The organism is Streptomyces sp. NPDC050759 (assembly GCF_044456945.1).
GTDB lineage: Bacteria > Actinomycetota > Actinomycetes > Streptomycetales > Streptomycetaceae > Streptomyces.
Map to the genome: position 1 here is coordinate 57,672 of NZ_JBITGI010000025.1, position 55,963 is coordinate 113,634.

A 55,963-nucleotide genomic window follows, 5' to 3' on the forward strand; every position below is an offset into this window, starting at 1 on the left:
GGGCGTCCAGCTGAAGTAGGGGCCCTTGTAGCCGAGGTGCGTGGAGTCGTAGATGTGGTCGAGGCCGAAGTACTTGCCCTCGGGCCAGGACTTGCGCACACCCGGCACGATGCCGACCGTGCGCCAGTCACCGGTCTTCTGGAAGTAGCTGGTGAGGGTCGCGCGGTCACTGGTGGTGAGGTTCAGGTACCGCTGCTGGTTCTTGACCCACAGGCCGGACAGGAACGTGGAATGGGCCATCCAGCTGCCGGCGCCTGTCACGGGGGACTTCAGCCAGCCGCTGCGCGACGCGAACCCGGCCGACTTGAGCGTCGCGTCGCCCTTCTTGAGGGTCGCGTCGATCTCCGGCGCCATCGCCGGGTCGTCGATCGCCACGCGGCCGTAGCTCTCGATGAAGGTGAACAGGACGTCCTTGCCGTGCAGCCCGGTCAGGAGCTGGTCGGGAGGCGTGGCGGCGAAGGCGTCGACGGCGGACTGCTTCGCGAAGACCTTCGCGTCTCCCAGTCCGTTGCGCACATGCTGTACGCGGTTGGCGACGAACTCGGTGTTGCCCTTGGTGGCGAACGAGACCCCGCCGAACTGCACGCCCACCGTGAAGCAGGTGACCCAGACCGTGCCGAGGACCAGGGTGGTGCCGACGGCCGTCTGACGGTGCCGGGACATCACGTTCGCCAGCCGTACCACCGCCCACGTGCACAGCGCGAGGAGGGCGATGAACAGGACGATCACCCCGGTCACCGCGAGCACCTCGCCGGTGCGGCCGAACGACTCCCGGAGCCAGTCCCTCGCGTTGCCCAGCATGATCCAGTCGAAGACCAGGTCGAACGGCCGGGCCAGGGTCTGGTAGAAGCCCATGTCCAGGAACTTCAGGACGGTGAACAGCCCGAGGAACACCCCGGAGAGGACGGCCGCGATCCGGCGCGCCCTCGGCGGCAACACGAGGAGGACGGCTGCGAGGACGATCGCCTCCACAGGGAGACGGAAGAACGACCGGAGGTTCATGTGGTCGAGCCGGTTCGGGAAGAGCAGCACGAGCAGTACCAGCAGACCGGCCAGCACGCTCGTCCCGACGGACACGCCATGGGCCGTACGGGGGTAGCGGCGGCGCCAGCCGAACCAGCCGGGGCGCGGGGAGTCGCCGGCCTCAGAGGTGTCGGCGGCTTGAGACGTCTCGGCGGTTTGAGCGGTCTCGGTCGCCCCAGCCTCCTCTGCGACCTCCTCCGTCACACCTTCCCCCGTCGCACCCCCACCATCCGCTTCCGCCTCGCCCCCAGTGGTACCCGGCAGTTGGCGAGAACGAGTGAAGAGCGACACCCGGTGGTCCTTCCGTGCGGTCTTGCTGTGACGTGCGGTCCTGCGGCGACGGCATGACGAACAGGGCCCGCTGACCGAGCCTGCCACCACCAGTACGTTCGCACGTCACGTTCGGTTCAATCGCACGGGGTCGGGATCCGACCGTCACCCGTCCGCCGCCACCGCCACCTTCTGCGCCCACCGGTAGTCCGCCTTGCCGCTCGGGGACCGGCGGATGGACTGGGCGATCACCAGCTGGCGGGGCACCTTGTACCCCGCGAGCCGCGCCCGGCAGTGGGTCTGGAGGTCGTCCAGGGACATCCGCGCCGCACCCTCGCGCAACTGCACGACGGCGGCCACATGGTGCCCCCACTGCGCGTCCGGCACCCCGGCCACGAGCGCGTCGTACACATCGGGATGCGCCTTGAGTGCCTGCTCGACCTCCTCCGGGTACACCTTCTCGCCGCCCGTGTTGATGCACTGCGAGCCCCTCCCGAGGACGGTGACGACCCCCTCCTCGTCGACGGTGGCCATGTCCCCGAGCAGCACCCACCGCTCGCCGTCCTTCTCGAAGAAGGTGTCGGCGGTTTTCCGCGGGTCGTTGTAGTAGCCGAGCGGCACATGGCCGCACTGGGCGACCCGGCCCACCTCGCCCACGGCCACCGGCTCGTGCGTGGCCGGGTCGACCACCTGGGTGCGGGAGTTCACCCGGACGCGGAAGCCGCGCTCGGGGCCGGAGTCCTCCGTCGCCGTCCCGTTGAAGCCGGACTCGGAGGAGCCGAAGTTGTCGAGCAGCATGGCGTTCGGGACCAGCGCCCGGAACTGCCGGCTCACCGTGTCCGACATGATCGCGCCGGACGAGGACACACTGAACACCGACGACATGTCGGTGCCCTTCCTCGGGCCCTCCAGCGCGTCGATGAGCGGCCGCAGCATCGCGTCGCCCACCAGCGACATGGCGCTGACCTTCTCCCGCTCCACGGTCCGCAGCACTTCCTCGGGCACGAACTTGCGATGCAGTACGACCCGTTGGCCGAAGTTGAAGCCGATGAGAGTGGTCAGCGTGGAGGTGCCGTGCATCAGCGGCGGTGTGGGGAAGAAGGTGATCCCCGCCCCGCCCGCGGCGACCCGCTCGGCGAGTTCCTCGGGCCGCTTGACCGGCTCACCGGTGGGTGCGCCCCCGCCCAGTCCCGAGAAGAACAGGTCCTCCTGACGCCACATGACCCCCTTGGGCATCCCGGTGGTGCCGCCGGTGTAGATGATGAACTGGTCGTCGGCCGAGCGCGCCGGGAATCCACGCTCCGGCGACCCGCCGGACTCGGCGTCCGTGAAGTGCACCGTCGACAGCCGACCCGGTTCCCCGCCCCCGACCCGCACCAGATGCCGCAGCCGATCCGCCTGCGGCAACGCGGCCGCCACGCGGTCCGTGAACTCGGCGTCGAAGACCAGCCCCACCAGATCCGCGTCCCGGTAGAGGTAGACCAACTCCTCCTCCACATATCGGTAGTTGACGTTGACCGGGACGATCCGTGCCTTCAGGCAGCCCAGCAGCGTCTGCACGTACTCCACCCCGTTGTAGAGGTGCAGCCCGACGTGCTCACCGGGCCGTACTCCGCTGTCGAGCAGATGGTGGCCGATGCGATTGGCCGCGGCGTCCAGTTCCGCGTACGTCAGCCGGCGCTCCGCACCCGTACCGGGAATGTCGATGTACGCGAGCGCCTCACGGTCCGGCACCACGTCGACGACGGACTCGAACAGGTCGGCAAGGTTGTACTCCACCGCTCCTCCTGACCCAACACGGCCTGCATCTGCGACGGTTCGCCGGTCATCAGAGCAAAGGGCGGCGTGACTGTGAAGGGTTCGCGCGAATAAATCTGACTGACTGTCAGAAAACTCTTGAAGTGCGTCGGCGCCTCCTGCAACCTGTTCTCGTTCTGGCAGAGGGGAGACGGGCGATGGGTGGGACGGAACACCTCGACATCCAGCGCGAGGGCGCCACACTGGTGCTCACGCTCAACAGGCCGGAGGCGAAGAACGCGCTCTCGTTGCCGATGCTGGTCGGCCTGTACGACGGCTGGCTGGAAGCGGACGCGGACGACTCGATCCGCTCGGTCGTCTTCACCGGCGCGGGCGACTCGTTCTGCGCCGGCATGGACCTCAAGGCCCTCGCGGGCAAGGGCACCGGCGGCGAGCAGTACCGCGACCGGCTGACCGCCGACCCGGACCTGCACTGGAAGGCGATGCTGCGCCATCACCGCCCCCGCAAGCCGGTGATCGCGGCTGTCGAGGGCTACTGCGTCGCGGGCGGAACGGAGATGCTCCAGGGCACCGACATCCGGGTCGCCGGCGAGTCCGCGACCTTCGGCCTCTTCGAGGTCAAACGCGGCCTGTTCCCGATCGGCGGCTCCACGGTCCGGCTGCAACGCCAGATCCCGCGCACCCACGCGCTGGAGATGCTGCTCACCGGCCGCCCGTACACCGCACGCGAGGCCGCCGGCATCGGCCTGATCGGTCACGTCGTCCCGGACGGCACGGCACTCGCCAAGGCCCTGGAGATCGCCGAACTGATCAACGCCTGCGGTCCGTTGGCCGTCGAGGCGGTGAAGGCCTCGGTCTACGAGACGGCCGAGATGACCGAGACCGCCGGGCTGGCCGCCGAGCTGAAGCGGGGGTGGCCGATTTTCGACACCGCCGACGCCAAGGAAGGAGCGCGAGCCTTCGCCGACAAGCGGCCGCCCGACTACAAGCGGGCGTAGCGCCGCGCCGGCCTCGGCCGGTTCGCAGCCGCGGGCCGTATGTGGCTGGTCGCGCCCACGCGGCGGAGCCGCAGATGTCACCGCCCCGCGCCCCTCACGGGCGTCTCCCGCACCCGATCCTCCTAGGAGGCACGCGCCGATGCCGGATGTACTCAAGGCCCCACTCGTCGTCGAATTCCCCTTCACCCGCTCCCTCGGCCCCGTCCAGAGCGCCTTCCTGACCGGCCTGCGCGAGTGTGTCGTCCTCGGCGTGAAGGCCCGCGACGGCCGCACCCTGGTCCCGCCCGTCGAGTACGACCCCGTCACCGCCGAGGAGATCCGTGACCTCGTCCACGTGGGCACCACCGGCACCGTCACCACCTGGGCCTGGAACCACGAACCCCGTCGCGGTCAGCCGCTGGACACGCCGTTCGCCTGGGCCCTGGTGAAGCTCGACGGCGCCGACACCGCCCTGCTGCATGCCCTCGACGCCCCCGGCCCCGACGCCGTCCGCACCGGCATGCGCGTCCGGATCCGCTGGGCCGGGGAACGCTGCGGCGCCATCACCGACATCGCCTGCTTCGAGCCGTACGACGGAGACGACTCCGAAGTCGCCGTCCACTCCGGCGAGTTCGAGGACCCCGTCCACGGCATCGTCGCCCGGGCCCGCCTCGACTACACCTACTCACCGGGCCGCGCCCAGACCGCCTACATCAACGCCCTCGCCGAACACCGGGCCGTCGGTGAGCGCTGCCCGGCCTGCCGCAAGGTGTACGTCCCGCCGAGGGGTGCCTGCCCCACATGTGGCGTAGCCACATCGGAACAGGTGGAAGTGGGTCCTGCCGGCACAGTGACCACCTTCTGCATCGTCAACATCAAGGCCAAGAACCTCGACATCGACGTGCCGTACGTCTACGCCCACATCGCCCTCGACGGCGCCGACCTCGCGCTGCACGGCCGGATCGGCGGCATCCCGTACGACCAGGTGCGGATGGGGCTGCGGGTGGAGCCGGTGTGGACCGAGGGCGGCCGCTACCCGGACCACTACCGGCCGACCGGCGAACCCGACGCGGACTACGAGACCTACAAGGACCTCCTGTGACCAGCGACGCAGCCCCGGAGCCCCGCGACATCGCCGTCGTGGCCTTCGCCCAGTCCGACACCCTGCGCTCCACCGAGGAAGTCTCCGAGGTGGAGATGCTCATGCCGGTCCTGCACGACGTCGTCGCGCAGACCGGTCTGAAGACCGCCGACATCGGCTTCACCTGCTCCGGTTCCTGCGACTACCTCGCGGGGCGTGCCTTCTCCTTCACCCTGGCCCTCGACGGCGTGGGCGCCTGGCCGCCCATCTCCGAGTCGCACGTCGAGATGGACGGGGCCTGGGCCCTGTACGAGGCGTGGACCAAGCTGCTGTCCGGGGACGCCGACACCGCGCTGGTGTACTCCTACGGCAAATCCTCGCCCGGCTCCCTGCGCGACGTGCTCACCCGGCAGCTGGACCCCTACTACGTCGCCCCCCTGTGGCCCGACTCCGTCGCCCTCGCCGCCCTCCAGGCCCAGGCACTCATCGACGCGGGCGACACGGACGAGCGCGAGCTGGCGGCGATCGGCGCCCGGAGCCGGGCCACCGACAACCCGCGCGCACAGCTCAAAGGCCCCGTACCGCAGGGGGATTACCTCGTACGACCACTCCGCACCGGCGACTGCCCGCCCATCGGCGACGGGGCCGCCGCCGTGGTCCTCGCGGCGGGGGAGCGGGCCAGGGAGCTGTGCGAGCGCCCCGCCTGGATCCGCGGGATCGACCACCGCATCGAGGCGCACTCGCTCGGCGTCCGCGACCTCACCGACTCTCCCTCCACCCGCCTGGCGGCCGAGCGGGCCGGGGCCTTCGAACGGCCCGTGGACACCGCCGAGCTGCACGCGCCGTTCACTTCACAGGAAGTCGTCCTGCGCAAGGCGCTGCGGCTCGACGACTCCACACGGGTCAACCCGTCCGGCGGGGCCCTCGCCGCCAACCCGATGATGGCCGCCGGGCTCGCCCGCATCGGCGAATCCGCCGCCCGGATCCACCGGGGCGAGTCCGACCGGGCCCTCGGCCACGCCACCTCCGGGCCCTGTCTCCAACAGAACCTGGTCGCCGTACTCGAAGGGGATCCGCGATGAGCAAGGAGCCCGTGGCCGTCGTAGGGATCGGCCAGACCAAGCATGTCGCGGCCCGCCGGGACGTGTCGATCGCCGGGCTCGTCCGGGAGGCCGCCCGAAGGGCGCTCGACGACGCCGAGGTGGACTGGGCCGACATCGACGCCGTGGTGATCGGCAAGGCGCCCGACTTCTTCGAGGGCGTCATGATGCCGGAGCTGTACCTGGCCGACGCGCTCGGCGCGGTGGGCAAGCCGATGCTGCGGGTGCACACCGCGGGCAGCGTCGGCGGTTCCACGGCGTTGGTCGCCGCGAACCTGGTGGCGGCCCGGGTGCACTCCACCGTCCTCACCCTCGCCTTCGAGAAACAGTCCGAGTCCAACGCCATGTGGGGCCTGTCCCTGCCGATCCCCTTCCAGCAACCCCTGCTCGCCGGAGCCGGCGGCTTCTTCGCACCGCACGTGCGCGCGTACATGCGGCGCACCGGCGCGCCCGACACGGTCGGGTCGCTGGTGGCGTACAAGGACCGCCGTAACGCGCTCAAGAACCCGTACGCGCATCTGCACGAGCACGACATCACCCTGGAGAAGGTCCAGGCCTCGCCCATGCTCTGGGACCCGATCCGCTACTCCGAGACCTGCCCGTCCTCGGACGGGGCCTGCGCGATGGTGCTCACCGACCGGGCGGGCGCCGCGCGGGCGCCCCGGCCGCCGGCCTGGATGCTGGGCGGTGCCATGCGCAGCGAGCCGACGCTCTTCGCGGGCAAGGACGCCGTGTCGCCCCAGGCCGGCAAGGACTGCGCGGCCGACGTGTACCGGCAGGCCGGGATCGCCGACCCGCGCCGGGACATCGACGCCGTCGAGATGTACGTGCCGTTCTCCTGGTACGAGCCCATGTGGCTGGAGAACCTCGGCTTCGCCGACGAGGGCGAGGGCTGGAAGCTCACCGAGGCCGGCGTCACCGAGCTGGACGGGGATCTGCCCGTCAACATGTCGGGTGGCGTGCTGTCCACCAATCCGATCGGCGCCTCCGGCATGATCCGCTTCGCGGAAGCCGCGCTCCAGGCGCGCGGACAGGCCGGGGAACACCAGGTGGAGGGCGCCCGCAGGGTGCTGGGACACGCCTACGGCGGCGGATCCCAGTTCTTCTCCATGTGGCTCGTGGGGTCTGAGCCCCCTGATGCGTGACCTGACTCCTGAAAGGTCCCCCTCACGTGGCCTGTCGGCGGTCGGGCACGATCGCTAGGCTGGCCGCGGACGACGCAATCGGGAGGAGCACGGACGTGGCCGAGACCACCATCCAGCAGCAGCCGCTCATGGGCTGGGAGAAGCCGGAGCTGGACCTGAGCAACGCCGATTGGCACTCGAGCAGCCGCGGTCTGGGGGATGTCCAGATCGCCTTCGTCGAGGGGTTCATCGCGATGCGCAACAGCGGCCGCCCTGAGAGCCCTTCCCTGATCTTCACCCCGGCTGAATGGGGCGCGTTCGTGTCAGGGGCGCGGGAAGGAGAGTTCGACCTCACCTGAGAGTGAGCGCAAGGGGACCCTGGCCCACGTGTTCATGGATGCGCGGTACCTATCATCAGCCGCATGCAGGACACGATCGACAGGGACGCCCGTCTCACCCTGGACCTGGCCCTCACCGTCCGGCACGACGGACACGGCGGCGTCGCCGACGACCTGGCCGACCCCGCGGGCCTCACCGCCTGGGTCCGGGAGTATGCCGAGACCTTGCCGGACGCCTCGGACTTCGTTGCCGACGAGGGGACCCTCGCGGCGGTCCGTGACCTGCGGGCCGCCGTCCGAGCCCTCTTCGCCCACGCCGTGCGTCCCGGCGAGCCCAGCCCCGCCGACGCGGCACGCCTGCTGCCCGTCCCCGAGGCCGTCGCCCGCCTCAACACGGCCGCCGCCCGCACCCCGACCGTCCCCGTGCTGCACTGGACCGACGACGCCGAACCCGTCGTACTCCGGCAGCCGGTGCCGCGGGGGACCGACCTCACCGCCGTACTGGCGCAGGCCGCGATCGCCTTTCTCGCCGGAGCCGACCGACGGCGGCTGCGCGCCTGCCATGCCCCGCGGTGCGTGCGGTACTTCCTGAAGGATCATCCGCGGCAGGAATGGTGCAAGCCCTCCTGCGGCAACCGGGCACGGGTGGCACGGCATCATGAGCGGCACAGGGAGCAGGGGAGGGGCCCAGCGGGGTGAGCGGTTCCTCGACCCGGCCGGGTCGACACGCGCCCGCCCGGCACCCCGCGGGCGTACGCTGAGGTGCCTGTAGGTCACGGTGTGCGCTCGCTCCCCGCGCGGGTGTGCCTCCGTGACGGGGGGTGCGCCATGGTGCCGCGCAGTATGCGGAGCAGAAGGACTCTCCTGGAGCGGGAGAGTGAACTCGCCGCCGTCGACGAGGCGTTGGAAGAGCTCACCGGGCTGCACATGGACGGTGCCGAACCGCGCGGGCGCTCCCGCGGAGCCGTGGTCGCCGTCGCCGGCCGGGCCGGCATCGGCAAGACGACCCTGCTCACCGAGGTCCGCCGCCGCGCCGCCGACCGGGGCTGCACCGTGCTGGCCGCTCGCGGCGGCGACCAGGAACAGCGGGTCGCCTTCCATGTCGCCCGGCAGCTGCTGCAGCCGCAGTTCGCCGGCGCGGGCGAAGCCGATCTCCGTGCCCAGCTGGGCAGTTGGTTCGACATCGTCGGCCCCGCACTCGGCCTGTGCGCCCCGACCGACGGGGCGCCGCCCGATCCGCAGGGCCTGCGGGACGGACTCGACTGGGTGCTCACCCATCTCGCCGTCCTGCGCGCCCCCATGGTGCTGGTGCTCGACGACGCCCACTGGGCCGACCCCGAATCGCTGCGCTGGCTGGCCGCGTTCGCACCCCGCGCCGAGGAACTCCCGCTGCTGGTCGTCGTCGCCTACCGGCCCGACGAACTCCCCGGCCACGCCGAGTCGTTCAGGGCGTTGCCCGGCCGGGCCGGCGGACGCCCGCTCGACCTGGAACCGCTGAGCGCCGTCGCCGTCGCCCGTCTCGTGCGGGAGTCGCTCGGCGCGCACGCCGACGACGCGTTCTGCCGGGAATGCTGGGCCGTCACCGCGGGCAACCCCTTCGAGACGGTCGAACTGACCGCCAAGGTGCACGACCGCGGCGTCACCCCGACCGAGGACGCGGCGCACCTCCTGCGTGATCTCGCGGCCGCCGTCAAGGGCAGCGGCCTGGTCGCCCGCCTCGAACGCCTCGGCACCTCGACCGTCCGCTTCGCCTGGGCCTGCGCGGTCCTCGGCACCGAGATCCATCCCCAGCTCGCCGCCGCCGTCGCCGGACTCGGCCACGAGGAGGCCGCCGACGCGGCCGACGCCCTGCGCGGCGCCCGCATCCTCACCGGTGGCGAATCCCTGGAGTTCGTCCACCCGCTCATCGCCACGGCCGTCTACCGGGCCATCCCGGCCGGGTTCCGCGTCGCGCTGCACGGCCAGGCCGCCTGGTGCGTGGTCGACGACGGACGGGGCCCGGCCGCTGCCGCCCGCCACCTCCTGGAGACGCATCCCGACGGCGACCCCTGGGTCGTCCAGCAACTGCGCGCCGCCGCGGCCGAGACCCTGCGCTCCGGCGCCCCCGACGCGGCCCGCAGCTGTCTCGCCCGCGCCCTGCGCGAACCTCCGCCCTTCGAGGACCGGGCCGCCGTCCTGTACGAACTGGGCAGTGCCTCCCTGCTCACCGAACCGGCCACCACGGTCAACCACCTGCGCGCCGCCCTCGAAGAGCCCATCGCCGACTCCGCGCTGCGGCACCGCATCGTCTACCGGCTCTCCCAGGTCCTCGCCCACAGCGACCGCCTCGCCGAGGCCTCCGACACCCTCACTTGCGAGATCAAGATCACCGGCGACGCCCGCGTCAAGCTGCGCATGGTCGCCGAACAGTTCATGTGGGACGCCTTCCGCGCCGACGAACCCGACCACCCCTCCCGCTCCCGCCGCATGACGAGGCTCGCGGACCGTCTCACCGGCCGCGACCTCACCGAGCGGTACATCATCGGCCTGCGCACCTGGGATGCCGTCCTGCGCGGCGAACCCGCCCACATCGCCCTCCAGCACGCCGAGCGTGCCCTCGCCGGCGGTCTCGGCTGGGCCGATCCCGACCGCGGCTTCGAGGTGCCCGTCCTGGTCGCCCTCGCTTTCACCTACGCCGACCGCCCGGGCCGCACCGAGGAGCTCTTCGCCGCCGGGATCGCCGACTTCGAACGGCAGGGCTGGCGCGGCGCCCACCTCTCCTTCGCGTACACCCTGCTCGCCTACGTCCGTTTCCGCCGCGGCCGCCTGGCCGAGGCCGAGGACTTCGTCCGCGCGGGACTGCGCCTCGCCGAGCGCGTCGGGCCGGGCACCCCGGCCCAGTGGTACGCCGTGGGCATCCTCATCGAGGTCCTGCTCGCCCGTGGCCGGGTCCACGAGGCCGCGCAGACCGCCGAGGACCACTCCTTCGGCGCCCCCTTCCCGGCCGTGGTGGTCTTCCCCGACGCCCAGACCGTGTACGGCGAGCTGCTGCTGGCGCGCGGCCGCACCAGGGACGCGGCCGCCGAGCTGACCGCCGCCGGCCGCCGCCTGGAACCGCGCGGCATGCGCAACCCCGCGTGGTGCCCCTGGCAGCTCCATCTGGCCCGCGCCGAAAGCCACGACGCCCCGGAGCGAGCGGTCACGACGGCACTCGAAGCGGTGGCGCGAGCCCGCCAGTTCGGGGCCCCGTCTGCGGTGGGCCAGGCACTCCGGCTGGCTGCAGAGGTCTCACCGGGCTCGGCCCGGGTCAAGCTCCTGGAGGAGTCGGTCGCCCACCTGGAACGTTCCCCGGCCGCGTACGAGCTCGCCTGCGCGCTGGTGGCGCTGGGCACGGAACTGCGTCGCACAGGTCGCGCCCGGGAGGCGGCGGAACACCTCTACCGGGGCCTCGACACAGCCGTGCAGTGCGGCGCCGACGGTCTGATGGAGACCGCCCGCGACGAACTGACTGCCGCGGGCCTCCGCCCCCGCCGCCTGCACAGCACGGAGACGGACACGCTCACGGCGCGCGAACGTACGGTGGCGAACCTGGTGGCGCGGGGGCACACCGAGGAGGAGATCGCGAAGGAGTTGAACGCCGATGAGCAGACGGCGACACGGTTGCTGTCGGCCGTCTGTCGCAAGCTCGGAACGGACAGTACCGGCCTGCGAACGGTGAGTGGTCTCCCATAGGGGCGCGGGGGAATCGCGCGGCAGGCCCCCGCACCTGCACCCGCACGACCACGTGACTGCCCCTTACCATTGGCGCATGTCGTTTCTCCGCCGCCGTAGTGCCACCCCCGCCGGTCCAGACTTCGACGTCCTGGCCATGGACCCGGGCGACTGGCCCGGCAACCTCGGCGCGGGGCTCCTGCCCGCCCCCGACGGCACCTGTCAGGGCGTCTTCCTGCGCTACGACCTCTTCGGCGGCCGCGGCCCCGCGATGATCATCGGCAACCTCCCCGAGGGCTCCCCGGCCCGCGAGGTCCCCGACGGCCAGGTCCCCTTCGAGGTGGCGCAGCTGCTGATCGCGCTGGAGAACGACGAGGAGGTGACCGTCACCGACACCGAGGAGATGCCCGTGATGCAGGGCGACAACCTCCTGATCGTGCGCCGCCTCAAGCTCTCCGAGAGCCGCATCTCCTGCGTCCAGTTCGACCGCAGCGACAACGTCCTGGTGACCATCGCCGCCTGGGACCGCCCGATCACGGACGACCTGTACGCCCTCCTCAAGCCCTTGCCGGCGGAGCTCTTCCAGCAGGGCTGACGGCCGGAAGTGGGGGACACCGTCCCGGACGGCGTCCCCCGCCTGTGCCCGCTAGCGCCGCACCGAGGGCTGCACATCGACGTCCGCCGCGCGCACGAACTCCACCCGGTGGCCGTACTGGATCTCGTAGTACAGGTCCTGGCCGACCACGACCTTGTGCGAGTCCGTCGTGAAGGTGACCGCGTAGTAGTACTCGCCGGGCACCTTGTCACCGATCACGTACGTCTGGCCCTTGAGCACCTTGTACGGCAGCGGCGACACCGCCTGGGCGGGGACCCCCGTCGGATAGGCGGCTGCCTCGGGGTAGGCGCGGCCGTACACCGGGACGCTGTCGAGGCCCTCCTTGGGGGTCACGACGAGACCGGCGGCGCTCACCGCGGTCGGGTTGCTCCTGGGGTTCTTGAACCAGGCCTTCTGGCCCAGGTACCAGATCGCCGTCCAGTCGCCGTCCCGGTCCGCGACCGCGTACTGCTGGCCGGTGGAGACCCGCGACGACAGGTCGTTCACGTCGGTCGTCGGAGCCCTGCCGCCCATACCGATGTCCGTGACGAGAGCGGAGTTCTCGTCGGGGGCCGAGTAGAGCCGTACCTCGCTCGAACCGTGGGACGCGCAGGGCTCGCCCTTGGCGACGCAGCCCGTGTACTGCGGCTGGTTGGTCGCGTAGTCGGGCCGGATCGTCACCAGGCCGCCCCGCTTGGCGGAGGTCGCCTTGAACGGGTGGCCCAGCAGCTCGAAGTAGTGCCGCCAGTCCCAGTACGGACCGGGGTCCGTGTGCATGCCCGAGACGGTCGACGTCGTCGGGCCCGGCACGTTGTCGTGGCCGAGGATGTGCTGCCGGTCCAGCGGGATGCCGTACTTCGCGGAGAGGTACTTCACCAGCCGCGCGGAGGACCGGTACATCGCCTCCGTGTACCAGGCGTCCGGATTAGCCAGGAAGCCCTCGTGCTCCAGACCGATCGACTTGGCGTTGACGTACCAGTTGCCCGCGTGCCAGGCCACGTCCTTCGCCTTCACATGCTGGGCGATGTGACCGTCGGTCGAGCGCAGGGTGTAGTTCCACGACACATAGGTCGGGTCCTGCACCAGGTTGAGGACACCGTCCCAGGTGCCCTCCGTGTCATGGATGACGATGTACTTGATGCTCTGTGAGGCCGGACGGTTCCCCAGGTCGTGGTTGCCGTAGTCGTTGTCCCCGAACTCCTCGTAAGGTGCCGGGATCCACTCGCAGGAGACGGTCTTCGGGCACTCGGTGGTGCCGTTGCCGAGCGTGCGCAGGCCCGTCCGGGCGAGCTGCGCGGTGTCGGGGGCGAGCGTCGGCCGGGCGGTCAGGGCGATCCGCTGACCGGCGTCCGTGGTGCGCTCCTCGCCGGTGCGCAGCACGTCGAAGACGTCGTTCGCGTACGCCGCCGCCGTCGCGCTGTCGTCCGCGCCGGAGAAGCGGGCCACCGCGCCGTACCAGTCCGCCGGGTCCTGGCTCAGCGGCTCGCCCAGCTCCTTCTGGGCGGCGGCCAGCAACGCGGCACCGCCGGCGATGTTCGCCGCGGGGTCGGTGCGCAGGTCGTCGGCGCTCAGACCGCTCAGCTCGGCCGCCTTCGGCAAGGTCTCCAGCCGGGCCGGCAGCTCGGTGGGCGCCGGCACCTTCGTCTCCGGGAGCAGCGCCGGGCGGGCGCTGTCGCCGCGGGCGTCCTCCGCGCCCTCGCTGTGGTGCGGTTGCGAGGCGAGTGCGGTGCGGGCGTCGGTCAGGTGCATCGGGCCGTAGCCGCCGGTCACACTCGGCGCTCCGGCGTGGCCGTCCCAGCGGGACTGGAGATAGGAGACGCCGAGGAGGACGCTCTGCGGGACGTGGTACTCGGCGGCCGCCGAGGCGAAGGCCTGCTGGAGGCCGGTCGAGGAGTCTTGGGCCTGCGACGGGGCCGCGCCGAGCAGGGGCAGCAGCAGGGCGGTGCCGGCCAGCGTGCCGACGACCCTCCGGGCGGCTCTGTTGGGGTCGGTCGTGGATCCTCGCAATGCAGCCTCCTGGGACGGTCGGGCGCGATGAGCCGTGCGGGGCCGGGCGTGCGTCAGTGGTACCGGCTTGGCGACGATCCGTCAATCATGCCCAGGGGCAGGCGATTTCCCATGTCAATGAGGGGTGCCGGGAGTTTCGTGGCGGATGCTTCCGGGCCTGCGGGGCGTCAGTGGCGTACACCAATGGCCCCTGGCGAGGAGCCGCACATACGACGGTCCGCGGCGCACCCCCGTTCTGCGGGGCGCACCGCGGACCGTCGTCCCCGTCAGCGAGTGCCGACCGCCGCACGCACGGCCCGGCGGGCCAGCTGGCAGTCGTCGTGCAGCCGCCTCAGCAGCAGCCGCTGTTCCTCGCCGGACGGCGCGGCACCCGGGTGGGCGGGGCCCGGTGCCGCCGGGGTCGCGTCGTGCATCGAACGCTGCACGGCCGTCTCGTAGGTACGGATCTCACGGGTCAGTACGAGCATCAGGTTCACCAGGAAGGCGTCCCGCGAGGCGGGGCCCGCCGACTGGGCGATCTGGCTGATCTGACGACGCGCCACCGGGGCGTCGCCGAGGACCGACCACAGCGTCGCCAGGTCGTAGCCCGGCAGATACCAGCCCGCGTGCTCCCAGTCCACCAGCACTGGACCGGCCGGTGAGAGCAGGATGTTCGAGAGCAAAGCGTCGCCGTGGCAGAACTGGCCCATGCCCTGTCGGCCCGCCGAGTGGGCGATGCCGTGCAGCAGCTTCTGCAGGTCGCCCATGTCCCGGTCGGTCAGCAGCCCCAGCTCGTGGTAGCGGGAGATGCGGGCCGCGTAGTCGAGCGGGGCGTCGAAGGTGCCCGCGGGCGGACGCCAGGCGTTGAGCCGGCACACCGCGCCGAGCGCCGCCCTGATGTCCGCGCGCGGCGGGGCCTCCGCCGGATGCCGGTGCAGAGCCGCCGCCCGGCCGGGCATCCGCTCGATGACCAGGGTGCAGTTGTCCGGGTCCGCCGCGATCAGCCGCGGGACGCGCACCGGAGGCCGGTGCCGGACGAAGGAACGGTATGCGGCTATTTCGTGCCGGATCCGCTCGGCCCATACGGGTGAGTGGTCGAGTAAGCACTTGGCGACAGCCGTGCTGCGTCCTGTCGTACCGACCAGGAGCACGGAGCGTCCGCTGCGGCGCAGCACCTGCACCGGGGCGAACTCCGGGCAGATCCGGTGCACCGACGCGATCGCCGTGCGCAGCTGGGCGCCCTGGGGGCCGGACAAGTCGAGTCTCCCGCTGAGCGGTGGGGTGCCGAGCCCCGGAGCGCGCCGCGTCCTGCCCGTACCCGGTACGGGGGCCGTCGGCCGCGCGGGGTCGAGGTAGGGGCCACCGCCCGCCGGGCGGAGATGCGGTGACCGGGGCGGGGCGGACACGGAGGACGATGCTGCGTACATGGGCGAGACAGATCCCTTCGTGTGCCTGCTGTGCCTGGAGAAGCAGTGCGCTGCCCGATCCGGACCACCGGGTGCACCCTGGGGAATGTCCCTGTGCGGTCCGGGTCGGGGTGGCGCGTTCCTACCTCACCGCAGATGCGCACTGGCACACCATCTGGCGCACCCTGGCGAACCCTGGCGAATAGTCCCGGAGCAACTGACACGGGGCTACTGTCAACTCAGCCGAGAACCTGGGGGCTTGATGTGAGCGGACAACCCAACTCCCGACTTTCGGACCTGTTCGGCCTCGCCGGCTGGTCCAAGGGTGAACTCGCGAGGCTGGTCAACCGGCAGGCGGCGGCCATGGGCCATCCCCAGCTCTCGACCGACACCTCGCGGGTCCGGCGGTGGATCGACATGGGAGAGATCCCGCGCGATCCGGTGCCGCGGGTGCTGGCGGCCCTGTTCACCGAGCGTCTCGGCCGTGTCGTGACCATTGAGGACCTCGGTCTGGTCCGGCACGGGCGTACGGGGAAACGGCAGGGTGACGGGAGTGTGGAACATCCCGACGGCATGCCGTGGGCGCCCGACCGAACCGCCGCGGTCCTCACCGAATTCACGGGAATGGACCTCATGCTCAACCGACGCGGCTTGGTGGGCGCGGGTGCCGCGCTCACCGCGGGATCCGTACTCAGCAGTGCCATGCACGACTGGCTGCACACCGATCCGGCCCTCACCGCCGATGCCCCCCAGTTCGACGACCCCCTGCACGCCGACCCCGCTGGGTTCGACCGTTACGAGGCCGCCCCCATCGGGTCGCAGGAGATCGAGGAACTGGAGCGCTCGGTCGAGGTGTTCCGGGCCTGGGACGCGGCCCGCGGCGGCGGGCTGCAACGCAAGGCGGTCGTGGGCCAGCTCAACGAGGTGGGCGGCATGCTCGCCTACCGCCACCCCGACCATCTGCAGCGACGCCTGTGGGGCGTCGCCGCCAACCTGGCCGTCCTCGCGGGCTGGATGTCCCACGACGTCGGCCTCGAACCCACGGCTCAGAAGTACTTCGTCATCGCCGCCCATGCCGCGCGAGAGGGCGGTGACCGGCCCCGCGCCGGCGAGGCGCTCTCCCGGGCGGCCCGCCAGATGGTGCACCTGGGCCGGCCCGACGACGCACTCGACCTGATGAAGCTCGCCCAGTCCGGCTCCGGCGAACAGGTGCTGCCCCGCACCAGGGCCATGCTCTACACCATCGAGGCCTGGGCACAGGCTTCCATGGGCAAGGGCCAGGCGATGCGCCGCACCCTCGGACAGGCGGAGGACCTCTTCGTCTCCGACAAGAGCGACGTGCCACCGCCGAGCTGGATGCAGACCTTCAAGGAGGAGGACCTGTACGGCATGCAGGCCCTGGCCTACCGCACGCTGGCGGAGCACGAGCCGGGTGCGGCCGTGCACGCCCAGCACTACGCGGAGAAGGCCCTCGCCCTGCGGGTCGACGGACGGCAGCGGTCGAAGATCTTCGACTTCCTGTCGATGGCCTCGGCCTGCTTCATCGCCGACGACCCCGAACAGGCGGACCGCTACGCGCGGTTGGCGCTGGTGTCGATGGGCTCCAACTCCTCGCACCGCACCTGGGACCGGCTGCGTCAGATGTACCGGCTCACCGCCGAGTACTCCGGCTACCCGAAGATCAACGAGCTGCGCGAGGAGATCAGGCTGGCGCTGCCGAAGCCGAAGGGAAGGGGCGGCAACAGCGCTCGGGCGTGAGTCGTTATGAAGTCACCTTGGCGATGAGCACACAGGCGTCGTCCTCGCGCTCACTCTCGCCGAACTCCTCCATGACCACGCGCACACCGTCCTGCGCGGTGCGTGCCCCGTCGAAACGGGGGGCCAGGCCGAGGAGCCGGTTCACGGCAGCCGTACTGCTGCGCCCGGGCACCAGTCCGTCCGTGTGCAGCAGGAGCAGGTCGCCCGGTTCGAGGGTCTCCTCGGCCTGCGCGTAGACGGCTCCCGAGGTCGCGCCGAGGAGCACGCCGTCGGGTGAGTTCAGCCTGCGCCCCGTCCCGCTGCGGAACAGCAGCGGGGCGGGGTGCCCGGCCTGCGCCCAGACCAGGGTGCGGGTCTCGGGGCGGTAGCGGCAGCAGACCGCGCTGCCGAGGGCCGGCTGCACGGTGGCGTCGAGCAACTGGTTGAGCAGGGACATCAGTTGGCCCGGCTGGGTGCCCGCCATCGCCATGCCGCGCACGGCGCCGAGGAGGGTCGCCATGCCGGAGGCCACCGCGACTCCGTGCCCGGTGAGGTCGCCGACGCTCAGCAGGGTCGCGCCGTCGGCCAGTTCCAGTGCGTCGTACCAATCGCCGCCGATCAGGGCGCTGGCCGACGACGGCAGATAGTGGGCGGCCAGGTCCAGGGTCTCGGTGCCCCGGTGCGGGAGCCGCAGGGAGCCACGCCACGGCGGCAGCACGGCCTCCTGCAGCTCGACCGCGAGCCGGTGCTCGCTCTGCGCGCGCTGCCGCTGGCGTTGTAACGAGTCACGGGTCTCGCTCACCGCCGCTTCGCTGCGCCGCAGTTCGCTGACGTCGCGCAGCACGGCCCACATCGAGGCGGTGCTGCCGTCGGCGGCGAGCACGGGCTCGCCCATCATGTGGACGGTGCGCACCTCGCCGTCCGGACGCACGACGCGGAACTCGCCGTCGATGCGTTTGGCGTCGACCAGACAGTCCGTGACCATGGCCGTCAGCCTCGGCCGGTCCTCGTCGAGCACCAGGGAAGGGAGCTCGTCGAGGGTGAGCGGGGGAGCGGTGCGGTCGCGGCCGAGTATCTGGTACAGCTCCCCGGACCAACTCGCCTCGTCCGTAAGGAGGTTCCACTCCGCGCTGCCGACCCGGCTGAGCAGCGAGCCGCGCCGGGGAGCGGACGGCGCGGTTCGCGCGGCGGACTGTGCCCCGGGTGCCGACGGCACGGGCGGCGGGCCGTCCCGCAGCTGCGCCAAGTGCTCGTCCAGATCGCTGAGTTGGTGAAGCGCGAGGTCGTACAGCGCGCGCTGCCAGCGCTCCTGGGGGTCCAAGCCGTCACCGGGCGCGTCCCGTCGTACGGCGTCCACCTCGCCCTTGAGCCGCCGCGTCTGCGATATCAGCGCGTCGACCGAGCCGCGTCCTGGCGGCTGGGCGGCGGGGTGGTCCGCGGAGAGGTGGGACGGCATGACGCACTCCGATGCGGGGACGGTTCGACCTGGGCGGGACGGAGGGACCGTTACGACTGTTGCACAGGGCGCGACGCGCTGTAAGGGATTTGGCAGCACACGATACGGTGGTGCTTCTGGCATATGCCAGGGTCTTCACGGAGCGGTCGGGTGGAGCGTGTCGACTACGCTCTTCGGTGTCTCAAGTCGTAGGCGATGTACGCGACTTGCGGGTCGGTGGGGTGGCCGATCCGGTGTTCATTTGCGTGTTCGACGGTCTTGTGTTCTAAGGAGTCTGGCAAGACCTCGTGGTGAAGTCGAGAAATCTTGCTATGTGACGCAGGTCACATTAATTCACCCGCGCTCTGGCGTAATGCAAACGGCACTTGCGAGGTCGTAATCGTATGGACACGACACTCGAGCAGCCCGCCCGCGCCCGGCTGGTCACCGCGGAGAACCAGGAACTGCCCGTCCCGGCCATCCTGCGCTACGACTCCACCGACCCGCTGGCCGTCCGCGTCGACTTCCCGCCCGAGGTCTCCCTGGACGGACAGGGGGTGACCTGGACCTTCGCCCGTGCCCTGCTGGAGGAGGGGCTGCGCGGACCGGCCGGCGGCGGGGACGTGCACATCTGGCCGTGCGGTGGGAGCACGACGGTCGTGGAGTTCCACTCGCCGTACGGCCTCGCGCTCCTCCAGTTCGAAACGCCGGCCCTGCGAAGCTTCCTGCTGGGGACCTATGCGGTGGTGGGCGCAGGGCAGGAGGACCTCGGCGCGGCAGTCGAACAGGGACTCAGCGCGCTGTTCGGAGGTGTCTGAGTGGCCTACGGCGGCCTCAGTACCGCAGCACTCCCGCGATGCCGTCGGAGCCGCCCAGCGTGCCGTCCGGTACGAAGCGGACGTCGGCACCGGTCTCCAGGCACTGTTCGACGATCTCGTCCACGATGTCCTCGCGGGCGTCGAGGTCGCCGCTCTCGGCCGGGACCAGATGGTCGCCGCCGTCGTCGCGGACCGTCACCCGGTAGTTCTCCTCGACGGCCAGCAAGCGCAGCCGGCCCTCCCGGGCGCTCTGCCAGATCTCGTCGACACCGGCCGCGAACGCCCGCCGTCCGCGCGCAGCTTCGAGCTCCAGCGTCACCGCGTCGGTGCTCTTGCGGGCCTCCGCGGCGACCAGCGGCCGGACCGCGTGCCAGACCGCGTCCGGGGTGCCGTGCGCGAGCCCGCCGTGCGGGACGTGCACCGCGTCCTTGGTGACGCTGCCGACGTCGTCCAGCGCGGACAGCGCCGCGGTCTCGCCGGTGACGTACAGCGGCCGCGGGTCCTCGCGCAGGAGCTTGGCCAGCGCGGTGTCGGCGTCCCGCAGGAAGTGCCGCGTGTCCTCGTCCCGGAAGGTGCTCGGCATGTCACCGATCCGCTCCAGGCGCTCGGCGTCGAAGTTCTCGCGGGTCCTGGTCAGCGGAAAGCCGCCGGCGCGGTGCTCGGTGACGCGGTCGACGCCGCCGTTCCACAGGGTGGCGCGGTCGGCCGAGACCGACAGCACCCAGAACGGCCGCTCCGAGGCCTGGGCGGAGACGAGGTTGCGGGTCAGGAAGGTGTCCGAGAGCACCACGCGCTCCGGTACGGCACGGGACAGGGACCACACCTGGTGCTCGCCCGGGGCGGCGAAGATCGCCAGACCGTCCTCGGCGTGCGTCAGATCGATCTCGGCGAGTGCGAGGTCGAGTTGCCGGACGACGTCGGCGCGCCGCTCCCGGGGGACCGCCGGGTCGGCCTCCAGCTGTTTCTTGGCCTCGGCCACGACATTGCGCAGCCGGACCGGATCCTGGGCGTTCTCGGGTTCACGGCGGTGGGTCGGCGTCAGTACGGACACCGCCGGATAGGCGCGCGGGCGGCGCAGTTCGGAGAGGGTCGCAGGGCTGAGTGCGTGCTCCATAACAGCACCATAGGGCCGATCGGCCGATCAGGCATTTGGGGCAACTTGATCGGGCGCTCAGGAGTTCTGACAGTTCAGGTCTTCAGCGGCTCGAGTACGGCGATCGAGCCCTGGGCCACCGCGCACAGGGTCTCGGTGCCGTCGGCGTCCACGGTGCTCAGGTCGCAGCGGCACACCACACGGGTGCGGCCGGCCCGTACGACCCGGGCGCGGGCGCGCAGCAGTTCACCGCGGGCGGGACGCAGGAAGTCGATGGAGAAGCCGGCGGTGGTCACCGCGGAGCCGGCCACCGAGCCCGCCGCGAAGGAGAGCGCGTTGTCCGCCGCGTAGCCGAGCACTCCGCCGTGCACGGTGCCGTGCTGCTGGAGCAGGTCGCCGCGGATGTCGAACTCCAGAGTCGCCCCGCCCTCCTCGAACGCGGTCAGACGGGCGCCGACCAACGTGCTGAACGGCTGTGCCGCCAGGACCTTGCGGGCGAGCTCCAGGTCCAGGGTCCGGGTCATCCGCCCACCTCCCTCTCGCGTCTCACTTCACTGGTGAAGTGAGACTGGCGCGGCCCCCTCCCGTCTGTCAACATCGGCCCATGCCCGAGCCCGACGACCAGCGTCTCTACTTCCTGCTCCAGCGGGCCGCACACCGTTTGCGGACCACTGCGGACCGGCGCTGCCTGGCCGCCGCGGGGGTCACCACGGCCCAGCTCGGAGCCCTGTTCGCGGTGCACGACGAGGCGGGCATCACCCAGCAGCAGCTCGCACGCACGCTCGGACTGCGCGAGTCGGCCGTGACCGGGCTGGTCGGCCGGCTGACGGCGGCGGGTCTCCTCGCGAAGAGGCCGCACCCGCGTGAACACCGCGCCGTCGTACTGGAGTTGACCGACGCCGGCACCGACGCCCTGCGAGCCGCCCGGCCCGAGATCGACCGCTTCAACGCAGAACTGCGCGAGGCGCTGGGCGACGACGGTTTCACCCGGGCGGCGACGGCCATGCACCGGCTCGCGTACGGGGAGTCCTAGGGGGTGCGCCGCTGCCCAGGTGGTGACCGCGGTGGCGGGTTCACCGGCGAAGCCGTGGCCCCAGGCCGAGGTGGTGAAACGGTCAGTCGTCGCGTTCGGGCCCGCAGGAGCTGCCGTCGGGCGGGAGGCTGCCGTACAGCAGGAAGTCGTCGACCTTGCGGTGCACGCACTTGGAGGAGCCGTAACCGGTGTGGCCCTCGCCCTTGTTGTCGAGGACCACGGCCGAGTCGCCGAGGCGCTTCGCGGTCTCCACGGTCCAGCGGTACGGCGTCGCGGGGTCGCCGCGGGTGCCGACGAGGAGGATCTTCGGGGTGCGGACGTCGCGCACCTTCTCGCGGATGAAGTCGGTGCCCTTGGGGCGGCCGTAGCAGATCAGGTACTCGGTGAGCCGGTAGCGGCCGAAGACCGGTGACGCCTGATCGTAGGCGGCGCGCAGCCGGGCCAGGTCCTTGGTGATCCGGTCGGCGCCGGGGCGGTCGGGATCGTCCGCGCAGTTGACCGCCATCAGCGCCGCCGGAAGATTGTCGAGCGGTATGTCCTCCACGTCGGCGAGGGTGCTGTGCGTCGGGTCGTCGGAGGGAGCGTGCGCGCGGGTGAGGACATCGGAGCCGCCGCCCGCGAAGCCGAGGACGCCCGTCGTGTCGCCCTGCTCCACCAGTTCGGCGAGCGCCCGCTCCAGCGAGGGCCACAGATCCTTGCTGTAGAGGGCCTGGCCGATGGCGCCCACGAGGTCCTGTCCGGTGAAGTCGGGGCCGAAGTCCGTGGGCACCGGGTCCTCGTCCAGCGACGCCACGAGGTGCTGGACCTGTTCCCGGGCGCCGCGCGCGTCGGTGCCGAACGGACAGGCGATGTCCTTCACGCACCAGTCGACGAAGTCCTCCAGCGCCGTCTGCTGCCCGGCGGCGCCCGCCACGCCCTGTTCGGCCAGCGGCTCGGTGAGGGTGTCCACACCGTCCAGCACCAACCGGCCCACCTTCTCGGGGAACTGGGCCGCGTACACCGCGCCGAGCCGGCTGCCGTACGAGAAGCCGAGGTAGTTGAGCTTCTTGTCGCCCAGGGCCTGGCGCATGACGTCCAGGTCGCGGGAGACGTTCACCGTGCCGATGTGCGGGAGCACGGGTCCGGAGTGCGTGGCGCACTGGTCGGCGGCCTTCCGCAACGTCCCGAACACGGCCTGCGGATCCCGGTGGAAGGCGGTGTCGTCGTCGGTTGCCGCCAGCGCCTCGTCCGTGCCGTTGCCACAGCTGACCGGGGAGGACCTGCCCACGCCTCGCGGATCGAACGACACCACGTCGTACTCGTCCGTCAGCCCCATGAAGTCGTCGCCACCGGCCGCGAGTGCGGGCACGCCCGCGCCGCCCGGGCCGCCGAAGTTCAGCAGCACCGAGCCACGCTTGTGCTTGGCCGTGGCCCGGTAGCGGGCGAGTGCCAGTTCGAGGGTGCCCGCGCGGGGCTTCGCGTAGTCGAGGGGAACAGTGACCTTTCCGCACTGCAGGTCCTTCGGGGCCTCCATGCCCACGCACTTCGACCACTTGATGTTCTGGCGGTAGAAGCGCGACAGGTCCGGTCCGGAGCCGTCCGTGACCACGGACGGCAGTCCGGCGCCGAGCAGGGCCAGCCCCACGGCTCCGGAGAGAGCGCATCGCCGCCTCGTCACCTTGGCGAGCATCCATGCCTCCAAGGACGCCCATCGGCGCCCTCGATCACGATAAGCGGCCCTTCGACGGGACGCCTCCGGGGGAGCGCGATCACGGAATGTGCCCTACCCTGCGCCCGCTCGATGCCAAGCGTCCTTTCCGCTCCGGGTGAGCCCCCCGCCCGTCGCCATACGGCACCCCCCTCACCCCCTCCCGTCCGCCGCCACCGCCGTGAGCAGCACCATCCCGGAGTCCCCGTAGGCCGGCAGGGTCGGGTCGGGGTCGACGTGGGTGACCGACAGCTCCCGGGTGAGGGGGGCGAACACCTCCGTGACGGTCTCCGGGTTCACCGGACAGCCCGGCCAGCGTGAGGTCGGTCCGATGCGGTAGGTCGGCATGTTCTCCATGAACGCGGCCACCAGATGCCCGCCGGGCACCACACAGCGGGCGAACGCCCGGCAGAAGTCGGCGAATTCGGCGAAGTCCTCCGTGGCGCCCTCGGCGACGAAGTGCATGGACGCGAGTTCGTACCCGCCCCGCTCCAGGTCCCGGACGTCCGCGTGGACGACGTGCACCTGCGCCAGCGACCTCGCGAGGGTCCTCGGCACCGCGGGATTGAGGTGTCGGCACAGCGCGTGGAAGGGCAGCCAGTTCGCATCGGGTCCGCAGACGATCTGCCGTTGCAGATAGGCCACATTGCCCGCGCCGGCCTCGACGGCGTCCACATGGCGGCTCGCCGCGGACGCGAGGATCAGCGGGTAGAGGTTGGGTCCGGCGCCGAACTCAACCGACCGGGCGACCCCGCCCGGTGCCAGACGCCGGTAGAACGCGGAGTGGTGGACGATCACTTCGGCGTCCGAGGGATGCAACTCCTGGTAGTTCTCGGCGAGATAGTCGGCGACCGGCCAGCGGTCCCAGTCCACGTCGTCGTTGTGCGTCAGCATCGCCGCAGCCACCTCCTCAGTGCCTCGGGCGCAGCCGGAAGCGCCCTGCCAGCGTGGTCAGTGTGGCGTTGAGCCGGTCGATGTCCTCGTCGGAGTTGAGCGCCGTGATCTGCACCCGGAAACCGATCCGGTCGCGGGGCACGAGCGGATGGGCGGCCAGCGTCACGTAGATGCCCTCCTGCCACAGGAACGCGGCGACCGCGTCGAGGTCGGCCGGGTCCGCCAGGGGAATCTCCACGATGGGCAGTCGGTCGGTGTTGAGGGTGCGCACGTCGAGGTCCGCGAGGTGGTCGAGCACCCGCACGGTCTTGTGGTAGACGTCGGCCCGCAGCGCGTCCCCCCTGAGGTCGTTGACCTCGAGACCGGCGAGCGCGGTGGCCAGGGACGCGGTGGGTGACGGGCCGGAGTACAGATAGGGGGCCGCGGCCGTCTTGAGGCGGTTCTTGAGGTCGGTGGGCAGCGCGAGGAACGCGAGCAGTGACGAGTACGCCTTGGAGAAGCCGCCGGCCAGCACGATGCCGTCGTACGACTCGCCGGTGTGCCGCACCACGCCGTTGCCGCGCAGGCCGTAGGGACACGGCTCGTCGGGCGCCCGTTCCCCGATCACGCCGAAGCCGTGTGCGTCGTCGACGTACAGCGTCGCCCCCCGGTCACGGCACAGCGCGGCCAGCACGGGCAGGTCGGGGAGGTTGCCGGTCATGCTGTTCACGCCGTCCAGGCAGACCAGCCGGGTCGTGCGCGCGGGCACCGAGGAGAGCAACGCGTTCAGTTCCTCGGGCCGTTCGGCGTGGAAGCGGTGCAGAGTGGCGCCCTGGCCGCGGGCGACCACACAACCGTCGTACACCGTCCGGTGGGCGCTCGCCTCGACGAAGACGTGACCGCCGTCGGCTAGGACGGGGATCACCGAGGCGTGGATGAGGGTCAGCGTCGGCAGCAGCAGGGTGTCCGGGGCGCCCAGCAGCGCCGAGAGGCGCTCCTCAAGGACGGGATACAGGCGTGGACTGCCCAGCAGCCGCGACCAGCTGGGGTGCGTGCCCCACCGGCGTACCTCGGGGTCGATGCGCGCGGCGATCTCCGGGTCCCAGTCGAAGCCGAGGTAGTTGCAGGAGGCGAAGTCGGTGAGCCAGTGGCCGCGGCTGCGGATACGGCGGCCGTGCACCTCGTCGATGACCGCGTCGGTCATCGGACTGGTGCGCCGCAGATGGTCCAGATCCGCCGTGCGCTTCCCGGCAGAGCGGGGAGTCGGGGTACGTCGGGCCGGGTGCCCGTTCGCGCCACCGGATCGCGACGCGCCACCGGAAGCCGAAATGCCACCGGAACCCGGACTGAAGCGCCCGCCGTCCTGTCGCAGCACCCGCTCGCTCTGCTCCACGGTCATGGGCCGGGCGAACAGGAAGCCCTGCCCGAACCGGCACCCCATCGCGGCCAGTATGTCCCGCTGCGCCGGATCCTCGATGCCCTCGGCGATCACCTGCAGGCCCAGCGTGTCGGCGATGCGGACGATGCCCTCGACGAGGGCGACCTGCCGGGCCTCGTGGGAGATGTCGTCGATGAACGTCTTGTCGATCTTCAGCACGTCGATGGGGAAGTCCCGCAGATAGCGCAGCGAGGAGAACCCCGTGCCGAAGTCGTCGACCGCGATGCGCACCCCCAGCTCCTTGAGGGCCTGGAGCACCGCCAGGATCTGGGCGTCCCGGCGCAGCAGCACCGTCTCCGTCAGCTCCAGCTGGAGGGACCCGGCGACGAGCCCCGGCGTCCGCAGCGCCCGGCCGACCTGGTCCACGAACCCGGCGTCGCGGAACTGGCGCGCGGACACGTTCACACTGACGTACGGCGGCGCCGCGGGCCCCGGCAGCTGCTGAAGTCCCGCGATGTCGCCGACCGCGTTCTCCAGCACCCACGAGCCCAGCGGAGTGATGTGCCCGGTCTCCTCGGCCAGGGTGATGAACTGCTCCGGCGCGATGGGCCGGTCCGGGGCCCGCGGCCAGCGCACCAGTGCCTCGAAGCCGACCACCTCGCCCGCGTCGATGTCCACCACGGGCTGGTAGCGCAGGGCGAACTCATGGGCGGCGACCGCCCGGGCGAGCCGGCTCTGCAGATCGTGCCGCTCGACCATGCGGGCCCGCAGCATCGGCCGGAAACGGTGCCACTGCCGTTTGCCCGCCGCCTTCGCCGCGTACAGGGCGAGGTCGGCGTGGCCGAGCAGCTCCTCGGCATCCGTGCTGTCGTGAGCCGTGGCCACGCCCACACTGGCCGAGACGGTGACCGACGCGTCGCCGAGCACGAACGGCCGGGTCAGGGTCTGCACCACCTGCGCCGCCAGCAGTTCCGCGTCGAGCGGCTCCCGGGCGTCCTCCATCAGTACGGCGAACTCGTCGCCGCCGAGCCGGGCCGCGGTGTCGGTGCGTCTGAGGGTCTGGGTCAGCCGGTTGCCGACGGCGAGCAGGAGGTGGTCGCCCGCCGAGTGCCCCATGGTGTCGTTGACCTGCTTGAAGTCGTCCAGGTCGATGAAGAGCAGACAGGTCAGGGACGACTCGCGGCGGCCGCGCAGCAGGGCGCGTTCGATCCGCTCCAGGAGCAGCGTCCGGTTGGGCAGGCCGGTCAGCGAGTCGTGGAAGGCCCGCTGGGTCAGCTCGTGCTGCAGTCTGCGCTGTTCGGTCACATCGCGCAGGGTGACCACGAGACCGGCCACGGTCCGGTCGTCCCGGAAGTCGCTGCACCGCACCTCCACCTCCACCCGCCCCGAGTGGTGCCGTACCCACCAGTGGTCGTGGGAGACGCGCGGCCCGTGGTCGCGTACGGCGGTCAGCTCACGGGCCGCCCGGTGCTGGGCCCGGGGATCCACCAGGTCCGGCAGTGACGCGCCGACGAGGTCCGCGGTGCCGAACACGGCGGCGGCGGAGGGACTGGCGTACCGGATGGTGTCGTCGTCCTCGACGATCAGGATGACATCGGAGGTGTTGCGCACCAGGGTGCGGAAGTAGGCCTCGCTCTCCCGGCGGATCACCTCCTGGCGCAGCAGGACCCGTTCCATGGCGAGGCCCGCGTGGGAGGCGAGGATCTCCAGTGAGCCGCGCGTCTCGGTGAGCGATCCCTGCGGGCCGGCGACCAGCAGGACGCCCGGGTCCTGAGTGGCCGGGCGGTCGGGCGGGGTCATGGGGCACAGCAGGACGGCGGGCAGCCCGTCCAGCCGGGCGGCGATGTCGGGCCCGAGGTCGGCCGGGGACACCCGGCGGGCCTCGTGGGGGAGCAGGGGCGCGGCCTGCTCGGCCGACAGCAGCAGGGTCCGGTGGCGGACCGTCGGCCCCAGGAGCATGTCGACGGCGCTCTCGCAGGTGTGCACGACCTCCTGCTGCCGTACCGCGGACACCAGGGACCCGGCCGCCCGGCGCAGGGCCAGCTCGCGCTCGACCGCCCCGCGGTGGGCCACGACCATGCCCGCCAGCCGCAGGATGACCAACAGGAACAGCACGGCCGAGAAGGCGGCGATCACGCCCGCGTGGTGGGCCCTGTGGGTGACCGCCTCGTACAGCAGGATCCCCGGCGCGATGAGGGTGACGGCCGCCAGCATCACGAGCCTGCGGGGCGGCGGGAGAGGGCACTGTCGCTGCGGTACGGCGGCGGTGAGCGCCGCCATCGACGGGTGCAGCGCGGCCAGACCCCACGCCGTGTAGAAGACGATCCACCCGGCGTCCAGCAGCGTGCCGACCTGCCACTTGGAGTTCAGCTGGAGGATGCCGTACGCGATGTCGAAACCGAGCAGTGTCAGTGTGCCGACCACCAGGAGCTGCACCGACCTGTTGTGCGCTTCGACCGGGCTCGGGGTCAGCAGCCGGGCCAGCAGGGCCAGGACCAGCACGTCACCGAGGGGGTAGGCGATGCTGATGGCCCGCTGCTGCCAGGTCAGCCCCTCGACCTCGGTCAGCGGCTGCGCCAGGTACACCCACACGGGCAGGGCGAGTCCCGCGGTGAAGATCAGCGCGTCGAGCAGGCTGGGCAGGTCGTGGCCAGCCCAGCGGTAGCGGATGAGACCGAACAGACCGGCCGCGAAGAGCGGGTAGGTGGCGAGGTAGCAGGCGTCGGCGGGGGAGGGGAAGGGGTTGGAGGCGCCGAAGTATCCCTCCATGACGTTGTAGTAGGTGTCGCCCGTGATGAAGGTGAGCAGGCCGGCCGCCAGCGCCCACCAGGGCCAGCGGTGGGCCGGCCGGTGCATCTGGATGCCGGTGAGTACGGCGGTGACGCCGGCGAGTCCGATGACGGCCCACAGGGGCGTACGCGCGGAAGGGACTGTCATGTAGGCGACCGTCAGGACAGCGACCAGAGCGACGTGAGCGGCCATGAGCCGACGTGTCGACTGCAAGGGCAAGCGCCTCCCCCGCTGGAGGAGACCGGGCCTTCCACCTGGTCCAGGGTCCTTTTTCGATCGTAGGCACCGGGGCGCGGGGCTGCATCCCGGGGGAGCGGGTGTCAGCTCTGATGGAACCGGGCGTGCAACTGCCGCACGCGCTCCGTCAGCTCCGGCACCGGCCCCTCCACGACCACGCCGGGGGCTACGTCGTTGACCGGCAGTGTCCGTACCGGTGGTGCCGGGACGCCCAACTGGGTGAGCCACTGGGTGAGTTGCTCGGAGGAGGCGACGTACACGATGCGTCCGAGGCCCACCCAGGCGTGCGCGGCCGCGCACATCGGACAGTGCTCGCCGGAGGTGTACACGGTGGCCGTCGCCCGCTCCTCGGGCGTCATGTGCGCCGCCGCCCAGCGGGCCAGCTCGAACTCGGGATGCCGGGTGCGGTCGCCTGAGGCCACGCGGTTGTGGTCCTCGGCGAGGATCTCTCCGTCGGCGCTCACCAGGACCGAGCCGAACGGTTCGTCCCCGGCCTCCAGCGCCTCGGCGGCCAGCTCGACGCAGCGGCGCAGATACGGCAGTTCGGTGTCCTTCACGACCATGGAGTACGGCCCTCCTCGCCACGAGCCTAAGGTCATCACCGCGTCGCCGGGAACGCGTTTCGCGCCACGGTGACCACCCCGAGGGCCACCGCGACCCACGGCAACGCGGTCCACGGCAGCGCCCCGGCGCCCCAGCCGTCCAGTGCGAGGCCCCCGGTCAGCGAACCCACCGCGATGCCGGCGTTGTACACCGTGGTCTGCAACGACGTCGCCACGTCCGCCCGTTCCGGACCCGACGCGTCGATCAGCGCGGTCTGGATCAGCGTCGGCGCACCCCCGAAGGCGACGCCCCACAGGGCGACCGAGATCAGCAGCACACCAGGGACCCCGGCGGCGAGCCCCAGCGCGAGCATCACGGCCGCGCACAGCGCCAGCGCGCCCACGAGCGTCGGCCGCAGATGCCGGTCCACCAACACCCCGGTGATCCAGATCCCCGCCACCGTCGCCGACCCGAACACCAGCAGCACCAGTCCCGTACGGCCGAAACCGGCATGCGCCGCGAACGGGGCGACGTACGTGTACATCGTCTGATGCCCCACCAGCAGGAAGAGCGTGACGGACAGGACGGCCGGGATGCCCGGCAGCGCGGCGACCCGGGCGAGCGGCACGCGCGCGTGCCCCGTCTCGCCCGGGAAGCCGGGCACCCGCCACCGCACCCAGCCCACCAGCAGCACCGCGAGCCCGGACAGCAGCCCGAACGCGGTACGCCAGCCCACCGTCCCGGCCAGCGCGGTCCCGGCCGGGACGCCCAGGGCCAGGGCGAGGGTGATCCCCGCGAGGACGATCGCGATCGCCCGGCCGCGCCGCTCGGCCGGCACCATCCGGGCCGCGTACCCGGCGAGCATCGCCCAGAGCGTCCCGCCCATGCCCCCGGCCACCAGCCGTGCCCCGAAGGTGAGGGCGTACGACGAGGACACCGCCACCACCGCGTTGCTCACCGCGAAGCCGAGCAGCGCCCCGACGAGCACCGGCCGGCGTGGCAGCCCGCGCAGCAGGGCCGTGAGCGGGATCGCGGCGGCGAAGGACGCGAGCGCGTACCCGGTGACGAGGAAGCCGATCCGGGCCTCGGAGACGCCCAGATCCGGGGCCATGCGGGGCAGCAGACCCGCGGGCAGCAGCTCGGTCAGCACGGCGGTGAAGGCGGCCGTCGACAGGGCGAGGAGCCCGGACCACGGGAGTGGGGCGGACGCGGGCGGGGCTGTCCCCTTGGCCGGGGAGATGGTGGACATGCGACCATGCTCGGACCTTCACATCAGTGTGAAGGCAAGGGTGACCCGGGAGTACGTGATGAGGATCGGTGAACTGTCCCGCCGCACCGGGGTCCCCACCCGGCTGCTGCGCTACTACGAGGAGCAGGACCTGCTGCACCCCGAGCGCACCGACAACGGCTACCGCGACTTCGGAGAGGCGGCGGTCCGCGACGTCCAGCAGATCCGCGGGCTGCTGGACTCGGGCCTGACCACGGAGATGATCCGCGCGATCCTGCCGTATCTGTCGGGGCCGGAGGAGATCCTGTTGCCGCCCGAGCACCTGACGCCTCGGACCGCGGCCCTCCTGGAGGCCCATGTCGATCGCATCCAGGCCCGGATCGACTGTCTGGCCCGCAACCGCGACCGGCTCAGCGCCTACCTGGCGGCGGTGCGCGCGGAGGCCGGGCGGCCGTAATCGCCATTGCCGCAAAGGCGTCCGGGTGATGAAGTGGGCCCATGGATCATGTTGCGGTACTCGCCCTCTTCGACCGGGACATGCGCGAAGGCGCACAGCCGGACGGTCCCGGTGCCCGTGTCGAGCGGGTCGGCGGGGTGGTCCGCCAGGTCGCCGCCGAGCACGGCTGGAACGGCGTCGTCTGGTCCGACCTGGACGCGTCGAGCGCCGACAAGGCGATCGCCGAGCAGATCGCGTACTACAGCGGGCTCGGCCACGAGTTCGAGTGGAAGCTGTACGGCCACGACCTGCCGATCGACCTCGGACAGCGGCTCAGGGCGGCCGGATTCACCCCCGAGCCCGAGGAGACGCTGATGATCGCGGAGGTCGCCGACCTCACCCTGGACGTCGAACCGCCCGAGGGGATCCGTTTCCTTCCGGTCACCGACCGGGCGGGTGTCGACCTCGTGGCGGATGTGCACGAGAAGGCCTTCGGCACCGACAGCACCCGGCTGCGGCACCAACTGCTCGCCCGGCTCCAGGACGACCCCGACACCGTGGTCGCGACCGTCGCGCTCGCCGGGGACGTGCCGGTCAGCGCGGCCCGCATGGAGCTCGTGCCCGGCACCCGCTTCGCCGGCCTGTGGGGCGGCGGCACCGTCGAGAGCTGGCGCGGGCGCGGGATCTACCGCGCCCTGGTGGCGCACCGGGCCCGCGCCGCCGTGGAGCGTGGGTACCGCTACCTCCAGGTCGACGCGATGGCCGCGAGCCGGCCGATCCTGGAACGCCTCGGGTTCGCACCGCTGACGATCACGCAGCCGCACGTGTACCAGCCGTAGAGCCCGGTGGCCGGGACAGCCGTGGAGCCCGGCACCCGGGGCAGCCGTAGAGCCCGGTGGCCGGGACAGCCGTGGAGCCCGGTGGCCGGGACAACTCCAGAGTCCGGCGGCCCCGATGTCACATCCGGGCCCGCCCGATCCGTCGCACCGGTATGACGACGAACCAGAACCAGAGCATCCTCCTCGCCGGCGCGAGCGGCGTCCTCGGCCGCCACATCGCCAGGGCCCTGACCGACGCGGGCCACAAGGTCACCGGACTCGGCCGGAGCGAGGGCAACGGCGTCCGGGCCGACCTCATGGACCGCGACGCCCTGCTGCGGGCCGTGGACGGGCAGCACTTCGACACCGTCGTCCACGCGGCGACCGCACTGCGCAAGCCGCCCGTGCGCCACCGCGACATGTACGCCACCGACGCGCTGCGCATCGAGGGCACCGCCCACCTCGTCGAGGCCGCCCGGGCCACCGGCGCCCGCCGCTTCGTCACCGAGTCGATGGTCTTCGGATACGGGTACGGCGACTTCGGCGACCGACCGATCACGGAGGACGACGAGTTCGGGCCGCGCGGTACCGACCCGGAGCTGGAACGGCACCTCGCCGGGATGCGCACGAAGGAACAACTCACCTTCGAGGCGCCCGGATTGGAGGGCATCGCACTGCGCTTCGGCCTCTTCTACGGCCCCGGCGGCACCGACAACATCCTGACCCTGCTGCGCAAGCGGCAACTGCCCGCCCCCGCCGACCACGGCCGGGTCCTGCCGTGGGTCGAACTCACCGACGCCGCCCGCGCGGTGGCCGCGGCGGTCGCCCACGGGCGCCCGGGGCAGGCGTACAACGTCGCGGACCGCACACCGCTCGGCTTCCGCGCCCATCTGCTGTGCGTGGCCGAGGAGTTCGGACTGCCGAGGCCGATGACCGTACCGCTGTGGCTCACGAGGCCGATGAGCTATGCGCACACGATGTTCTCGACGAACATGAGGGTGTCGGTGGAGAAAGCCCAGCGGGAACTGGGCTGGACGCCCGCGTACCCGTCCAGCCGCGACGGTCTGGCCGCGCTTCGGGCCGCGACGACCCGGTGATCACAGATCGAGCTGGTACTCCACGGACTTGTGCGTCGGCAGGTATCCGAGTGCGTCGTTGACGGCGAGCATCGGCTTGTTGCTCTCCGCGGTGTCGGTGCACAACCCGGACAGTCTCGGGTGCCGATCGAGGGCGTGGCGGACGGCCGCGGCCTTCATCCAGCGGGCCAGTCCCTGCCCGCGGTGCTCGGGCAGCACCGCGGTGCCGTAGTGCTGGCCGTCCCCCGACCCGTCGCCCGGCACGACCAGTTCGGAGAAGCCGACCACGCTGCCGTCCGTCGCGTCCACGGCGGCGACGGTGTGCAGCAGCTCTCCGCGTCGCGCGACCGCCTCCGCGGCCGCGACCACGCGTTCCACGTCCCAGACGACCCTGCCGAAGTCCGTGCCCTCCATCGGCATGTCGTCCATCGCCCGCCGGGAGTCGGCGAAGGACCGCGCCAGCGCGTCCGGCACGGTGCCCTCCCACTCGGTCAACCGGTAGCCGGGGTGCGGCAGTTCGACGAGTGCGTCGATCGCGGCACGATCGACGTCGGCCAGCGGGAGCCGGGCGTACGTGAGCGCCAGGACCTGCCGGAATCCCCGCGCGGCCAGGAAGAGATCGGCGGGGGAGCCCTGTACGGCCTGCGCGATCACCGACCGTCGCCGTTCCGCCTTCGCGGCGCCCACAGCGGCCTTGAGCAGCCGGCTTCCGACGCCCTGCCGCCGCTCGGCGCCGTGCACGGCGAGTTGCAGTTCGGCGAGGTGCTCCTGCCCCTCCCTCGTGAACAGCCGCAGGAAGGCGGACCCGAGCGGGACCCCGTCGTCCCCGGAGGCCAGCCAGGCCAGACGGCGGCTGGAGGCGGCGGGTTCGGGGTCGGCGAGCGGGGTGATGTGGAAGGGCAAGCGAGTCTCCGGCACGGGAGGAGGGGCGGCGGGCGCTTGAAGCCTGCCGTCGTGCTCCGGCGGGCGCAACGGGATTTGCCGTCGGGGCGCCCGCATTCGTCGGAGCCCCCGCACTCAGGGCACACACGCGGCGGCGCGCCGGAGACTCCGGCGCGCCGCGTTTTCGCGTGCTGGTGTGGTGCCTTGTGCCGTACGACCGTCAGCGGCGCGCCTTCGACCGGTCCAGCGCCGCCACGCCGAGCGCGGCGAGGCCGATCTGGATGAGCCACTCGACCCAGTCGATGCCCTTGGTGTCGGCCACGTCGAAGGCCCCGGCGATCGCCGAGCCGATCAGCGCGGCCACGATGCCGACCGCGATGGTCCACAGGATCCCGATGCGCTGACGGCCCGGAACCACGAGCCGGCCCAGCACACCGATCACTATGCCGATCACGATGGCACTGATGATGCCGTCGACTTCCATCTCCGCCCCTTTTCCGATGAGCCCCGATGTAGTCCGGATGCCCGCTGGGGGCGGCCTCAGTCCGGCTTCGTCCCAACCGGCGGTCAACACCCGGTCAATCCTGGTCGGGAGGACCGGACGATCCTGTTCAGCCTTCTTGGTGTCATGTACCGTTCAAATTGATCAGGTATCTATGCGCGTAGTTCCCTTTCCCGCATCACCCCCTCCCCAACTCCTCACGGAGGTATGCCGGATGCTCGGACTTACCGTTCCCCGCCACAGACTCGGCGCGGTCGTCGCCGGATTCAGCCTCGTCGCCGCAGGTGTCGCCGTGCAGGTCACCGCCACCCCCGCCGCCGCTGCCACCCCGCACCGGATCCTCTTCGACAACGCCCACGCCGAGACGGCCGGCAACGCGGACTGGATCGTCTCCACCAGCCAGCCCGACCCCCTGGGCCAGGACTCCTCGCCCTCCGCCGAGACCGACTGGACCGGCGCCCTCTCCTCCTGGGGTGTCGCCCTCCAGAAGACCGGCGACTACAGCCTCAAGACCGCGACGAGCGCCCTCACTTACGGCGGCTCCTCGGCCACCGACCTGTCGAACTTCGACACCCTGGTCCTCCCCGAGCCCAACACGCTCTTCACCACCGCCGAGAAGACGGCGATCATGACCTTCGTGAAGAACGGCGGCGGTCTCTTCATGATCTCCGACCACACCGGCGCCGACCGCAACAACGACGGCGAGGACGCGGTCGAGATCCTCAACGACCTGATGACCAACAACAGCGTCGACTCGACCGACCCGTTCGGTTTCTCCATCGACTCGCTGAGCATCAGCTCCGACTACCCGAGCGCCATCAGCGACAGCGGCAACCCCGTCCTGCACGGCTCCTTCGGCACCGTGACCAAGAGCCTGATCGCCAGCGGCACCACGGCCACCCTCAAGCCCGCCGACAACTCGGCCGTCAAGGGCCTGCTCTACCGCACCGGTTACTCGGGCAACACCGGGGCCTTCTTCGCGACCAGTACCTTCGGCAGCGGCCGCGTCGCCTTCTGGGGCGACAGCTCACCCATCGACGACGGCACCGGCCAGTCCGGCAACACCCTCTACGACGGCTGGAACGACTCCGGCGCCACCAACGCGGCCCTCGCGCTCAACGCCACGGAGTGGCTGTCCGGCGGGAGCGGCAGTGGGAGTGGCGGAGGCGGCGGTTCCACCTGCACGTCGGCGCAGCTCCTGGGCAACAACGGCTTCGAGTCGGGCAGCAGCACCTGGAGTTCCACCAGCGGCGTGATCACCAACTCCACCGACGAGTCCGCCCGCACCGGCTCCTCTTACGCCTGGCTCGACGGCTACGGCTCCGCGCGCACCGACACCCTGTCCCAGTCGGTGACCGTCCCGGCCGCGTGCACCACGGCCACGCTCAGCTTCTACCTGCACGTCGACACCGCCGAGACCACCACCAGCACCGCCTACGACACCCTCAAGGTGCAGGTTCTGAACAGCTCGGGCACGGTACTGAGCACTCTGGCCACGTACTCGAACCTCAACGCTGCCTCCGGCTACACCCAGCGCAGCTTCAGCCTGGCGGGCTACGCCGGCCAGACCGTCACCCTCAAGTTCACCGGCACGGAGGGCTCCACCCTCCAGACGTCGTTCGTCGTCGACGACACGGCACTGAACGTCAGCTGATCCGCGCCGGGACCCACCCGGTGGCGGCCGTCACCCCGGCCGCGATGTCGATTTCCGTGCGCCCGTCGGTCACCACGCGCAGCGTGCCGGCGGGCGCCCGCTCGTCCAGCATCCGTGCCTTGCGGGCGCCGCGCCGCATCTCCTGCTCCAGCTCGGAGCACGCCCGAGTTCGGCGTAGTTTCCCCGCACGGCGGTCAGGTTGCGCTCACCGGTGGCGGCCCGGGAAGCCCCCGTCGATCACACCCGATGGGGAACCACGCCGCAGGCGGCGGAGTATCAGGCACGCAGGCGCCAGGTGCGCAGGACGATCTCCCGGCCGCGCGACACCCTTCTGACCGGCGGCTCGTCCGTGAGCTCGAACGCACAGGACCGGGCGACCGCCTCGCTCGCCGCGTTGGCGGCGTCGATGCGCAGCACCACCCGGCGGGGCCGGATCTCCCGGACGGCGTACTCGGCCGCGAGGCGCACCGCCCGCCCGGCGAGCCCCTGGCCCCGGTGGGCGGACCCGATGCCGTAAGCGAGCTCCAGGTCACGCTCGTCCGAACCGCTGCGGAACAGCAACACCTCCCCGCGGGGAAGGAGTCCGTCCGTGGTGACGGCCAACTGGATCTTCCGTCCCTCGGCCTGCCCCTCCCGCGCACCGGCGAGATAGGCGCGCCCCGCGTCCAGGTCGAACGGTGAGGCCACCGGCGTCCAGCGGGCCATCTCCGGATCGTCGTAGAGCGCGACCAGGTCGGCGAGGTCGGCGTCCGCCCACTCGCGCAGCCGGACGCCGTAGCCTTCGAGACGTGCGGGCGGGACGAGGGTGAAGGTTCTGTTCGTGTCCATGGGACGATCCTGCCCCGGGAGGCGGTCGGTGGAGGAGTCGGCGCTCGGCGGCGGCGCGGTCAGCGAGGTCGTCCGGGTCGGAGAGACCGTGCGGCGCACACCGTCGCAACGGTCGCCGTTCGTACGGGAGTTGCTCGCGCTGTTCGAGAGCGCCCGCTGGCGGGGTGCGCCCCGGTTCCTCGGTATCGACGAACACGGCCGGGAGACGTTCGGCTACCTCGAGGGGAGGGCCGCCGTGACCTCGCGCGAGCGCGTCGCCGCCCGTGACGACGAAGCCCTCGTGGAGGTGGCCCGACTTGTCCGGGCCTTCCACGACCTGACCCACGGGACGCCGCTCGCCGGCGATCGGGACGTCGTCTGCCACAACGACCTCGCGCCGAAAAACACCGTGTACGCCGTGGCGGACGGCGTATGGCGCCCTTCGGCCTTCATCGACTGGGACCTGGCCGCCCCGGGCGCCCGGATCCACGACGTCGCCCACGTGTGCTGGCAGTACCTCGACCTGGGGCCGGCCGTCACCGACGTGGCGGAGGCCGCTCGCCGGATCAGGCTGGTCTGCGACGCCTACGGCCTCGACGGGCGGGACCGGCTGCTGGACACGGTGCTGTGGTGGCAGGACCGGTGTCGGCGAGGGATCGAGGCCGGGGCGCTGAGAGGCGAGCCGGCCATGGTCGGGCTGCGGGAACAAGGGGCCGTGGACGAGGTACGGGCCGCGTGGGAGTGGGTCGCCGCTCATCGGCGCGAGCTGGGCTCCCAGCTGGGGTGACGGCATGCGGAGGGAGGGCCGGTCCACCGCGCGTGGACCGGCCCTCCCTTCTTCCGGGTCGGGGAACCTCTACGGCTTGGGGGCGCTCTTCGCCGCCGTGACGGTGCACATCAGCCCCAGGATCACCGCGAGGGCGCCGATGATGATGTTGTTCAGCGCCACACCGGCGTCGGGGCTCTCGCCGACGACCCAGGGAGCGATGATCATCCAGATGCCGACCGCGCAGAAGGCCCAGCTGAGGCCGTACATGCGCTCAGGGGTCTGGGTGAACCCGAGGGCCAGCAGACCGATCGCTATGCCCACGATGAGGTTGTGGGTCACGAGGGCGGGCTGGCTCGTCGTGTAGTGGAGTATCCAGGGGGACACGGCGCAGTACAGACCGAGCAGGAACACCGGTCCGTCCACGAGCGCCACATCGCGACCGCCGAGCATGCGGGCGTAGCGTTCCCGCATTTCCGGAGCGTCGGGGTGGCTGGTGATGTCACCTCTGGTGTGCGAGACGTTGGCCATGACTCGTCTCCTTTGACTTACTGGCCTGACCGCGTCTGGTGCGGTGTGCGGTAAGCGCCGCCTGCATACATTCTGCGCTTATTTTCTCTTTATGTGTAGAGGTGGCAGCCTCGTCTCCGGGTTCCCGGGGCCGACGTCAGTCCCGGCCCCGGGCCCGTTTGAAGCGGGCGAGACCCTCGGGCAGCTCCACGATCGGATCCGGATGGTCGAGCGCGGCGCGGTCCAGGCCCCGCAGCTTCCACGGCTCGTGCACAGCGGGTCCCCGCAGCGCGGACAGTTCCGGCACCCAGCGGCGGACGTAGGTGCCGTCGGGGTCGTACCGCTTGGCCTGGGCGACGGGGTTGAGGACGCGGTTGGGCCGGGTGTCGGTGCCGGTACCCGCCATCCACTGCCAGTTGAGCTGGTTGTTGGCGAGGTCACCGTCGACCAGCAGATCCAGGAAGTGCCGGGCGCCCCGACGCGCCAGTCCACGTACAGCGTCTTGGTGAGGAAGCTCGCCGTCAGCAGACGGCCACGGTTGTGCATCCAGCCCTCGTGGCGCAGCTGGCGCATCGCCGCGTCGACGATCGGGTAGCCGGTGCGTCCCTCCTTCCACGCCTGGATGTCCTCGGCGGCGGCCCGCTCGGAGCGCCAGCGGTCGTGCCGGGTGCGGTAGTCGGCGGTGGCCGCGGCGGGGCGGGCCGCGAGCACCTGCCGGTTGAAGTCGCGCCAGGCGAGCTGCCGTACGAAGGCTTCGGCGCCCGGACCGCCTGCCCGGCGCGCCCGGTGGACGAGTTCGACGGGGGACAGGGTGCCGAAGTGGAGGTGCGGGGAGAGCCGGGAGGTGGCGTCGCCGGCCAGGTCGTCGTGGCGTTCCCCGTACGCGCCCACGCCCGCCCGCAGCCAGGTGGTGAGCCGCTCGCGGCCCTCCGTCTCACCGCCGGCGGCGAGTCCTTGGGAGAGTCCCGACAGGTCGGCACGGGACGGCAGGAGCTCGGACCCCACGCCGTCCGGGACCCGCACGGTCCGCGGGGCCGCGAGCGGGTCCCGCAGCCGCTCCTGGGACCAGCGCCGGAAGTAGGGAGTGAAGACGGCGAAATGGTCCGAGGTGGCCGGGACCACCGCGCCGGGAGCGACGGCCGTGTTCACGGTGTCGTGGACGTGCAGCCGTACGCCCTCCGCCTCCAGGGCCCGGCGCAGCCGCTCCTCCCGCCGGTGGGCGTGGGAGCTGACGTCGGACGCCATGTGCACCTCGTCGGCGTCCGCCTCGGCGGCGACCTTGCACACCTCGTCGACGAGGCCACCGTGGCGCACGACCAGCCGGCCGCCCCGCTCACGCAGACCCGTGTCGAGGTCGCGCAGACAGTCGGCCAGGAACGCCAGTCGGTTGGGGGCGGCGAATCCGACGGCGTCCACGGCCCGGTCCCGCACGAACAGCGGGACGACCTGCTCGGTGACGTCGAGGGCGGCCCTGAGCGGCGGGTGGTCGTGCAGCCGCAGGTCGCAGGTGAACAGGACGACCGAGATGCTCATGGTGCTACTCCGGGATGCAGAGAGGAGCCGGGAGGTCAGCGGACCGGGGCGTGCTGTGGATCTCTGGCCGCCGAATCCGCCGCGGCCCGGGCGATGTTGCGGGCCATGCCGCCGAAGACGATCGCGTGGAAGGGGGAGACGCTCCACCAGTAGACCTGGCCGAGCAGACCGTGCGGATGGAACAGGGCGCGCTGCCGGTAGCGGGTGCGACCTTCCTCGTCCGTGACCACGCCCATCTCCAGCCAGGCCAGGCCCGGCAGCCGCATCTCGGCCCGCAACCGCAGCAGCCGGCCGGGCCCGATCGCCTCGACCCGCCAGAAGTCCAGCGAGTCACCGACCCGCAGCCGGGCCGCGTCCCGGCGCCCCCGGCGCAGCCCGACCCCGCCCATCAGCCGGTCCAGCCGGCCCCGCACCGCCCAGGCGAGCGGGAAGGAGTACCAGCCGTTCTCGCCGCCAATGCCCTCGATGACCCGCCACAGCGCTTCCGGCGAGGCGTCGACCCGGAGCTCCCGGTGGTCGCTGTAGAGACTTCCGCCCGCCCAGTCGGGGTCGGTGGGCAGCGGATCGCTGGGGGCGCCCGGCACCGAGGCCGACGACCACCGGGTCGTGACCCGCGCTTCCCGCACCCGCTGCAGAGCCAGTCGTACGGCGTCGTCGAAGCCGGTCGGACGAGCGGGCGGGCCGGCGAGATGGCGGGCGATGTCGTCCTCGTGGCAGACCACCTCGTGGCGCAACGACTCGGTGAGCGGCCGGGCGATCGAGGCGGGCACCGGTGTCACCAGGCCCACCCAGTGGCTGGAGAGCCCGGGGGTGAGCACCGGCACCGGAAGGATGATCCGGCGCGGCAGTCCGGCGACCGCCGCGTACCTGAGCATCATCTGCCGGTACGTCAGCACCTCCGGTCCGCCGATGTCGAAGGCCCGGTTGACGTCCGACGGCATGCGGGCGCTGCCGACGAGGGCACGGAGCACATCGCGGACCGCCACGGGCTGGATGCGGGTGTGCACCCAGCTCGGGGTGACCATCACGGGAAGGCGTTCGGTCAGGTACCGCAGCATCTCGAAGGACGCGGAACCCGAGCCGATGACGACGGCCGCCCGCAGGACCGTGGTCGGGACCCCGGAATCGAGCAGGATGCGGGCCACCTCGGCACGGGACCGCAGGTGCGGGGAGAGCTCGTGCTCGGGCACGCCCGCCGGGGTGAGCCCGCTGAGGTGCACGATCCGCCGCACGCCCGCGACCCGGGCCTGCTCGGCGAAGATCAGCGCCGCCCTGCGGTCGGTGTCCTCGAAGTCCTTGCCGGAGCTCATCGCGTGCACCAGGTAGTACGCCACATCCACCCCTGCCAGTGCGCGGGCGACGGACGCGGCGTCGGTCACGTCACCGGCCACCACCTCCGCACGGTCGGCCCACGGATGGTCGCGCAGCCGGTCGGGGGAGCGGGCAAGGCAGCGCACCCGGTGTCCCGCGGAGAGGAGTTCGGGGACGAGCCGGCCGCCGATGTACCCCGTGGCGCCGGTCACCAGACAGCGCAGTCCCTCTCGCGTGTCGTCGTGCTCCATCGGCTCTCGGCCCTTCGTCCAGGCCCCCCTGCTGACCACTTCCGTGCCGCGGCTCGCTTCGATGCGGTGCCTCGTGAACTCGCCGGCGGGGCTGCCGTGCCGGCCCGCGCACGCGGCAGCCTCGACCGCTCTGCGCCCGCTGCCCGTGGCACATCCCCCGTCCCGTCCCGCACTGGGACGGGCGCAGGAGCGGGGCGAGCAGTGGCAGGGACGCGTTCGTGACCATGCTGCGCCGGCCCGGTTCCTGCCCACGGCCGGCGCCCGTGGACGAAAACGCGGGCTCGGGGACATGATCGCGCGCATCGCGGGAAGCCGCACTCGTACGGGACAGGACGGTTCGAGTCGTACATCGATGCTGGAGGTGTTCGCCGCTATGGGCGCGAAGGTGTTGGAGCGGTTTCCTGCGGGAGCTCCTCGCGGATCGTGGCCGGCGGAGGAGTACGCGGCGGAGCGACGGGCCAAGGGCGAGCCCGCGACCGTCGTGATGGATCTGAAGTCGGACGCGTTCCTCGTGGTCGTCCCGGGGCGCGACGAGGACTGAACGAGCACGCTCCTCCTGGGGCGCTCAGCCGGGCGGGGTGAGCGTCCCGCCCAGGTGCCGGGCCCGGCGGACGAACACGTCGTGCAGGTCCCGGGCCGCCTGCGGCACGGACTCGGCCCTGCGGCGCTGAAGCATCAGCAGCACCCGGGTCGCGTCGCCCTCGATCGGCCGGTGGGTGATCGTGCCCTGACGTTCCAGCGGATCCCCGACCACGCTGAAGTCGGGCAGCACGGTCACCCCCAGCCCCTCGGCCACCATCAGCTTGCCCATCTCGGCGCCGTCGGTGGAGTACGCGAAGGACGAGCCGCGATGGCCCAGCAGCCGGTGGACGAAACGGTGCATGACATATCCGGTGCGCATCGCGATCAACGGCTGGGTGAGCAGGTCGTCCACCGGTACACAGGTCCGCGCGGCCAGCGGACTGTCCGGGCGCAGGCACACCACCGGCCGCCCCCGAAGCAGCTGCGTGGACTCGAATCCCGCGGGCGTGTCGTCACCGTCGAGGTGATTGACCAGACCGAGGTCGAAACCGCCCTCGGACAGGGCCCGGTGGATGTCCGTCTGCTGCGCGCCGACCACCTCGACCTGGGTGACCGGATGAGCGGCCCGGAAGTCCTCGACCGCCGGAATGAGCAGCGGCACGGTCGCCGCGTTCACCGTGCCGACCCGGACCATACGGCTGATGCGGTGCTGCTCGCCCGCCGCCGCCCGCAGCCGGTCCACCGCCTCCAGCACGCCGACGATGTGCGGCAGCAACTCCCGGCCCTCCGCGCTCATCGTCGCCCCGGACCGCTTGCGCTCCAGCAGGTCGACCCCGAGCTCCCGCTCCAGGTTCCGCACGGTCTCGCTCAACGCGGGCTGCGACAGGCGCAGTTCGTCCGCCGCGCGGCGCAGTGAGCCGAGCCGGGTCACCGCGGCGATGTATTCCAGCTGTTCCGTCCGCATGCACCGCAGAATGCGGGCCATTTCCCTCCCGGTTCAAGGGTTTCCCTGTCACACGTTCGTGAAATTCAATGGTCCGCGATACGAGACCGGTCGGGTTTTCCTTGACGCCTCTCGCCGCCGGCTGTCACGATCGACGGCATGAAGATGCGACTGGACCTCACGCGGCGACGCCATGTCGACCTCGCGCGCGTCTCCAGCGCCTCCTGTTGCGCCGCGGCCTGATCAACCTCTCTCCGATCCGCCGCGCCTCTCCCTCTTTCGAGAGCTCTTTCGAGAGTTTCCACGCCTGAATTCCCTGTGCCCGCGCACCTCTTGAATTCGGCGTGCCCGAAAACATTCCGCAACAGGAGTCACGCATGCCTGCCGCGCCCGTGAAATTCGCCTACTGGGTCCCCAACGTCAGCGGGGGACTCGTCACCAGCAAGATCGAGCAGCGCACCGACTGGGGCTACGACTACAACCGCGAACTCGCCGTCCTCGCCGAGAACAACGGCTTCGACTACGCGCTCAGCCAGGTCCGCTACATGGCCGGCTACGGCGCCGAGTACCAGCACGAGTCGACCAGCTTCAGCCTCGCCCTGCTGCTCGCCACCCAGCGCCTGAAGGTCATCGCCGCCGTCCACCCCGGCCTGTGGCACCCGGGCGTCCTCGCCAAGCTCGGCGCCACCGCCGACCACCTCTCCAAGGGCCGCTTCGCCGTGAACGTCGTATCCGGCTGGTTCAAGGGCGAGTTCACCGCCCTCGGCGAGCCCTGGCTGGAGCACGACGAGCGCTACCGCCGCTCCGAGGAGTTCATCACCGCCCTGCGGAAGATCTGGACGGAGGACCACGCCGAACTCGGCGGCGACTTCTACCGGTTGCGGGACTTCTCCCTCAAACCCAAGCCCCTCAACACCGAGGAACGGCCGCACCCGGAGATCTTCCAGGGCGGCAACTCCAGCGCCGCCCGCGCCATGGCCGGCCGGGTCTCCGACTGGTACTTCTCCAACGGCAAGGACTTCGAAGGAGTCGTCGAGCAGATCACCGACGTCCGCAAGTCCGCCGCCGAAGTCGGGCGCAGGGCACCGAAGTTCGGCCTCAACGGCTTCCTCATCGCCCGGGACACCGAGGCCGAGGCCCGCGACACGCTGAGGGAGATCGTCGCCAAGGCCGACACGGAGGCCGTCGAGGGATTCGGCGCGGCCGTGAAGCAGGCCGGACAGTCCACCGGCGACAAGAAGGGCATGTGGCAGGACTCCACCTTCGAGGACCTCGTCCAGTACAACGACGGCTTCCGCACCGGCCTCATCGGCACGCCGGAGCAGATCGCCGAGCGGATCGTCGCCTACAAGAAGCTCGGGGTGGACCTCCTGCTCCTCGGTTTCCTGCACTACCACGAGGAGGTCGAGTACTTCGGCAAGCGAGTGCTGCCGCTCGTGCGTGAGCTGGAGGCCCAGCTCCCCGAGTCCGTTCCCGCACAGGTCTGAGGAGGTCACTGAGATGAGCACCGCCACGAACACCGACTGGCAGACCCGCCCCGCCCCCGCGACCGCCCAGGACTGGATCGCCCGCGCCGCCGAGGTCGCCGCCGTCCTCGCCACCGACGCCGCCGAACGCGACCGGGCCGGCGCCACCCCCTACGCCGAGGTACAGCTCCTCAAGGACGCCGGCCTCGTCACCCTGCTCGGCCCCACCGAGCACGGCGGCGGGGGCCAGGACTGGCCCACCGCCTACCGGGTGGTCCGCGAGGTCGCCAAGGCCGACGGCTCCATCGGCCAGCTGCTCGGCTACCACTACCTCTGGTTCTGGGCCGCCCGCCTGGTCGGCACCCGCGAGCAGTGGGAGCACGTGGAGGCCGAGGCGTCCCGCAACCGCTGGTTCTTCGGCGGCGCGGTCAATCCGCGCGACAAGGACGTCGTGGTGACCGAGGACGGCGACGACCTCGTCTACACCGGCCGCAAGTCCTTCTCCACCGGCAGCAAGGTCTCCGACGTCACGGTCCTCGAAGGCGTCCTGGAGGGCACCGACCAGCACGTCTTCGCGATCGTGCCCTCCGACTCCGAAGGCTTGACCTTCCACGACGACTGGGACAACATCGGTCAGCGCCTCACCGAGAGCGGCGGCGTCACCCTCGACGGCGTGCGCACCCCGTGGTCGAGCGCGGCTGGATATGTCGACAAGGTGTTCCAGCCGCGCGTCTACAACACCCTCAACGTCCCCACCATCCAGCTGGTCTTCGTCAACTTCTACCTGGGCATCGCGGGCGGCGCGCTGGAGACGGCCGCCACCTACACCCGCGAGAAGTCCCGCTCCTGGCTGCACGGCGGCTACGAGCGCGCGGTCGACGAGCCGTACGTCATCGACGTCTACGGCGACCTCACCGCCAAGCTCTGGGCGGCCGAGGCCCTCGCCGACGCAGTCGCCGCCGAGGGACAGAAGCTCCACGACGACCCCGACGCGGTCACCGAGCAGACGCGAGGCGACTTCGAGGTCCGGGTGGCCGCGGTCAAGGCCCGCGCCACCGACGTGGCCCTGGAGATCTCGAACCGGATCTTCGAGGTGACGGGCGCCCGCTCCACGGCCACCGCCGAAGGCCTCGACCGGTTCTGGCGCAACGTCCGCACCCACACTCTCCACGACCCGGTCGCGTACAAGCGGCGCGAGGTCGGCCGCTGGGTCCTCGAGGGCGAGCTGCCCGAACCCACCTGGTACTCCTGACCGCTTCCCGGGGCGCCCCCTCCTGAACAGGGGGCGCCCCGCCTGCCCTCCCCGAAAGAGGACCGCATGGCCACCGTCCTGTCCGTCTCCGGCAGTCCCTCCGCCTCCTCCCGCACCAACCGGCTGCTGCGCCACCTCGACCGGCGCCTGACCGCGCAGGGCCACGAGGTGATCCCGCTCGACGTCCGCACCGTCCCCGCCGAGGCCCTGCTCGGCGCCGACTTCAAGCACCCGGCGATCGTCGAGGTGACCGAGCTCTTCGAGCGCGCCGACGGGATCGTCGTAGGGACTCCCGTCTACAAGGCGTCGTACTCCGGTGTCCTCAAGGCCCTGCTCGACCTGCTCCCGCAGTACGCCCTGCTCGGCAAGACCGTGCTGCCTCTGGCCACCGGCGGCTCCACCGCCCACGTCCTGGCCATCGACTACGCGCTCCGCCCGGTCCTCAGCTCCATGGGCGCCGCCCACATCGTGCAGGGCTGGTTCACCCTCGACAAGGACATCACCGTGCAGGATGACGGCTCGCTGACCGTCGCGCCCGCCGCGACCGAGGCGCTCACCCAGGTCGTCGACCAGTTCTCGACCGCGCTGGGACGGCGGCCGGTGCTCGCGGCGGCGGGCTGAAGGACATGACCGCCCATGTGATCGCCGACGACGCGGAGGCCCTCGAGGTCGCCGCGTCGCTCGCCGCGGAGTTCCGCGCGGGCGCCTGTGCCAGGGACGCCGAACGCCGGCTGCCGCGCGAGGAGTTGGACCGGCTCTCCGCCTCCGGGCTGCTCGCCGTCACCGTCCCCGCCGAGCACGGCGGAGCGGACGTCAGCGCGCCGACCCTCGCCGAGATCTTCCGGCTGCTCGCCTCCGCCGACGCGAGCCTCTCCCAGATCCCGCAGAGCCACTTCGTCTACGTCAACGTGATCCACCGTCAGGGCACCGACGATCAGCGGAAGTTCTTCTTCGCCGAGCTGCTCGCCGGCCGCCGCTTCGGCAACGCGCAGTCGGAGGCCGGAACCAAGCACGTCCAGGACATCCGCACCCGCCTGCACCCGGGACCGGCCGGCTCGTACGTCCTCGACGGTGTGAAGCACTACTCGACCGGCGCCCTGTTCGCCGACTGGATCCCGGTGCTGGCCCGCGCCCAGGACGACAGACTGCACGTCGCCTACGTCCCCAGCAGCGCTCCCGGTCTCACGGTGATCGACGACTGGGACGGACTCGGCCAGCGTACGACGGCCAGTGGCACCGTCCGCCTCGAAGGCGTCGAGGTCCCGGCCGACCGGGTCCTGCCCCACCACCTCACCTTCGAGGGCCCCCAACTCCACGGCGCCCTCGCCCAGTTGCTGCACGCCGCCATCGACGCCGGGATCGCCGCAGAAGCGCTCGCGGAGGCCGCGGAGTTCGTCCGGACCAAGAGCCGTCCGTGGTTCGAGAGCGGTGTCGAGACCGCCGCCGAGGACCCCCTGCTGATCCAGCGCTTCGGCGAACTGGCCATCCAGGTAAGGGCGTCCGAGGCCCTGCTCCGGGAAGCAGCCCGTGCCGTGGACGCCGCCCGGGCCGACCTCACCGACGACTCGGCGGCCGAGGCGTCCATCGCCGTGGCCGCGGCCAAGGTGTCGGCGGCGCAGGCCGCGGTGGAGGTGGCGAGCGCCCTGTTCGAGGTGTCCGGTACCCGATCGGCGCTCAACTCCCTGAATCTCCACCGGCATTGGCGCGACGCTCGCACCCACACCCTGCACGACCCGACCCGCTGGAAGATCCAGCACATCGGAAGGTACGTGCTCAACGGCACCCGGCCACCCCGCCACGGCCTCCTCTAGCGATCCGCGGACCTTCCAGATCGGAGCCCCCATGTCCCTCACCTTCCACTGGTTCCTGCCCACCAACGGCGACAGCCGCCATGTGGTGGGCGGTGGTCACGGCACGCCCGCCACCGTCTCCGGACGGGACCGGCCGCCGACGGTCGCCTACCTGAGCCAGATCGCCCGCGCGGCCGAGGACCTGGGCTTCGTCGGGGCGCTCACGCCCACCGGCGCCTGGTGCGAGGACGCGTGGCTGACCACCGCCATGGTCAGCCAGAACACCGAGCGCCTGAAGTTCCTGGTCGCCTTCCGGCCCGGCTTCGTCTCACCCACCCTCGCCGCGCAGATGGCGTCCACCTTCCAGCGGCAGACCGGCGGGCGGCTGCTGCTCAACGTGGTCACCGGCGGGGAGAGCCACGAGCAGCGGGCCTACGGGGACTTCCTCGACAAGGACGCCCGCTACCGTCGTACCGGCGAATTCCTGGACGTCGTACGGGGGTTGTGGGAGGGCAAGACCGTCGACCTGCACGGAGAGCACCTCCACGTCGAGGACGCGAAACTGGCGCGCGTCCCCGACCCGGTGCCCGAGGTGTACTTCGGCGGGTCCTCGCCCATCGCCGGGGAGGTCGCCGCCAAGTACGTCGACGTGTACCTCACCTGGGGCGAGCCGCCCGCGCAGGTCGCCGAGAAGATCGCGTGGATCCGGGGGCTCGCGGCCAAGGAGGGCCGCACCCTGCGCTTCGGGATCCGCCTGCACGTCATCACCCGGGACACCTCCGAGCAGGCCTGGGCCGAGGCGAACCGCCTCCTGGAGGGCTTCGACCCCGAGACGGTCAGGTCGGTGCAGGCCGGGCTCGCCCGCAGCGAGTCCGAGGGGCAGCAGCGGATGCTCGCCCTGCACGGCGGGGGCGACCGCAACGGCCTGGAGATCCACCCCAACCTGTGGGCCGGCATCGGCCTGGTGCGCGGCGGCGCGGGGACCGCGCTGGTCGGCAGCCACGACGAGGTCGCGGAGCGGATCAAGGAGTACCACGCCCTCGGCATCGACGAGTTCGTGCTCTCCGGCTACCCGCATCTGGAGGAGGCCTACTGGTTCGGCGAGGGAGTCCTGCCACGCCTGGCCGCACAGGGGCTGTGGCAGCACCCGTCCGGCAAGCAGGCAGCGCCCTCGGCGCAGGTACCGTTCGCGAGCTAGGCCGTCACCACGTACGCTCACGGGCTCGACCTGCGAAACCGTCGAGAGGAACAGCCCGTGAGCGACTGGCCGTTGACCAGGACCTTCCGCAGCAGCTCCGGTGAGGTCCGCTGGGACAGCCTCGGGGAACCGGGCCGGGACCCGGTCGTCCTCCTCCACGGCACGCCCTTCTCCTCCTATGTCTGGCGTGCCGTCGCCCGCGCCCTCGCCCGCCGCCACCACGTGTTCGTGTGGGACATGCCCGGCTACGGGGCCTCGGAGATGTTCGCCGGCCAGGATGTCTCCCTGGCGTCCCAGGGCAGGGTCTTCACCGAGCTCCTGGCGCACTGGGATCTCGACCAACCCCGGGTCGTGGCCCACGATTTCGGCGGTGCCGTGTCCCTGCGGGCCCATCTGCTGCACGGCGCCCGCTACCGTTCGCTCGCCCTGGTCGACCCGGTCGCGCTGGCCCCCTGGGGAACGCCGTTCTTCCGGCTCGTCGGCGAGCACTCCGAGGTCTTCGACCAACTCCCGCCCGCCCTGCACCGGGCCCTCGTCCGCGAGTACGTCAGTTCCGCCAGCAGCCCCGGCCTGCACCCCGCCGTCCTCGACCGGCTGGTCGAACCCTGGCTCGGCGACCCGGGCCAGGCGGCTTTCTACCGCCAGATCGCCCAGGCCGACCAGCGCTACACCGACGAAGTACAGGACCGGTACGGCGAGATCGCGGTCCCGACCCTGGTGTGCTGGGGCGAGGACGACACCTGGATCCCCGCGGACAAGGGGCGTGAACTCGTGGCCCGCATCCCGGGAGCGCGCCTCGAACTGATCGCCGGCGCCGGTCACCTCGTCCAGGAGGACGCACCCGCGCACCTCATCGCGGTCCTCCTCGGCTAGCTCTCCGTGAGCGCGTCCAGATGCGCCCTCCGCACCTCGGCCGTCTGCCCCTGCACGAGGAGGAACATCCCTTCACGGAACAGCCGTTGGGCCGTACCGTCCAGGCCCATGGCCCGGCCGCCCCCGGCCACGACGGCCGCGGTCGTGGCGGCGCGCATCAGGTCGTACGACCGTGTCTTGAGCGCGAGCCGTTCCGGGACGCGCTCATAAGGGACGGGATGCTCGGCCAGCTCGTACACCTGCCCGCGCACCTCGTCGAGACGGACGCGCAGGGCACCCGCGGTCTTCGACTCCCCGGCCTCTTCCAGAAGGTGGAGCGCCGCGTACGCCACTCCGAAGACGGCGGGGGAGGCGTTGGTGTTGCGGGGCCGGTCCACCAGCGCGAACTTCTCCTGCGGAGTGTGCAACACCACCGCGGCGTCGGGCAGCCACAGGCCGTCCAGCTCCAGGGAGACCGTCCGGGCCGCGGTGAGCGCCGCGAGCCGCATCGGCTCCGACGCCCGCAGTCCCGGCTGCTCGCGCGCCTCGGTGAACGCGAACACCACCTCGTCCGCCTCGCTCACCCCGGCCAGCAGCATCACGTCGTTCAGGCCCCAGCCCGTGTACCAGGGCACCCTCCCGTCGAAACGCCAGCCGCCCCGCTCGGCCGTCACCCGCACCGGCACCCGCGGAAAGGCGCGGACGTGCGCGAACGCGATCCCGGCCAGCAACTCGCCGGTCGCCAGCGGCCCGAGCAGCCGCTCCCGCACCGGCAGGGCGGACTGCGCGAGCAGCCGCACCGGCGAATGGTGCTGAGTCTGCACGAACCACGTGGAGCAGCACGCCCCGGCGAGGATCTCCTGGACCTCCCGCGCCACCGCGTCGGGGGCGCCCGCACCGCCGTACTCCCTCGGCGCGCTCACCCCGAGGAGCCCTGAGCGCCTGATGGCGTCGAGGTGACCCACGGGAACCCCCTCCTGGTCGACGCGGGTCGCGTGCGGGGCGAGGAGGCCGTCGGCGAGGGTGCGGGCGGCGGCGAGGAGCGGATGCGGTGCGGCGGTGGTCATGGACAGGATTCTCCCGATCCCGTCGCGCGCGGTGTCGATCCGGGGGTGTGCCGTTCGTGTAGGAGGTGAGACACACTCACAGGAGGAGAACGACATGCAGTACTACCTGCTCAACGTCATGCAGCCCGGCTGGGACGAGGTGCCCGCACCCGAGGTCCTGGCCGAGATCGGCAAGCGGCTCGACGCCTTCCACCAGGAGCTGCGCGAGGCCGGGGCCTGGGTCTTCGCCGGGGGACTGCACAGCCCCGACGCCTCGACCGTGCTGCGGCCGCGCGACGGTGACGTGCTGATCACCGACGGGCCCTACGCCGAGGGCAAGGAACAGCTCGGCGGCCTGTGCATCGTGAAGGCGCCCGACCTGGACGCGGCCCTGGAGTGGGGGCGCAAGGCGGCCCTGGCCACCACCCTGCCCATCGAGGTGCGCCCCTTCCAGCACGAGTCCGAGGACTGATGACCCTGGACATCGAGGCCGTCTTCCGCGAGGAGTACGGCCGCGCGGTCGCGGTCCTGGTCCGCTTCCTCGGCGACATCGACCTCGCCGAGGAAGCGGTCCAGGACGCCTTCACCACGGCGGTGCGGCGCTGGCCGGAGACCGGTGTGCCGCCGAGCCCGGCCGGCTGGATCATCACCACCGCACGTCACCGCGCGATCGACCGGCTGCGCCGCGAGTCCACGAGAGCGGCCCGCCACGCCGAGGCCGCGCTGCTGCGTGCCCCCGACGCACCGCCCGAGGAGGGCCCCGTGCGCGACGAACGGCTCCGCCTCATCTTCACCTGCTGCCACCCCGCCCTCGCGCCCCAGGCACAGGTCGCCCTCACCCTGCGCCTGCTCGGCGGCCTCACCACCGCCCAGATCGCCCGCGCCTTCCTCGTCCCCGAGCCGACCATGGCCCAGCGCCTCGTCCGCGCCAAGGTCAAGATCCGCGACGCCCGCATCCCGTACCGCGTCCCCCGCGACGCCGACCTCCCCGACCGGCTCAAGGGAGTGCTCGCCGTCGTCTACCTGATCTTCAACGAGGGGTACGGCGGTACGGCGGACCTGTGCGCGGAGGCCGTACGCCTGGGCCGTCTGCTGGCCGAGCTGATGCCGGACGAGCCCGAGGTCACCGGGCTCCTCGCGCTGATGCTGCTCGTCGAGTCCCGCCGGGCCGCCCGCACCGATGACAACGGTGAGCTCGTGCCGCTCTCGGAGCAGGACCCCAGCCGCTGGAACCGCGCGCTCATCGCGGAGGGCCAGTCACTCGTACGGCGGTGTCTGCGCCGGAACCAGCCCGGGCCGTACCAGATCCAGGCCGCCATCCAGGCCGTGCACTGCGACGCGCCCACCGACTGGGAGCAGGTCCGCCGGCTGTACGACCAGCTGATGGCCGTGGCTCCCAGCCCTGTCGTGGCCCTGAACCGGGCGGTCGCCGTGGCCGAGACCGACGGACCCGCGCAGGCCCTCGATCTGGTGGACGCGCTGGACCTCGACGGCTACCACGTCCTCCACGCCGTCCGGGCCGACCTGTTGCGCCGGCTCGGACGCGACGCGGAGGCCGCGGACGCGTACGCCAAGGCCGAGGAACTCACCGAGAATCCGGCGGAACGTACCTATCTCGAACACCGCCGCCGCTCGCTGTCACCGCATCCCGGAAAGTCCTGACAGTGGCCCGGAATTTGCTCGGACGCGAAAAGGTTGCAATATACATCTGACCGTCGAGACCGAGGCCGCAAGGCCCGCCCAACCCAGCGAGGCACCCGTGAACCATCCCGTCTCCGAGCAGCCCGCCGACGTCGTGGCCCGACTGCGCGCCACCTTCCGCAGCGGCCGTACCAAGCCCGTCGAGTGGCGCACGACGCAGCTGCGCCGGCTGCGCGAGATGCTCACGGAGAACGGCACGGAGCTGGCCGCCGCCCTCCACGCCGACCTGGGCAAGAGCTCCACCGAGGCCTTCCGCACCGAGATCGACTTCACGATCCGCGAGATCGACCACACCCTGGACCGCCTCACCGACTGGCTCCGGCCCGAGTCCGCCCCGGTCCCGGCGCACCTCGGCGCCGACGCGAGCGCCCGGACGCAGTACGACCCGCTCGGCGTCGTCCTCGTCATCGCCCCCTGGAACTACCCGGCCCAGCTGCTGCTCGCCCCGGTGGTCGGCGCCCTCGCCGCGGGCAACGCGGTGGTCGCCAAGCCGAGCGAGCTGGCCCCGGCCACCTCCGCCGCCCTGGCCCGGCTGCTCCCCGCCCACCTGGACACGGACGCCGTCGCCGTCGTCGAGGGTGGCATCCCGGAGACCACCGCCCTGCTGGCCGAGCGCTTCGACCACATCTTCTACACCGGCAACGGCGCGGTCGGCCGTATCGTCCTGCGGGCCGCCGCCGAACACCTGACCCCGGTCACCCTCGAACTGGGCGGCAAGTCCCCGGCGTTCGTCGACCGCGACGCCGACCTCACCGTCGTCGCCGACCGCATCGCCCGCGGCAAGTTCCTCAACGCCGGGCAGACCTGCGTGGCCCCCGACTACGTGCTGACCGACCCGCAGACGGCGGCCGCCCTGGAGCCGCTGCTGGCCGGCGCCGTGGAAACGCTGTACGGCAGCGACCCCGCCGACTCCGGAGACTACGGACGGATCATCAACGAACGGCACTTCGACCGCCTCACCGGCCTGCTCGACTCGGGCCGCACGGTCGTCGGCGGTGCGAGCGACCGTACGAGCAAGTACATCGCGCCCACCGTCCTCGCCGACGTGGACCCCAAATCTCCGGTGATGCAGGAGGAGATCTTCGGCCCGATCCTGCCGATCGTCACCGTCCCCGGCCTCGACGAGGCCATCGACTTCATCAACGACCGGGACAAGCCGCTCGCGCTGTACGTCTTCACCGACTCCGACACGACCCGGCGCCGCATCGCCGACGAGACCTCCTCCGGCGGCCTCGGCTACGGCCTGCCCCTCGCCCATCTCACCGTCTCCGACCTGCCGTTCGGCGGGGTCGGGGAGAGCGGCATGGGCAACTACCACGGCCGCTACTCCATCGAGACCTTCAGCCACCGCAAGGCGATCCTCGAGAAGCCCCTCGGCTGATGCCTCGGCGGGCGACGGTCGGCCCGTCGCGACGCCCGGCACGCCCTCTGAGGTAGAGAGGTCCGCTGCCGACCCCGCACGTCGTAGAGTTCCACGTGTCGGCCGCCGAGACCGCCCGGACCGCCAGGCGGATCGGTGAGCCCGAGAAGCGGTTCGACGTGCTGGACGCCTGGCCGGTGGAGGATCTCCCCGGTGGCGGGGTACGCGTCCCGACGCAGGAGACGCGGATCGGCGAGCCCGCCGCCGCGCCGCCCGGGAGCATCCGATCCCGATGCTCAACGGTCACCGGGCGTGGCTGGACGGACCGACCCGCGCCACTTCCGGCAAGCTCGACGCCTGACCGTACATCCGCACCCCCCGCAGAGAGTTGACGTCATGACCGACAAGCTCACCGTGAGCGTCCTGGGCACCGGCATCATGGGCGCCGCGATGGCCCGCAACCTCGCCCGCGCCGGACACACCGTCCGCGCCTGGAACCGCAGCGCCGCCAAGGCGCAGCCGCTGGCCGCGGACGGCGTCGAGATCGCCGACAGCCCCGCCGAGGCCGTGCGGGGCGCCGACGCCGTCCTGACCATGCTGTACGACGGCCCCGCGGCCCTGGACGTCATGCGGCAGGCCGCCGAGGGGCTCCGCCCGGGCATCGCGTGGGTGCAGTCGACCACCGCAGGCGTCGAAGGGATCGCCGAGCTGGCCGCCTTCGCCGACGAGCAGCAACTGGTGTTCTTCGACGCGCCGGTGCTCGGCACCCGCCAGCCCGCCGAGGCCGGTCAGCTGCTGGTCCTCGCGGCCGGCCCGGTCGACGGCCGCGGCGCGGTCACCCCCGTCTTCGACGCGGTCGGCGCGCGCACGGTGTGGACCGGCGAGGACGGCGCCGAGGGCAGCGCGACCCGGCTGAAGCTGGTCGCCAACAGCTGGGTGCTCGCGGTGACCAACGCGGCCGGAGAGGCCCTCGCCCTCGCGAAGGCCCTCGGCGTGGACCCGCAGGGCTTCTTCGACGCCATCGACGGCGGTCCCCTGGACATGGGCTATCTGCGGGCCAAGTCCGGGCTGATCCTCAACGACCAGTTGTCACCGGCCCAGTTCGCGGTCTCCACCGCCGCCAAGGACGCCCGGCTGATCGTCGAGGCCGGTGAGCGGGGCGGAGTCCGCCTGGACGTGGCCGCCGCGAGCGCCGAACGCTTCGAACGCGCCGCCGCCCAGGGTCACGGTGACGAGGACATGGCCGCCGCCTACTATGCGAGCTTCGACGAGAACGCCTGAACCGAGGCTTCGAGGAGGAACCCTTCGTGTCCAAGCCCCCGCTGCCGCCCGCGGCCGTCGAACTGCTGCGCCGCCCCAACCCCTGTGTGATGGCGACCCTGCGCTCCGACGGAACGCCGGTGTCGACCCCCACCTGGTACCTCTGGGAGGACGGCCGTGTCCTGATCAACCTGGACGAGGGACGGGTCCGGCTCAAGCACCTGCGCCGCGACCCGCGCGTCACGCTCACCGTCCTGGACGGCGACAACTGGTACACGCACGTCACGCTCATCGGCCGCGTGGTCGAGACATACCAGGACGAGGGCCTCGTCGACATCGACCGCCTCTCCACCCACTACGGCGGCCGTGCCTACCCGAACCGGGTCCGGGCCCGCTTCAGCGCCTGGATCGAGGTCGAGCGCTGGCACGGCTGGGGCGAGATGAAGGACAGCGACCAGGCCTCCGGTTGAGGAGGGGACCGACCGCGGCGAGGGCGCGGCGGCACCCTCGCCCGCCGGTAGGCGGCCGGGTCTCAGACGGCGCTGCTCAGCGGGTGGCTGAAGCCCTGGCCGGAGATGAGGCGAGCGCCCTCGGCGAGCTCCGTGGCGAAGCGCTCGACGGCCTCGTAGGGGAAGCGGTGGCTGGGGCCGCTCAGGGAGAGAGAGGCGACGACCTTGCCGGTGCGGCCGGTCACGGGCACCGCCACCGCGGTCAGCCCTTCGTCCCACTCGCTGCTGCTGACGGCGTAGCCGCGCTCGGCCGCCTCCGTGACCCAGGCCCGCAGCCGCTCGACATGGGCCTCGCCCTGCGGTGAGGCGGCGGCGACCCGGCGCAGGAACACCTCGGAGGCGTCCCGCAGCAGGATCTTCGAGGAGGCGCCGGCCCACAGCGGCTGTTCGTCGCCGACGTCGACGACATGGCGCAGCGGGTGCGGACTCTCCTCGTGGGCGACGCAGATGCGGTGGACGCCCCGGGCGACGAAGAGATTGACGGTCTCGCCGAGCCGGTCCGCCAGATCGCGCATGACCTTCCGGGTCTCCTGCGGCACCTCCCACTGGCTGCGCGCGAGATAGGCCCAGCGCCACAGCGCGGGCCCCGCGGTGTAGCCGGACGGGTGCGAGCCCAGCAGGCCGGTCTCCTCCAGGGTCTGCACCAGACGCAGCGCGGTCGTCTTGGCGAGCCCCGTCGACTCGGAGATCTCCCGCAGGGTGATGACGGGCCGGTCCTCGGTGAGCAGGGTGAGGATGTCGAAGGCCCGCCGCACACTGCGCACCCCGCCCGCCTGCTGGTCGGAGTCGCCCCCCGCCCGCGCCTGTCCCTCACTCACCCGCTGCCTCCCCGTACGTTCCCTGCGGCCCGCGGCCGATGTTGCTCCCGACGGTAGTCCGCTGTGCGGACCAGGGAAACCTGGGCCCTTGTTCGAGGAGCCCACGCCCCCTACCCTGACCGCACAGCGGAACAATAGGACCATCTAGTGGTCATCTGGGAGTCCCAGTGATGGCCTCGGGAGCGAGTATGCGTAAGTCCATCGCCACCGTCTGCCTCAGCGGCACCCTCACCGAGAAGCTGACAGCCGCCTCACGGGCCGGCTTCGACGGCGTCGAGATCTTCGAGAACGACCTCCTGGCGAGCCCGCTCGCCCCCGAGGAGATCGCCGCCCGCACAGCCGACCTCGGCCTGGGCATCGACCTCTACCAGCCGATGCGGGACATCGAGGCGGTCCCGGAAGAGATCTTCGCCCGCAACCTCAGGCGCGCCCGGCACAAGTTCGAGCTGATGCGCAGGCTCGGCGCCGACACCGTCCTCGTCTGTTCCAGCATCGCCCCA

At 71.6% G+C, this 55,963-nt stretch carries 51 protein-coding genes and 1 pseudogene (2 of these 52 only partly in view); 30 read left to right on the top strand and 22 right to left on the bottom strand.

The window, feature by feature from the left end; genetic code table 11:
* Together ACIBJB_RS43585 and ACIBJB_RS43590 are read right to left on the bottom strand one after the other, a co-directional pair.
* Positions 1 to 1,227: the 5' portion of a sulfatase gene (locus tag ACIBJB_RS43585; protein WP_398939716.1), read on the bottom strand. It extends 519 nt beyond the left edge of the window; 1,227 of the gene's 1,746 nt are visible here — the first part of the coding sequence; its start codon is at positions 1,225 to 1,227; its stop codon lies beyond the left edge, outside the window.
* Positions 1,228 to 1,458: 231 nt separating this feature from the next.
* Positions 1,459 to 3,072, bottom strand: coding sequence for an acyl-CoA synthetase (locus ACIBJB_RS43590; protein ID WP_398939717.1), 1,614 nt, complete (start codon positions 3,070 to 3,072; stop codon positions 1,459 to 1,461).
* A gap of 176 nt (positions 3,073 to 3,248) precedes the next feature.
* Between ACIBJB_RS43590 and ACIBJB_RS43595 the strand changes: the two genes are divergently transcribed.
* From ACIBJB_RS43595 to ACIBJB_RS43630, 8 genes are all read left to right on the top strand, one after another.
* Positions 3,249 to 4,049, top strand: a complete 801-nt coding sequence (locus tag ACIBJB_RS43595) for a crotonase/enoyl-CoA hydratase family protein (protein WP_398939718.1) — start codon at positions 3,249 to 3,251, stop codon at positions 4,047 to 4,049.
* 139 nt (positions 4,050 to 4,188) lie between these two features.
* Positions 4,189 to 5,130: an OB-fold domain-containing protein gene (locus ACIBJB_RS43600; protein ID WP_398939720.1), complete on the top strand. Its 942-nt coding sequence runs from the start codon at positions 4,189 to 4,191 to the stop codon at positions 5,128 to 5,130.
* The gene (locus ACIBJB_RS43605) at positions 5,127 to 6,191 is read left to right on the top strand and encodes a thiolase domain-containing protein (RefSeq protein WP_398939721.1); all 1,065 of its coding nucleotides are present in this window, start codon (positions 5,127 to 5,129) and stop codon (positions 6,189 to 6,191) included. Before ACIBJB_RS43600 ends, ACIBJB_RS43605 begins: the two co-directional genes overlap by 4 nt.
* Positions 6,188 to 7,354 carry a thiolase domain-containing protein gene (locus tag ACIBJB_RS43610; RefSeq protein ID WP_398939722.1) on the top strand — a complete coding sequence of 389 codons (1,167 nt, stop codon included), beginning with the start codon at positions 6,188 to 6,190 and terminating at the stop codon, positions 7,352 to 7,354. Before ACIBJB_RS43605 ends, ACIBJB_RS43610 begins: the two co-directional genes overlap by 4 nt.
* Before the next feature lie 95 nt (positions 7,355 to 7,449).
* Entirely contained in the window at positions 7,450 to 7,692 is a 243-nt protein-coding gene (locus ACIBJB_RS43615; RefSeq protein ID WP_007379863.1) for a DUF397 domain-containing protein, read from the top strand.
* 63 nt (positions 7,693 to 7,755) lie between these two features.
* Positions 7,756 to 8,370: a CGNR zinc finger domain-containing protein gene (locus ACIBJB_RS43620; protein ID WP_398939723.1), complete on the top strand. Its 615-nt coding sequence runs from the start codon at positions 7,756 to 7,758 to the stop codon at positions 8,368 to 8,370.
* Positions 8,371 to 8,514: 144 nt separating this feature from the next.
* Positions 8,515 to 11,382 (top strand): ATP-binding protein, encoded by a 2,868-nt coding sequence (locus ACIBJB_RS43625; RefSeq protein WP_398939724.1) that lies wholly within the window; start codon positions 8,515 to 8,517, stop codon positions 11,380 to 11,382.
* Between the two features lie 76 nt (positions 11,383 to 11,458).
* Complete coding sequence (locus ACIBJB_RS43630) at positions 11,459 to 11,956, top strand: hypothetical protein (protein ID WP_266553424.1); 498 nt, start codon at positions 11,459 to 11,461, stop codon at positions 11,954 to 11,956.
* 51 nt (positions 11,957 to 12,007) lie between these two features.
* On the opposite strand, the gene ACIBJB_RS43635 is transcribed toward ACIBJB_RS43630, so the two are convergent.
* Positions 12,008 to 13,963, bottom strand: a complete 1,956-nt coding sequence (locus ACIBJB_RS43635; RefSeq protein WP_398939725.1) for an N-acetylmuramoyl-L-alanine amidase — start codon at positions 13,961 to 13,963, stop codon at positions 12,008 to 12,010.
* A 266-nt stretch (positions 13,964 to 14,229) separates the two neighbouring features.
* A complete protein-coding gene (locus ACIBJB_RS43640; RefSeq protein ID WP_398939726.1) occupies positions 14,230 to 15,369 on the bottom strand; it encodes an aminoglycoside phosphotransferase family protein in 1,140 nt (379 codons plus the stop codon).
* A 243-nt stretch (positions 15,370 to 15,612) separates the two neighbouring features.
* Here ACIBJB_RS43640 and ACIBJB_RS43645 point away from each other — a divergent pair, with 243 nt between their 5' ends.
* Positions 15,613 to 17,106, top strand: coding sequence for a hypothetical protein (locus tag ACIBJB_RS43645; protein ID WP_398939727.1), 1,494 nt, complete (start codon positions 15,613 to 15,615; stop codon positions 17,104 to 17,106).
* 4 nt (positions 17,107 to 17,110) lie between these two features.
* On the opposite strand, the gene ACIBJB_RS43650 is transcribed toward ACIBJB_RS43645, so the two are convergent.
* Entirely contained in the window at positions 17,111 to 18,541 is a 1,431-nt protein-coding gene (locus tag ACIBJB_RS43650) for a PP2C family protein-serine/threonine phosphatase (RefSeq protein ID WP_398939728.1), read from the bottom strand.
* 383 nt (positions 18,542 to 18,924) lie between these two features.
* Here ACIBJB_RS43650 and ACIBJB_RS43655 point away from each other — a divergent pair, with 383 nt between their 5' ends.
* Positions 18,925 to 19,338, top strand: a complete 414-nt coding sequence (locus ACIBJB_RS43655) for an SsgA family sporulation/cell division regulator (protein WP_398939729.1) — start codon at positions 18,925 to 18,927, stop codon at positions 19,336 to 19,338.
* Between the two features lie 16 nt (positions 19,339 to 19,354).
* Here ACIBJB_RS43655 and ACIBJB_RS43660 read toward each other — a convergent pair whose 3' ends face one another.
* Both ACIBJB_RS43660 and ACIBJB_RS43665 read right to left on the bottom strand, forming a co-directional pair.
* Positions 19,355 to 20,452, bottom strand: coding sequence for a chemotaxis protein (locus ACIBJB_RS43660; RefSeq protein WP_398939730.1), 1,098 nt, complete (start codon positions 20,450 to 20,452; stop codon positions 19,355 to 19,357).
* A 74-nt stretch (positions 20,453 to 20,526) separates the two neighbouring features.
* Positions 20,527 to 20,955, bottom strand: coding sequence for a PaaI family thioesterase (locus ACIBJB_RS43665; protein WP_398939731.1), 429 nt, complete (start codon positions 20,953 to 20,955; stop codon positions 20,527 to 20,529).
* Positions 20,956 to 21,035: 80 nt separating this feature from the next.
* Between ACIBJB_RS43665 and ACIBJB_RS43670 the strand changes: the two genes are divergently transcribed.
* Positions 21,036 to 21,464, top strand: coding sequence for a MarR family winged helix-turn-helix transcriptional regulator (locus ACIBJB_RS43670; RefSeq protein ID WP_398939732.1), 429 nt, complete (start codon positions 21,036 to 21,038; stop codon positions 21,462 to 21,464).
* Between the two features lie 82 nt (positions 21,465 to 21,546).
* Here ACIBJB_RS43670 and ACIBJB_RS43675 read toward each other — a convergent pair whose 3' ends face one another.
* The 5 genes from ACIBJB_RS43675 to ACIBJB_RS43695 all read right to left on the bottom strand — a co-directional run bounded on the left by ACIBJB_RS43675 (position 21,547) and on the right by ACIBJB_RS43695 (position 30,221).
* Positions 21,547 to 23,133 carry an alpha/beta hydrolase gene (locus tag ACIBJB_RS43675; RefSeq protein ID WP_398939733.1) on the bottom strand — a complete coding sequence of 529 codons (1,587 nt, stop codon included), beginning with the start codon at positions 23,131 to 23,133 and terminating at the stop codon, positions 21,547 to 21,549.
* A 171-nt stretch (positions 23,134 to 23,304) separates the two neighbouring features.
* On the bottom strand, positions 23,305 to 24,045 hold the full coding sequence (locus ACIBJB_RS43680; protein ID WP_398939734.1) for a class I SAM-dependent methyltransferase: 741 nt from the start codon (positions 24,043 to 24,045) through the stop codon (positions 23,305 to 23,307).
* A 16-nt stretch (positions 24,046 to 24,061) separates the two neighbouring features.
* Positions 24,062 to 28,384, bottom strand: coding sequence for an aminotransferase class I/II-fold pyridoxal phosphate-dependent enzyme (locus ACIBJB_RS43685; protein ID WP_398939735.1), 4,323 nt, complete (start codon positions 28,382 to 28,384; stop codon positions 24,062 to 24,064).
* Between the two features lie 128 nt (positions 28,385 to 28,512).
* Complete coding sequence (locus ACIBJB_RS43690) at positions 28,513 to 28,992, bottom strand: nucleoside deaminase (protein ID WP_398939736.1); 480 nt, start codon at positions 28,990 to 28,992, stop codon at positions 28,513 to 28,515.
* Between the two features lie 35 nt (positions 28,993 to 29,027).
* A complete protein-coding gene (locus tag ACIBJB_RS43695) occupies positions 29,028 to 30,221 on the bottom strand; it encodes an MFS transporter (RefSeq protein WP_398939737.1) in 1,194 nt (397 codons plus the stop codon).
* A gap of 58 nt (positions 30,222 to 30,279) precedes the next feature.
* On the opposite strand from ACIBJB_RS43695, the gene ACIBJB_RS43700 reads away from it, so the two are divergent.
* The 3 genes from ACIBJB_RS43700 (at position 30,280) to ACIBJB_RS43710 (ending at position 32,551) form a co-directional block, all read left to right on the top strand.
* On the top strand, positions 30,280 to 30,657 hold the full coding sequence (locus ACIBJB_RS43700; RefSeq protein ID WP_398939738.1) for a MerR family transcriptional regulator: 378 nt from the start codon (positions 30,280 to 30,282) through the stop codon (positions 30,655 to 30,657).
* Between the two features lie 41 nt (positions 30,658 to 30,698).
* Positions 30,699 to 31,475 (top strand): GNAT family N-acetyltransferase, encoded by a 777-nt coding sequence (locus ACIBJB_RS43705; protein ID WP_398939739.1) that lies wholly within the window; start codon positions 30,699 to 30,701, stop codon positions 31,473 to 31,475.
* 152 nt (positions 31,476 to 31,627) lie between these two features.
* Complete coding sequence (locus ACIBJB_RS43710; RefSeq protein WP_398939740.1) at positions 31,628 to 32,551, top strand: NAD-dependent epimerase/dehydratase family protein; 924 nt, start codon at positions 31,628 to 31,630, stop codon at positions 32,549 to 32,551.
* On the opposite strand, the gene ACIBJB_RS43715 is transcribed toward ACIBJB_RS43710, so the two are convergent.
* Positions 32,552 to 33,433: a GNAT family N-acetyltransferase gene (locus ACIBJB_RS43715; RefSeq protein WP_398939741.1), complete on the bottom strand. Its 882-nt coding sequence runs from the start codon at positions 33,431 to 33,433 to the stop codon at positions 32,552 to 32,554. It abuts the gene before it with no gap.
* 199 nt (positions 33,434 to 33,632) lie between these two features.
* Positions 33,633 to 33,896 (bottom strand): GlsB/YeaQ/YmgE family stress response membrane protein, encoded by a 264-nt coding sequence (locus ACIBJB_RS43720; RefSeq protein ID WP_398939742.1) that lies wholly within the window; start codon positions 33,894 to 33,896, stop codon positions 33,633 to 33,635.
* Between the two features lie 232 nt (positions 33,897 to 34,128).
* Between ACIBJB_RS43720 and ACIBJB_RS43725 the strand changes: the two genes are divergently transcribed.
* Complete coding sequence (locus ACIBJB_RS43725) at positions 34,129 to 35,568, top strand: hydrolase (RefSeq protein ID WP_398939743.1); 1,440 nt, start codon at positions 34,129 to 34,131, stop codon at positions 35,566 to 35,568.
* Here the strand turns inward: ACIBJB_RS43725 and ACIBJB_RS43730 are convergent.
* A complete protein-coding gene (locus tag ACIBJB_RS43730; RefSeq protein ID WP_398939744.1) occupies positions 35,561 to 35,707 on the bottom strand; it encodes a hypothetical protein in 147 nt (48 codons plus the stop codon). The genes ACIBJB_RS43725 and ACIBJB_RS43730 overlap by 8 nt on opposite strands.
* Positions 35,708 to 35,844: 137 nt before the next feature.
* On the bottom strand, positions 35,845 to 36,396 hold the full coding sequence (locus ACIBJB_RS43735; protein WP_398939745.1) for a GNAT family N-acetyltransferase: 552 nt from the start codon (positions 36,394 to 36,396) through the stop codon (positions 35,845 to 35,847).
* Here ACIBJB_RS43735 and ACIBJB_RS43740 point away from each other — a divergent pair.
* On the top strand, positions 36,395 to 37,162 hold the full coding sequence (locus ACIBJB_RS43740; protein WP_398939766.1) for a phosphotransferase: 768 nt from the start codon (positions 36,395 to 36,397) through the stop codon (positions 37,160 to 37,162). The genes ACIBJB_RS43735 and ACIBJB_RS43740 overlap by 2 nt on opposite strands.
* Positions 37,163 to 37,231: 69 nt before the next feature.
* Here the strand turns inward: ACIBJB_RS43740 and ACIBJB_RS43745 are convergent, their stop codons facing one another.
* From ACIBJB_RS43745 to ACIBJB_RS43755, 3 genes and pseudogenes are all read right to left on the bottom strand, one after another.
* Complete coding sequence (locus ACIBJB_RS43745) at positions 37,232 to 37,672, bottom strand: SPW repeat protein (RefSeq protein ID WP_326671634.1); 441 nt, start codon at positions 37,670 to 37,672, stop codon at positions 37,232 to 37,234.
* Positions 37,673 to 37,808: 136 nt separating this feature from the next.
* Positions 37,809 to 39,184: pseudogene (locus ACIBJB_RS43750) on the bottom strand (cryptochrome/photolyase family protein).
* 35 nt (positions 39,185 to 39,219) lie between these two features.
* A complete protein-coding gene (locus tag ACIBJB_RS43755) occupies positions 39,220 to 40,746 on the bottom strand; it encodes an SDR family oxidoreductase (protein ID WP_398939746.1) in 1,527 nt (508 codons plus the stop codon).
* Between the two features lie 352 nt (positions 40,747 to 41,098).
* On the opposite strand from ACIBJB_RS43755, the gene ACIBJB_RS43760 reads away from it, so the two are divergent.
* Positions 41,099 to 41,287 (top strand): hypothetical protein, encoded by a 189-nt coding sequence (locus ACIBJB_RS43760; protein ID WP_059208846.1) that lies wholly within the window; start codon positions 41,099 to 41,101, stop codon positions 41,285 to 41,287.
* 24 nt (positions 41,288 to 41,311) lie between these two features.
* Here the strand turns inward: ACIBJB_RS43760 and ACIBJB_RS43765 are convergent, their stop codons facing one another.
* Positions 41,312 to 42,232, bottom strand: coding sequence for a LysR family transcriptional regulator (locus ACIBJB_RS43765; protein WP_266376144.1), 921 nt, complete (start codon positions 42,230 to 42,232; stop codon positions 41,312 to 41,314).
* Positions 42,233 to 42,376: 144 nt separating this feature from the next.
* Between ACIBJB_RS43765 and ACIBJB_RS43770 the strand changes: the two genes are divergently transcribed.
* From ACIBJB_RS43770 to ACIBJB_RS43800, 7 genes are all read left to right on the top strand, one after another.
* On the top strand, positions 42,377 to 42,454 hold the full coding sequence (locus ACIBJB_RS43770; protein WP_350786652.1) for a putative leader peptide: 78 nt from the start codon (positions 42,377 to 42,379) through the stop codon (positions 42,452 to 42,454).
* A gap of 134 nt (positions 42,455 to 42,588) precedes the next feature.
* Entirely contained in the window at positions 42,589 to 43,698 is a 1,110-nt protein-coding gene (sfnG, locus tag ACIBJB_RS43775; protein WP_398939747.1) for a dimethylsulfone monooxygenase SfnG, read from the top strand.
* 13 nt (positions 43,699 to 43,711) lie between these two features.
* Entirely contained in the window at positions 43,712 to 44,929 is a 1,218-nt protein-coding gene (locus tag ACIBJB_RS43780) for an acyl-CoA dehydrogenase family protein (protein WP_398939748.1), read from the top strand.
* A 66-nt stretch (positions 44,930 to 44,995) separates the two neighbouring features.
* The gene (gene ssuE / locus ACIBJB_RS43785; RefSeq protein WP_398939750.1) at positions 44,996 to 45,550 is read left to right on the top strand and encodes an NADPH-dependent FMN reductase; all 555 of its coding nucleotides are present in this window, start codon (positions 44,996 to 44,998) and stop codon (positions 45,548 to 45,550) included.
* Between the two features lie 5 nt (positions 45,551 to 45,555).
* A complete protein-coding gene (locus ACIBJB_RS43790; RefSeq protein ID WP_398939751.1) occupies positions 45,556 to 46,740 on the top strand; it encodes an SfnB family sulfur acquisition oxidoreductase in 1,185 nt (394 codons plus the stop codon).
* Between the two features lie 31 nt (positions 46,741 to 46,771).
* Positions 46,772 to 47,917, top strand: a complete 1,146-nt coding sequence (locus tag ACIBJB_RS43795; RefSeq protein ID WP_398939752.1) for an LLM class flavin-dependent oxidoreductase — start codon at positions 46,772 to 46,774, stop codon at positions 47,915 to 47,917.
* Positions 47,918 to 47,974: 57 nt separating this feature from the next.
* Complete coding sequence (locus tag ACIBJB_RS43800; RefSeq protein ID WP_398939753.1) at positions 47,975 to 48,790, top strand: alpha/beta fold hydrolase; 816 nt, start codon at positions 47,975 to 47,977, stop codon at positions 48,788 to 48,790.
* Here the strand turns inward: ACIBJB_RS43800 and ACIBJB_RS43805 are convergent.
* Positions 48,787 to 49,836: an acyl-CoA dehydrogenase family protein gene (locus ACIBJB_RS43805; RefSeq protein ID WP_398939754.1), complete on the bottom strand. Its 1,050-nt coding sequence runs from the start codon at positions 49,834 to 49,836 to the stop codon at positions 48,787 to 48,789. The genes ACIBJB_RS43800 and ACIBJB_RS43805 overlap by 4 nt on opposite strands.
* A 94-nt stretch (positions 49,837 to 49,930) precedes the next feature.
* Here ACIBJB_RS43805 and ACIBJB_RS43810 point away from each other — a divergent pair, with 94 nt between their 5' ends.
* The 5 genes from ACIBJB_RS43810 to ACIBJB_RS43830 all read left to right on the top strand — a co-directional run bounded on the left by ACIBJB_RS43810 (position 49,931) and on the right by ACIBJB_RS43830 (position 54,606).
* Positions 49,931 to 50,287: a YciI family protein gene (locus tag ACIBJB_RS43810; protein ID WP_398939755.1), complete on the top strand. Its 357-nt coding sequence runs from the start codon at positions 49,931 to 49,933 to the stop codon at positions 50,285 to 50,287.
* Positions 50,287 to 51,477 (top strand): RNA polymerase sigma factor, encoded by a 1,191-nt coding sequence (locus tag ACIBJB_RS43815; protein ID WP_398939757.1) that lies wholly within the window; start codon positions 50,287 to 50,289, stop codon positions 51,475 to 51,477. The genes ACIBJB_RS43810 and ACIBJB_RS43815 overlap by 1 nt, the downstream gene beginning before the upstream one ends.
* 97 nt (positions 51,478 to 51,574) lie before the next feature.
* Positions 51,575 to 52,897 (top strand): aldehyde dehydrogenase family protein, encoded by a 1,323-nt coding sequence (locus ACIBJB_RS43820; protein ID WP_398939758.1) that lies wholly within the window; start codon positions 51,575 to 51,577, stop codon positions 52,895 to 52,897.
* A gap of 375 nt (positions 52,898 to 53,272) precedes the next feature.
* On the top strand, positions 53,273 to 54,157 hold the full coding sequence (locus tag ACIBJB_RS43825; RefSeq protein ID WP_398939759.1) for an NAD(P)-dependent oxidoreductase: 885 nt from the start codon (positions 53,273 to 53,275) through the stop codon (positions 54,155 to 54,157).
* Positions 54,158 to 54,183: 26 nt separating this feature from the next.
* Positions 54,184 to 54,606, top strand: a complete 423-nt coding sequence (locus tag ACIBJB_RS43830; protein WP_398939760.1) for a PPOX class F420-dependent oxidoreductase — start codon at positions 54,184 to 54,186, stop codon at positions 54,604 to 54,606.
* Between the two features lie 62 nt (positions 54,607 to 54,668).
* Here the strand turns inward: ACIBJB_RS43830 and ACIBJB_RS43835 are convergent, their stop codons facing one another.
* Complete coding sequence (locus ACIBJB_RS43835) at positions 54,669 to 55,463, bottom strand: IclR family transcriptional regulator (RefSeq protein WP_398939761.1); 795 nt, start codon at positions 55,461 to 55,463, stop codon at positions 54,669 to 54,671.
* Positions 55,464 to 55,651: 188 nt separating this feature from the next.
* On the opposite strand from ACIBJB_RS43835, the gene ACIBJB_RS43840 reads away from it, so the two are divergent.
* On the top strand, positions 55,652 to 55,963 hold the start of the coding sequence (locus ACIBJB_RS43840; protein WP_398939762.1) for a bifunctional sugar phosphate isomerase/epimerase/4-hydroxyphenylpyruvate dioxygenase family protein. It continues 1,476 nt past the right edge of the window; 312 of the gene's 1,788 nt are visible here — the first part of the coding sequence; the start codon lies at positions 55,652 to 55,654; its stop codon lies off the right edge, out of view.

Excerpts from the sequence above, each read along its gene's own strand:
- ACIBJB_RS43595 (WP_398939718.1), top strand. The coding sequence starts at position 3,249 with ATGGGTGGGACGGAACACCTCGACATCCAGCGCGAGGGCGCCACACTG.
- ACIBJB_RS43600 (WP_398939720.1), top strand. The coding sequence starts at position 4,189 with ATGCCGGATGTACTCAAGGCCCCACTCGTCGTCGAATTCCCCTTCACC.
- ACIBJB_RS43610 (WP_398939722.1), top strand. The coding sequence starts at position 6,188 with ATGAGCAAGGAGCCCGTGGCCGTCGTAGGGATCGGCCAGACCAAGCAT.
- ACIBJB_RS43620 (WP_398939723.1), top strand. The coding sequence starts at position 7,756 with ATGCAGGACACGATCGACAGGGACGCCCGTCTCACCCTGGACCTGGCC.
- ACIBJB_RS43625 (WP_398939724.1), top strand. The coding sequence starts at position 8,515 with ATGCGGAGCAGAAGGACTCTCCTGGAGCGGGAGAGTGAACTCGCCGCC.
- ACIBJB_RS43630 (WP_266553424.1), top strand. The coding sequence starts at position 11,459 with ATGTCGTTTCTCCGCCGCCGTAGTGCCACCCCCGCCGGTCCAGACTTC.
- ACIBJB_RS43640 (WP_398939726.1), bottom strand. The coding sequence starts at position 15,369 with ATGTACGCAGCATCGTCCTCCGTGTCCGCCCCGCCCCGGTCACCGCAT.
- ACIBJB_RS43650 (WP_398939728.1), bottom strand. The coding sequence starts at position 18,541 with ATGCCGTCCCACCTCTCCGCGGACCACCCCGCCGCCCAGCCGCCAGGA.
- ACIBJB_RS43655 (WP_398939729.1), top strand. The coding sequence starts at position 18,925 with ATGGACACGACACTCGAGCAGCCCGCCCGCGCCCGGCTGGTCACCGCG.
- ACIBJB_RS43660 (WP_398939730.1), bottom strand. The coding sequence starts at position 20,452 with ATGGAGCACGCACTCAGCCCTGCGACCCTCTCCGAACTGCGCCGCCCG.
- ACIBJB_RS43665 (WP_398939731.1), bottom strand. The coding sequence starts at position 20,955 with ATGACCCGGACCCTGGACCTGGAGCTCGCCCGCAAGGTCCTGGCGGCA.
- ACIBJB_RS43670 (WP_398939732.1), top strand. The coding sequence starts at position 21,036 with ATGCCCGAGCCCGACGACCAGCGTCTCTACTTCCTGCTCCAGCGGGCC.
- ACIBJB_RS43675 (WP_398939733.1), bottom strand. The coding sequence starts at position 23,133 with ATGCTCGCCAAGGTGACGAGGCGGCGATGCGCTCTCTCCGGAGCCGTG.
- ACIBJB_RS43680 (WP_398939734.1), bottom strand. The coding sequence starts at position 24,045 with ATGCTGACGCACAACGACGACGTGGACTGGGACCGCTGGCCGGTCGCC.
- ACIBJB_RS43685 (WP_398939735.1), bottom strand. The coding sequence starts at position 28,384 with ATGGCCGCTCACGTCGCTCTGGTCGCTGTCCTGACGGTCGCCTACATG.
- ACIBJB_RS43690 (WP_398939736.1), bottom strand. The coding sequence starts at position 28,992 with ATGGTCGTGAAGGACACCGAACTGCCGTATCTGCGCCGCTGCGTCGAG.
- ACIBJB_RS43695 (WP_398939737.1), bottom strand. The coding sequence starts at position 30,221 with ATGTCCACCATCTCCCCGGCCAAGGGGACAGCCCCGCCCGCGTCCGCC.
- ACIBJB_RS43700 (WP_398939738.1), top strand. The coding sequence starts at position 30,280 with ATGAGGATCGGTGAACTGTCCCGCCGCACCGGGGTCCCCACCCGGCTG.
- ACIBJB_RS43705 (WP_398939739.1), top strand. The coding sequence starts at position 30,699 with ATGGATCATGTTGCGGTACTCGCCCTCTTCGACCGGGACATGCGCGAA.
- ACIBJB_RS43710 (WP_398939740.1), top strand. The coding sequence starts at position 31,628 with ATGACGACGAACCAGAACCAGAGCATCCTCCTCGCCGGCGCGAGCGGC.
- ACIBJB_RS43720 (WP_398939742.1), bottom strand. The coding sequence starts at position 33,896 with ATGGAAGTCGACGGCATCATCAGTGCCATCGTGATCGGCATAGTGATC.
- ACIBJB_RS43725 (WP_398939743.1), top strand. The coding sequence starts at position 34,129 with ATGCTCGGACTTACCGTTCCCCGCCACAGACTCGGCGCGGTCGTCGCC.
- ACIBJB_RS43730 (WP_398939744.1), bottom strand. The coding sequence starts at position 35,707 with ATGCGGCGCGGCGCCCGCAAGGCACGGATGCTGGACGAGCGGGCGCCC.
- ACIBJB_RS43740 (WP_398939766.1), top strand. The coding sequence starts at position 36,395 with ATGGGACGATCCTGCCCCGGGAGGCGGTCGGTGGAGGAGTCGGCGCTC.
- ACIBJB_RS43735 (WP_398939745.1), bottom strand. The coding sequence starts at position 36,396 with ATGGACACGAACAGAACCTTCACCCTCGTCCCGCCCGCACGTCTCGAA.
- ACIBJB_RS43745 (WP_326671634.1), bottom strand. The coding sequence starts at position 37,672 with ATGGCCAACGTCTCGCACACCAGAGGTGACATCACCAGCCACCCCGAC.
- ACIBJB_RS43755 (WP_398939746.1), bottom strand. The coding sequence starts at position 40,746 with ATGGAGCACGACGACACGCGAGAGGGACTGCGCTGTCTGGTGACCGGC.
- ACIBJB_RS43760 (WP_059208846.1), top strand. The coding sequence starts at position 41,099 with ATGCTGGAGGTGTTCGCCGCTATGGGCGCGAAGGTGTTGGAGCGGTTT.
- ACIBJB_RS43765 (WP_266376144.1), bottom strand. The coding sequence starts at position 42,232 with ATGCGGACGGAACAGCTGGAATACATCGCCGCGGTGACCCGGCTCGGC.
- ACIBJB_RS43770 (WP_350786652.1), top strand. The coding sequence starts at position 42,377 with ATGCGACTGGACCTCACGCGGCGACGCCATGTCGACCTCGCGCGCGTC.
- sfnG (WP_398939747.1), top strand. The coding sequence starts at position 42,589 with ATGCCTGCCGCGCCCGTGAAATTCGCCTACTGGGTCCCCAACGTCAGC.
- ACIBJB_RS43780 (WP_398939748.1), top strand. The coding sequence starts at position 43,712 with ATGAGCACCGCCACGAACACCGACTGGCAGACCCGCCCCGCCCCCGCG.
- ssuE (WP_398939750.1), top strand. The coding sequence starts at position 44,996 with ATGGCCACCGTCCTGTCCGTCTCCGGCAGTCCCTCCGCCTCCTCCCGC.
- ACIBJB_RS43790 (WP_398939751.1), top strand. The coding sequence starts at position 45,556 with ATGACCGCCCATGTGATCGCCGACGACGCGGAGGCCCTCGAGGTCGCC.
- ACIBJB_RS43795 (WP_398939752.1), top strand. The coding sequence starts at position 46,772 with ATGTCCCTCACCTTCCACTGGTTCCTGCCCACCAACGGCGACAGCCGC.
- ACIBJB_RS43805 (WP_398939754.1), bottom strand. The coding sequence starts at position 49,836 with ATGACCACCGCCGCACCGCATCCGCTCCTCGCCGCCGCCCGCACCCTC.
- ACIBJB_RS43810 (WP_398939755.1), top strand. The coding sequence starts at position 49,931 with ATGCAGTACTACCTGCTCAACGTCATGCAGCCCGGCTGGGACGAGGTG.
- ACIBJB_RS43815 (WP_398939757.1), top strand. The coding sequence starts at position 50,287 with ATGACCCTGGACATCGAGGCCGTCTTCCGCGAGGAGTACGGCCGCGCG.
- ACIBJB_RS43825 (WP_398939759.1), top strand. The coding sequence starts at position 53,273 with ATGACCGACAAGCTCACCGTGAGCGTCCTGGGCACCGGCATCATGGGC.